Here is a 40,782-nt window from a genome sequence, read left to right as displayed (position 1 = left end):
CGTCGAGGTCTTTCGGATGGCTGGCGTAGGAACCTCCATCCTCGGAAGACCTCGACCCCTATCCCGGCAACGACGCGCCGACCACCGCTACACCCTCATCTGCGAAGAGCCAGATAACTCACGATCGACTTGCCGATTCCGCGGGCGGCACCGGTGACCAGAACGGTGGGCATGTGCGCGACTCTAGCGACCCGGCGGGGGTGGCGTCACGGGTTGCGGGCCGTACCGGAAGACGGCCAGGCTGCCGGCCACCACGACCGCGGCCAGCGCGATCACCGGCGCCACCATCCAGCGCGTCATCGTCGCACCGACCATCGCCCCGGCGCACATCGTCACAACCACTCCGTAGCGCAGCTTTTGCCGCTCACCGTTTCCGCCGGCCAGCCGGCTGTCGACACCGATCCCGACCAGCGTCGACGTCAACACCGTGGTGCTCAGTTCCTGGATGCCGAATTGCCGGGCCGCGGCGTTCTGGGCACCGAAGGTCACGGCCAGGCCCGCGATCAGAATCAGCTTGCCGTCATCGTGGTAGTTCACCACGCCGGTGCCGGCGAGTACCGCAAGCGCGACCAGCAGGACGACCTCGGTCCCCAGCGCCGCGGTGAGCCACCCGCGGACCTCGCGGTCGAAGTGGCGGGCGAATCGGCCGCCGAGCACGGTGCCGAGCAGGAAGCTGGCGAACGCGATCACCGCGGCGGTCATATCGACGCCGGAATGAGGCACGAACCAGAAGCCCAGGAAGATCACGTTGCCGGTCATGTTGGCCACGAAGACGTGTCCGAGGGCGAGCACGCTGATCGCGTCGACCAGGCCGGTGGCAAACGTCAACAGAAGCAGGGCGACGACGGTGGAGCGTTGCGAGACGGGCGAGGCGACGGCCATGCGCCAAGTATCGCCAATGGTCTCCTCAGAGCTTCGGTGTGAGGTCCAGCGATGTCACGGTGGTCATCTTCGTGACGCGCCAGTGCGATCCGTCGCGGGTCAGATCCAGGCGGTAGGACAGGTACCGCATCGCCGGGATGTTCTTGCTGAGCGGACTGGTGGACGTGGTGTTGGTGTAGACGATCGCGGTGGCGTCCGACCCGCTCAGCGACTCGACGGCCGCACCCACCACTTCCGTGCTATTGGTGACCTTGGCCTGTTTGTTCGTCGGCGCGATGGCGTCGACATACTTGCGGTACTGATCCTCGAAGTCGCCGGACAGGTACTTCGCCGACCGGTCCGGCAACGCGTCCATGTCGTCAGGGGTATAGGTCCACAACGTGGTGATCGCCTCGGCGGCGGTACGGGCGATATCGAGCTTGGTGTCGACCGCCGCGCGGTCCATCAGGTACGGCTGCACGGTGGCACCGGCGAACGCGCCCGCAGCGACGAACAGGACGGCCGAGGTTCCGATTCCAATGGTTGCCTTGTGGCGGCTCAACCAGTTTCGCGTTGGCGCCGGCTCTTCGGCCGCGTTGTCGATCTCGTCCTGTTCGGTCGCCTCGCCGGCGGTCGCCTCGTCCTCGGGCACCGCGTCGGTCAGATCACCTGCAGAAGGTTGCTGATCTTCCACGGTCCTCCCGCACCTCCTTCTTGGGTCGCAGTGACCACCCAGCGGCTGCCGCTTTCGATGATCTTGCCGTCCGGCATCGTGGTCTTCGTCGTGGCCGCCACCACCACGTCGGCGCTGCCGTCGCGATTCCAGCGCTCGATGCCCAGATCCTCCACCGTCCCCCTCGTCGGCTCGGCCCGCGCCACCTGGATGACGACCTCGTTCATCTTCTCCTGGTAGAGCTTGGCGAACTGACCGGTGCCCTGGGCCAGTACCTTGTCGGCGTAGTCGTTGGCGTGGAACGGGTCGATGGACGTGTACTGCGTGACGAAGCCGCGAACGAAGCCGAGCACGGCCACATCTCGTACGGCGTCCTGCCGCTGGGTTTCACGTTTCACCAGCAGCAGGGTGCTGATCGTGAGTGCGGCGAGAATCGCCACCGCCGCCAGTCCGGCGACCAGGGGGAGAATCCAGCGACGTGGTTGCGGTTCAGGCAGGCGGAACAGTTCCAGGCTGCCAGGTTCGACCTTGCGGCGCGGGCTCATTTCGCCTCCCCCGCCGGGTTCGGTTTGGCCAGCACCGAGATGTTGGCGATCTGCCACTGGCCGGCGGCCGATCGTTCGAAGTTCACTCGCACGGTCGCGGTGATCAATCGCTGCTTGGGTGCCTCGCCGCGCTGGCCCTGCATCAGCAGCAGCATCGCCGCCTGGTCGCGGGTATTGGACAGCACCGCACTGTTGGTCACCCAGTAGTCGTTGTCGACGGGTCCGGTCTTGCGCACTGAATCCTGTTGGGCCACCAGCTGTGGGCGATAGCTGTCGGTGACCAGCCCGCGGGCGCGCGCGAAGTCGTCGTCGATCGTGACGACGTTGTAGCTCAGCGCCTGCTGGACGATCTTCGGGCCCTCCACCGCCAGCTGCTGGCGCGCCTGTTCGACGGCCAGTTCGGGCCGGTACACCCCGAGATATCCGAGTACCGTGGCCGCGCCGGCCAGCACGCCCAGCACCACCAGCACCACGCCGGCCAGCCGCCGCGGGTTCGGCCGCTCGCCGTCGACTCGATGGACTTCGGTGCGGGCGAGCAGATCGGCGAAGGTGCGACCGCGGGCATCCCACAACGGCCACAACCAACCGAGGAACACCGCTGCGGTGTCGAGCAGATGCGCCAGGTCGCGCAGGAGCAGGCGCCACGGACCGACCGCGGCTCCGTCTCGTCCGACGACAGCGATACCGGCCAGTGATCGACCCAGCGTCCACCCGGTGATCGAAGGCAGCAGCAGCCGGTTGACCGCCATCGCCAGAATCACCACTCCGGCACCGGCGACCGTCAACCACTTCAGCCATCCGCGGCCCGACAGCGACGCCGACTGGGCCACCAGCAGGCAGGTGATCACCACACCGGTGGGAAAGAACACGTCTACCGTGAACGCGCCGGCACGCGCCGGCCAGCTTGCCGGTACTCCCCCGGAAGCCGATGTGAAAGTTTTGGTTTCGGTGCCGTCGGCCTCGACTGTCACCGTCACTTGCTCACCTGGTCGAGCTTGGCGATCTTGTACGTGCCTCCCTCGGGCGCCATCCGAACCCGCAGGCGGTAGCCCTGCTCCTGGTCTTGGGTGGCGGTGTTGGAAACCTTGACCCGAACGGCGACCAGGACATCCATCGAGCCGTCGTCGTTGTGCCGTTCCACCGCCGCGCGCATGTTGGAAACCTGAACCTGCACCTTGGCGGCCTGATACGCATCCACCAAGAGCCCGCTGTAGAGAGTGGCCTGCGCCCCGAAGTCGCCGGTCGCACAGTCGATGATCTTCTCCTGGCTGGCCGCCATCGCGGTGGCGTCCGGCGCCTGGGTCGCGGTGACGCAGTCCTTGGCGGCCGCCAGCGCGACAGCCTCGGCCCGCGCCGACGCGACGCTCTTCTGATGGGCACGCAGCGCGAAGAACCCGCCGGTGGCGACCAGCAGGCTGACGATCACCAGTGCGGCGCAGACCGTGACCAGGCGGCGTCCGCTCAGTCGCGAACCGCGCGGTTGCTCACCCTGCGCCGCGTTCGTCTCATCGGCCGTCGTCTCGGACTCGACGATCTCGTCATCGGTGGTCGCCGGGGTTTCGTTCACCGGCTCCTGCGCTTCGCTGCGTTCAGCATCGGCCGGTTCTGGTTTCACCGATTCCTCCGCCCCACTACGTTCGGCGTCGTCGTCGGTGGTCGCCGGTGGGATCAGCCGGCCGGAGCCAGCATCTCCTTCCATCCGTCGTCTCCTGTATTGCTCGAGTTGCTGACGGTGTACTTCACTCCGTCAGGACCCACCACCTCCCCGCTCTGCGGGCTGTAGATGGCGGTGTTGTTGGCCGCCGGGGTATACGTGCAGGGATTCGGCTGCTGGCCATTGCACTGCACGGTGCCAGTCCCGGGCGGACTGAGGTCGTCACTGGTCGGCGGCGTGGGCCCTGGCAGCAGATCGGCCGGCAACGGGTTCATCCCGTTGTTGATCGACGGTGCCTGTATCACGGTACCGGGGTTGACCGGCTGATCGCATCGAGCTCCGGGGGCCGGGCAGTTCAGCACCTGGTCGGGATCCCCGTACCAGGGGTTGTTGCCCAGTGGCGTGTACGGCTCGTTGGATCGGCATTCCATCGGCGTCGCTGCCCGTTTACCGGGCACGTCGGCGCACGGAAAGTTACGTGCCCCGCGCACCACGTTGGCCGGGGTGTCCTTGGGGATCTTGCAGTACAGGCCGTTCTCCACCGGCAGGATCCGGGTGTCGGCCGGGGCGCGCCACTGGCTGGCCGGCAGGAAGCCGGTCAAGCACGGCGGCGGCTGGTTGATCGTCAACCCGAAGTCGAGCGCCGCCTGACGCGGATACGGCGCCGACACCGACTGGGCGACCGACGCACCCTGCGGCAACAGCACCAGCGACTGCTCGACGCCCTTGTGATAGCGCTTGAGCATGTCCAGGATGATCTCCAGGTTGGCCAACGTCTGAGGCAATGCCTCGCGCACGTCGCTGAACACCGCGGTGACCGCATCGGCGGTCGGCGCGGCCTGACGGAGCCCGCTGCGCAGCGCCTGATCCTGCGCCGCGGTCTGTGCCGCGATGGTGTTCAGGTTGGCCGCCCACCGTTGGATCGCATCCGAGGAATTCACCTGGCTGTCGACGATCGGAGCCGAATTCTGGATGATGTCGTTGACGTCTTGGATGTTCGTCTTGAAATCACCCACGATCGCCTGGGTACCGTCGACCAGCCGTTGCAGCGACGGCCCCAAACCACCCACCGCCTGCGCCGTTTCGTTCAGCAGCACCGGGATCTTGTCGGCCGGTAGCGCCGCAAGTCCCTTATTGGCCGCATCCAGGGCGGGGCCGATCTCCTCGGGCACCGTGGACTTGGTGATGGTCTGCCCGGCGGCGAAGTACTGCCCCGGATTGCCGTCGGACACCAGGTCCAGGTACTGCTCGCCCACCGCGGACACCGAGTGCACGTTGGCGCTGGCGTCGAGCGGGATCTTGTACTTGTCACTGATGCTCATGGTGGCCAGGACACCGTTCTCGGTCGGCTGCACATCGGTGACACGCCCGATCGTGACACCGCGATAGGTGACGTTGGCGGTCGCGTACAAGCCGCCCGAGGACGGCAGGTCCGCCTTCAAGTCGTACTGGCCGATGCCGGCCAGCGTCGGCAGCCGCAGGAAGTACCAGCCCAATACCACCAGGGCGATCACCGTCAGCACACCGAACATCACCAGCTGAGTCTTGATGAAACGCGTCAACATCTATCCGTCACCCCCTCACTCGCCACGCTCGACATACGGTCCCCCGTCGGCCATGTTGGGGTGAGGAGTGAACCGGACGTCCGGAATCATCGTCGCCGGATCGCGGCCCCACGCCTGCTCGAGAGCACGCAGCATTCCCGAGACTCCGGTTCCGGTCAGGAACGCGTTGTCGATCGCGCTGAGCGTCAGATCGAAGGTGGCCGAGGTGTTGATGTAATCCCCACGGATCACCTTCGGGATGTTGTCGATCGGGTACGGGGCGGTGATGACCAGCTTCAGCGAGTCGATCAGATAGGGCGCCGCCCGCCCGAGCTGTTTCAGCGGCCGCTGCAGCAGCGCCAGGTTGGTGTCGAAGTCGGCACGCGACTGCGACAACGTCTGGTCGGTGATCCGGCTGAACCGGCCAAGAGCCTCCACCGCACCCGTGAATCGGTCCCTGGCATCCGCGAAATACTTGATCAGCGGCGGGAATTCGGTGAGTACCCGATCCAGGGTGTTGTTGCGAGCGGCCACGATCGTCAGCAGTTCGTTGGTCTTGTCGATCGCCCGGGTCAGGTCGTTGCGCTGCTGGTTGAGCTGATCGGTGAAGGTGTCCAGCTTCCCGAGGAAGTCACGGATCTGACCGGCGTTGCCGTCCAGGATGTTGGCGACTTCGGTCTGGATGATCTCCAGGTTCGGTATCCCGCCACCGCGCAGTACGACGGCGATGCTCGCCAGCGTGCGTTCGGTGGTCGGGAAGGACTGCGAGTTCTTCAGCGGAATCGTCGCGCCGTCGCGCAGCGGCTCGGGTGACGGGTTGGGCGGCGGGTCGAGCTCGACGTGCTGAGTGCCCAGCAGGCTGGTCTGGCCGATCCGCGCAATGGCGTTGGCGGGCAGCTTGATTCCGGGTTCGATGTCGAGCGTCAGGGTGGGGATCCAGTTCCTCAACTCGATCGCCCGAACCGACCCCACGAACACGTCGGCAACCCGAACCCGGCTGTTGACGTTGAGCGCCAAGGTATCCGGCATCTGGACGTAGATCGTCATCTTGTCCTTGCCGGTGCCGGGGCCACCCGGCATCGGCACGTTGGCGATACCGCGCCAACCACACGACGTCAGCACCAGCGCCGTCACCAGCAGCACCAGACCCCGCCAGCCGAGCCGGCGGGTGGTGCTCAGCATCGCGGTCACTGCCCGGCTCCCATCTCAGCGGGCAACGGCGGACCGGCCGGAGCCGCGGGTACCGCCGGTGCCGGTGCCGGTGCCGGTGCCCCGCCGTTGATCTGCTGCGAGACCGGCAGCGGTCCGGGGATCACGTCCGGGCCCGGCGGCGGTGGTGGCGGCGCACCCGGATACCACGGCGGTGGCAGCGGGTTGTAGTTGCTGTACGAGTTCGGGGGCGCGCCACCGGGCGGGCCGGCCGGCGGGATCGAGGCGATATCCGGGCCGCCCATCAACTCGGCCAGCGAGTCGGGGGTGAGCATGTTGGCGGTGAACGCCTGCACGTCGACGCCCTGCATGCCCGGCGCCACGATCCAGCCCTGTTCGTGATTGCCGTGCGAGAACAGCGTGTCCCGCGACCAGATGCCGGGCACCGTCGTGTCCTTGTATCCCGGTGGCGGTTGCAGCCGCGGCTCGGAGTAGGCGACGTACTTCGGCAGTGTCTCGGCCGTGGAGAACTGGTTCACGCCGAACGGGGGGAAGTTGAACTTGATCGCGTCCATGATCGGCGCGAGGTACTCGGCGCACATCTCCGCCGAATCCTGGTACCCCAGTCGGCTACCGGCCTGGATTGCGCTGCAGATGAACTGCATCGGGTTGGCGAAGCTGGCGACCACCGGGATCGCCACCAGTGCCCCATGTGTCGGGTGGTAGATGTTCTGCAGGTTGGCGGCCAGGTTCGGGTAGACGTGCAACACCGTTTCCAGGCCATTGCGGGCGTCCGGCTGCAGGATCGCGTTGGTGACGTCGGCGAGATTGTTGATGTCCTTGCCCAACACCGAGCCGTTGTCGTTGATGAACTTGCGGGCCGTGGTCAGCAGCGTGTCAATGTCCTTGACGGCCTTGGCCACTTCCTGATCGGAGTTGGTGAACGAGTTGGTGAAGGTGGCCAGGTCGGTGTTGAGTGCCACCAGCTGCTGGTCGCTCTTGTGCAGTGCGTTGACGAACAGGGCCAGACTCTTGAGCACCCCGAAGAAGTCGCCGCGGCCTTCGTTCAACGCGGTCACCGCATCGGAGAGAGCCCGGAACGTGGTGTTGATCTGCTGCCCCTTGCCCTCCAGCCCGTTGGCGAAGGACTCCAGGGCCTCGCCGAACGGACCCTTCGGCTGTTCGGGTGTCGGGCCGAGTTTGGTGATGATGTCCGAGATCTGGTTGCGCAGGTCGTCCCACTCCACCGGGACCTGGGTGCGGTCGATCGGGATGACGGCGTTGTCGGCCATCACCGGACCGCCGGTGTATGCCGGTGCGAGCTGAATCACCCGGGAGGCAACCAGGCTCGGGTTGAGGATCGTCGCTGAAGCGTCGGCGGGCACCTTGTATTTGTTGGCGTAGTGGAAGGTGACCTTCATCTTGTCGCCGGCCGGTTCGATCTTGTCGATGTTCCCGACCTGCACGCCCATGATCTGCACCCGGTCGCCGGGATACAGCGCCAGCGCCTCCGGAAAATACGCCACCACCGTGTTGGTGGTCAGCTTCTTGTACAGCTGAAAACCGACCAGGGCGGCGATCAGCCCGATGATCACGACGAGCGCGCCGACGAGGACGGACATCCGGGACACCTTCGGCAGGCCCAGGTTACGGATATTGAACACGGTCGACATCGGTTAGGCTCCCCCTCCCTGATCGACGGGTGCCAGGTCGCCGACCGGCGGCACCTGCGGTCCCGGTCCCGGTGGCGGAATCGGTCCGACGAGTGCGTTCGGCGGCGGAGCGTAGCCGGGGATATCGGTGGCCGGGCCCGGTGTGGGCTCTACCGGAACGGTGCGGGCTCCGGGCGGACCCGGTGCCAGCGGCGGGGCCGGCACGCCGGCCACGTTCGGTGACAGCTCGCCCGGGAAGGCCGCGCTCGGCACGCCCGGCCCGCCGACCGCCGCGGGATTCGGCGCCGAGATCGGCACGTCGGGCGGCGGATATCCGCCGGGCACCGGGCCGAACGGGCCGTCGGTCAACGCCGCACAGGGCAGCGGATTGGCCGACGTCGGAATACCGTCCGCGGGCGGAGTGTACGAGCAGGGCGAGCCCGGCCCGACCGCGGGACCCGGATGGTCCGGGGTTCCCTCGAGCGGGATCGGGGCCGGCGGCGGAGCACCGTTGGGCTGGCGCTGTCCGTTGGGATCGGGGAACCGGAAGGCCGGCAGACCCGCGTTGCGCCAGAACTGCTCGGGGTCGATGCCGCGTTTCTTGAAAGCGGCGTCCACCCACGGCTGCAGGATCTGATAGGGCACCAAGTTGACCACGAGAGTCTTGAAATAGGGGCCCGATCCGATGGCCTCCGCCAGGGCGCCCATGAACTTCGACGCGGTGATCAACACGTCTGCCAGGTCCATCTTGTGCTTCACCAGCACGTCGCTGATCGTATTCAGCTGCTGCAGAACGTGATTCAGATTCGGGTTGTCGTTGACGAAGCCGGTGAACTGTTCGGAGAGCGCCGAGACGTTGGCCAGCAGATAATCGATCTCGGAACGACGCTGGTTGAGGGCGGCCAGCAGCGTCTGAGCGTTGACCGCCAGCCGGTTGATCTGCTCGCTGCGGTTGCCCAGCACGGCGGCGATCTTGTTGGCGTTGGCCAGCAACTGCTTGAACTGCTCGTCGCGCTTGCCGATGGTGTCGGAGAACCGGGCGACCCCGTCCAGCGCCGCACTCAGGTGCGGATAGGTCTGGTCGACGGTCTCCGACAACACATTCAGCGATTGCTTGACGGTGTCGATATCCCAGCCCTGAGCGGCCTTCGTCACGTCGAACACCGCATCGTAGATTTGGTAGGGCGTGGTCGTCTGACCCACCGGCAGCACACCGCCCGCCTGTAGCAGCTTGTTGCCGCGCGGCTCGATCTCGAGTACCCGCTTGCCCAGGATCGTCTCGGTCCGGATGGACAGCCGGCTCTCGGTGCCGATCTGGCGGGCACCCAGGTCGAATCCGATCGCCACACGATCGCCATCGATCTTCAACGACTTCACCGTGCCGACATCCATTCCGGCGATACGCACCTTGTCACCGGAATTCAGGCCCGCACTATCGGTGAACTGGCCGTAGTAGACCGGCTTGGCGAACAGCTGCGGAATCCCCGAAAAGCTCTGTCCCACCGCGATGACCAGCACGACAATGATGATGCCGGCCACGCCGTTCCGGACCCGGTTGGAACCCTCTAGTGTCCTCATTGCGGTGTGCACCTACCCGTTGGCTGCTGGGTGATCTTCACGGTGCGGACCGGGCCACCGGGTTGCAGGCCGTTGAGCTTCAGGTTGATGTCGCACAGGTAGAAGTTGAAGAAGTCGCCGTAGATACCGCCGGCCCGGCCGATGATCTTGACGGCCTGCGGCAGCTTGGTCAGCAGATCGTCCAGCCGGTCCTGGCCGTCGGCCAGCGGCTGCTGGATGGTTTCGAGTTTGGCGATGGTGTCCTTGAGTTGCGGACGGTCGTCAGCCAGTAGGTCACTCAGCGTGCCGGCGGCGCTGCTGATGTCGGCGGTGGACTGGGCCAGCGGGTCGGCGCGGTTCTTCAGCCCGGTGATGAGGATCTCGAAATTGTTGACCGTCTGGTCGAAGTCCTTCTCGTGCTTGACGGTGGTGTCCAACACCGTGTTGAGGTTGGTGATCACCTCGCCGATCGCCTGATCCCGGTCAGCCAGCGCAGACGTCAGCTGCGCCGTCTGATCGAGGATGTCGTTGATGGTCCCGCCCTGCCCCTGGAAGACGGTGACCAGCGACGAGGCGATGGTGTTGACCTTCTGCGGGTCCAGGGCCTTGAACAGCGGCTTGAAACCGCCGATGAGCGCGTCCAGATCCAGCGCCGGCTGGGTACGCGACATCGGGATGAAGCCGCCCGGCGGCAGCACCCGATCGGCACCCTCGCCGGTGCCGCGTTCGAGGTTCACGTAGCGGTTGCCGATCAGGTCCTGATACCGGATCTGAGCGGTGGTCGACTGGTACAGCGGCAACGTCCGGTCGACGTTCAGTGTCACCAGCACCCGGTCCCCGTTGTCGGTGAGTTTGATATCGGAGACCTTGCCGACCTCGACACCGCCGGCACGGACGAACTGGCCGTCACGCAAACCGCTGGCATTGCTGAATTCCGCGGTGTACGCCGTTGTTCGGTCGAAACGGAACTGCCCGAACACGATGACGATGATCGCCGTGAAGAGCAGGAGCACCAACGAGAATGCCCCGAGTTTGATTGCCGTTCCGGTGATTTTCATGGGTTGATCGTGTTCTCCCCGACTTGGCGTCCCCACACGTACTCGGTGAGGATCGGCTGGCCGAGCTCGAAGTGGTTGTAAGGCGCGAGCGAGGCGCCGTCATCGACCACCAGGTGCGGTGCCGGCCAGAAGTTGCGGTCGACCTTCTGCCAGCATCCCGGTGCACCGCCCGGACCGCCGTGTCCGTTGATCCTGGGCAGGTTGTCGGGGTAGACGTACGGGTTGGGGGCACCGAGGAATTCGGTGACCGTGTCCAGCGAAAATCCGTTGCCGCCGAACGCATCCAACGCCGGCTGCAGCGCTTCGGCCTCGCCCTTGATCTGGCAGTACAGCTGCGGGCTGTAGGTGTCGAGCAGTTGGGCGGTGGGAATCAGGTCGGCCTGGCCGCGCACGAAATACGGGCCGCCGCGCTCGAAGATGTCGCCGCCGGTGTTGCCGAAGCCGGTCGAGGCCAGCAGCGCGGCGTCCAGATCCTTCTGCTCCTCGTTGAGGGTGCGGGCGGTGGTGACCGCGTGGTCGAGGAAGTCCCACAGATCCGGGCTGGCCTTGGTGTAGACCTCGGCCAGCTTGGCGAGCTGCTGGACGTTGCTGCGGATCTGCGGCATCTGCGGGTTGATGTCGTCGAGCACCGCGTTGCCGTTGAGGATCGACTGCCCGAACTTGGTGCCGAGCCCGTCCAGCGCCTCGGCGGCGGCCGACAGCGTCAGGTTCAGCTTGACCGGGTCGACCTTCTCCGAGATCGAGGTGAGCGTCTCGAACAACGTGTTGAACTCGGTGGTCACCCCCGAGGACTTGATGACGTCCGCGCTGGAGATCCTGGTCTTGACCGGATCCTTCGGGCTGGTGAACGACACGTACTTGTTGCCGAAGACGGTGCTGGCCTTGATCTGGGCGTCGACATTGGCCGGGATCAGACGGATGTACTGCGGGTTGACCTCCAGGGTGAGTTCGGCGACGGTCCGACCGCCGCGATTCACCGCGTCCACGTCGCTGACCCGGCCGATCTCGACCCCGTTATAGGTCACCTTCGACCCGGGATCCATCACCAGACCGGCACGGTCAGAAACCATCGTGAGCTTGGTCTTCGGCGTCAGATCACCACGGAATTGGAGATAGACCAGCGTCACCAGGGCGAGCGCCAGCACCAGGAACGCCGCACCGGCCAGCTTGAGCGGCGGGCGCCGGGAGGAGTTCATCGGCTGCGTCATACCGCTACACCGTGAGATTGAAGTTCGGGTTGGTGCCGTAGAGCGCCAACGAGGCCAACAAAACGACGAGCGCGACGGCGACCAGCGAGGCCCGCATCGAGATCCCGACGGCCTCGCCCACACCGACCGGACCGCCGCTGGCGTTGTAGCCGAAGTAGCAGTGATTGATCATCACGAACATCGCGATGATGATGGCGACGACGAACGACCAGAACACGTCATCGGGGCGCAGGAACGTGCGGAAGTAATGATCGTAGGTGCCCGTCGACTGGCCGTAGAAGACCGTCGTGGTCAGCTGTGCCGCCAGGAACGACAGGAGCAACGCCATCGCATACAGCGGAATGATCACCACCATGCCGGCCAGGATGCGCGTCGAGACCAGGTAGCTGATGGACTTGATACCCATCACCTCCAAGGCGTCGATCTCCTCGGCGATGCGCATCGCGCCCAGCTCGGCGGTTGCGCCGGCACCCACCGTGGCGGCCAGCGAGTGCCCGGACACCAGGGGCGCCACGACGCGGACGTTCACCAGGGCCGCGACGAAACCGGTGAACGCCTCGACACCGATGTTGCCCAGCGAGGCGTACCCCTGGATCGCGATGAGCGACCCACCGGACAACGTCACGAAACCGACGATGGCGATCGTGCCGCCGACCACTGCCATCGCCCCGGTGCCCATCCCGATTTCGGCGATCAGCCGCAGGGTGGCACGGCGGTAGAAGCGCAGGGCGTGCGGGATCTGGCCGATGGCCGTGACGGTGAACCACGCCACGTCACCGACCCGGTCGACGAATCGCCCCGGCGACGACGCCCACTTGGTCGCCGTGGAATATGCGCGGGGGTAACGGCTGCGCAGGACTGTCGCGGTACTCATCTCAGTGCCCCGTTCCAAACCGGACGCCGATGGTGGTCAGAACGACGTTGACGGCGAACAGCGCGACGACGGACAGCACGAGCGTTTCGTTCACAGCGGTCCCCAGGCCCTTGGCGCCGCCGGACACCGTCAGGCCGCGGTAGCAGCCGACCAGACCCGCGATCAGCCCGAAGGTGAGCGCCTTGATGATCGAGATGACGACCTCGGGAAGTCCGGTGACCAGCGTCAGCGTGGACACGTACGCGCCCGCGGAAATGTTCTGCATGTAGACACCGAAGATGAATCCGCCGACCAGGCCGACGGTGATCACCGCACCGTTGAGCAGGACGGCGACGAACGTCGCTGCGACCACCCTGGGCAGGACGAGCCGATGGATGGGATCGATGCCGAGCACTTCCAGTGCGTCGATTTCCTCACGGATGGTGCGCGCGCCGAGGTCGGCGCAGATGGCCGTCGACCCGGCGCCGGCGACTACCAGCACGGTCACGATGGGGCCGAGCTGGGTCACCGCGGCCAGCGCCGCACCCGCGCCCGAGACGTCGGCCGCACCGAACTCCACCAGCAGGATGTTGATCGTGAAGATGATCAGGATGGTGTTGGGCACGGCGACGGCGATGGTGGGCAAAAAGGTCACCCGGAACTGGAACCAACCCTGAAGGATGAATTCGCGCCACTCGAACGGCCATTTGGTCGTCGCCTTCGCGGTGAGCACGCACATGCGGAAGAAGCCCCCGACGGCGGTCAGCGCCGGACGCGCCTTGTCCTGAAGGTAGCCGCCGAAGCCGGTGGTCGCCGCCGTCACTGGGTCACCCACATGACGGAACCACGGTGGTCGCGGCTGGGCGGCAGTCCGTCTGGCACATACCCTCCTTGCCCCGACCCGCAGTGAGTGAGTGTCGTCTCCCTACCAACGAGTAGTAAGGCGGACCACAGGAATGTACCCGATCGCCGAGGGGCGGTGCACCGCATCTGCACTATTAACCCTCCCTCGTCTTTGACCGAAATTTATCGCATTCGTAGGTGGTTCGGTTGCTAATCGGGATCTGCTGTATCCGAAGCATTTTCGCCGACGGATTTCGTATCGGTGCTGGCGCTGAAGCGAATCCGCAACTCAGTCTTCAGCACTTTGCCAGCGGGGTTGCGGGGTAAGGCATCGACGATCTCGAGCCCCTTGGGATGCTTGTAGCGCGCCAGGCGCTCGGTCAGGAACCCGTCGAGTTCGGCGAGCCGGAGTCCGGCCGCGGAGATGGCGGCGACGGCGACCGGCACCTCGCCCCACTCGGGGTCGGCGCGCCCGATGACCGCCACCTCGACGATGGCCGGGTGGGCGGCCAGCACGTTCTCCACCTCGGCACAGTAGATATTCTCCCCGCCGGAGATGATCATGTCCTTTTTCCGGTCGACAACCCACACGTAGCCATCGGCGTCCATCCGGACCAAGTCACCCGAGTGGAACCAGCCGCCGGCGAACGCCTCCGCGGTGGCCCGCGGGTTGTTCCAGTAGCCGGCCATGAGTGTCGGTGCGCGATAGACGATTTCACCGACCTCGCCGAGCGGAACGTCGTTCATGTCCTCGTCGACCACGCGGGCGGCGACCGTCGGGATCACCTTGCCGACCGAGCCGCGCTTGCGGATCGCGTCGTCGCCGAGCAGCATGCAGGTCACCGGTGACATCTCGGTCTGGCCGAACGCGGCGAGGATCTTGCTGTCGGGAAAGGTCTCCGACATCTCACGCAGCAGGGTGTCCGATGCGGGCGCGGCACCCCAGGACAGCGACCGCAGCCGGATGTCCCGGGGCTTGGCCTGCTGGGCGGCGCACACGGCCTGCCACTGCGCCGGCACCAGGAAGATGCCGGTGACCCGTTCGGCCTCGAGCACATCGAGCAGTTGCCCGGGGTCGAATCCGCCGAGCGGGTGGATGACGGTCGGCGTGCCCAGCATCAGACCGCCGAGGGTGTTGCCGATCCCGGCGATGTGGAACAGCGGGACCCCGATGAACCCCACATCGTTGTTGATGTCGGGTGCGGTGGTGTACATGCCGGTCATCGCCTGGCCCGCCAGGTTGGTGTGGGTCAGCACCGCGCCCTTGGGTCGGCCGGTGGTACCCGACGTGTACATGATCAGAGCCGGGCTGTCATTGGGAATGTCAACCGGTTCGTGATGCTCGCCCTCTTCGGCGACGAGGTCCTCGTAGCCGAGCACCCCGTCCTCGGTCGCACCACCGGCGACGATGACGGTGCTCAGCGCCGGCGCGATATCGCGGACCGCCTTGGCGACATCGGTGAGGACGGTTTCGGTGACGATCACCGCCGCCTCGCAGTCTTGAACCAGGAAGGCCAGCTCCGGCGGCGTCAGTCGGAAGTTGACCGGGACGGCGATCGCGCCGAGCTGGTTTGCGGCGAGGGTGGCCTCGATGAACTCGGGGCGGTTCAGCATCAGGATCATGACCCGGTCGCCGAATCGCACGCCGCGCCGGCTCAACGCGTCGGCCAGCGCGGTGACCCGCCGGTCGAACTCGGCCCAGGTCGTCGTTTGACCCAGGTACCGCAGGGCGGTTCCGTGCGGCTGCATCAGCGCATGGCGGGCCAGTTGGTTCGTCCAGTTCTGGCGGCGCGCGAGATACGGCTGGTCTGTGGTCGCGGTCAGCTGCCTGGTCACTAGTCCTCTGCTTTTCCGTCCGTTTGGCGTGAACGTTGCGTGAACCCGATGCTGGAGAACGCAGGAATCGCTATATTTGATCAAATCTGATGTTGCCTGGGTCACACTATTGCCTTGCCGCTCGGCACACAAGTCCCCGGAGGTCACGTGAACGCACCGGCTTCCGCACGGATCGAGAACCGTCGGGGACGCCCCCGCTCGCAGCTGTCGGACGAGGTCGCCGGGCACCTGCGCGAAGCGATCATGACCGGTGCCCTGCGGCCCGGCACGTTCATCCGGCTCGACGAGACGGCCGCCCGACTCGGTGTCAGCATCACCCCGGTGCGCGAAGCCCTGCTCACTCTGCGGGGCGAAGGAATGGTGGGGCTCGAGCCGCGGCGCGGTTACGTGGTGCAACCGCTGAGCCGCCAGGACGTCGCCGACATCTATTGGTTGCAGGCCACCATCGCCAAGGAGCTGGTGACCAGTGCGGCCGAGCGGTTGACCGACGAACAGATCGACGAGCTCGATGACGCCAATGAGACGCTGGCCGCAGCCGTGGCCGAGGGAGATCCGGCCAGCATCGGCGCCGCCGAGTTCGCCTTCCACCGGTTGCTGAACCGGGGCGCCGGCCGGATGAAGCTCGCCTGGTTTCTGCTGCACGCGGCGCGCTACATGCCGCCACAGATCTATGTCACCGACGCCTCGTGGGGCGAGGCGTCGGTACAGACCCATCGCCAGCTGATCGCCGCGCTGCGGCGTCGCGACCAACCCGCGCTCATCGAACTGTCGGGAGCCGAGTTCAGCGACGGCGTGCACCGGCTGATGGAGCAGCTGGAACGCAACGGGATGTGGCGCTAGCCGATCCTTGTCCGCGAACAGACACAAACTCGCATGATTTCGCCCAGAACAATGCGAGTCTGCGTCTGCTGGCCAGGGGACTAGGAGTTCGCGGCGAGCTGCTCGGCGCGCGCTTTGAGGTTGTTGGCCAAATGTTCGAGCACGTCGTTGACCAGCTTCTTGACCATCATGTCCGGAACCGGCAGTGAGGTCTCGACCTCGAGGTCCACCGTCAGCAGACTCGACGGACCCATCGCCACGACCGAGAACAGCTGATCCTGTTTGGTGAACACCTCACCCTGCTGCAGCACGGTCTGGATCTGGGCGTCACCCGGGTAGTACACGGCCTGGATGAAGGTGCCCGACTGGCCCTGGATCTCCATGTCGAGCCGTAACTGACTGGGCCGGCCATCGTCGTAGCGCGCCAGGATGTAGACGGCCTTTGCCTCGTCGTTCCACTCCGGATACTTCTCGAAATCGGCGACGATGCGCAGGATCGCAGCGGCATCGGCGTTGACCTCAACGGTTTTGCTGACGAGCGGCATTGGCCGAGTCTATCGAGCCGTACCGGACCGCCCGCATCGTCGGTCGGCAGAGCCGTCAGGCGTGCGTTTTCTTGGACGCCGCCGGGCCCAACGGCGACTCCACCCGGATCTTCTCCTCCCGAATCAGCCCGCGCAGCAGCGCGGTACTGAACTCGGCGGCGATCTCCCTGGCGGTGCGCCGGCCATCGGGACGCAGCCAGCGGTAGGCCCCCAATGTCATGCCGATGTAGCCCAACGCCACCACGTGGGTGTCGCACTCGAAGAACTCGCCACTGGCGATGCCACGGTCGATCAGTCCGTGCACGTGCTCGTAGACCTGGGTTTCCTTCTCCCGGATCTCGGCGACCTGCTCTTCGGTGAACCACTCGGTGATGTAGGGCGCCTCCTGGAAGTACACCGCCGCGCCCTCGGGGTTCTCGGCGATGTTGGTCAGCAGCTTCACCGTGTACTGGTACAGCGCCTCGCGAGCCGTCCAGGATGGGTCGTCGTGGACGGCTTCCAGGGTGTTGTCGGCGGCGCGGCGATAGATGTCGAACAAGATCAGCGACTTGCTGGCGTAGTAATGATACACCGTCGCCTTGTTCAGACCGACGACATCGGCGACGTCATCCATCCTGGTGCCGTGATAGCCCCGCGCGGCGAACAGCTTGGTGGCGACCGCCAGCAGCTCTTCGCGCCGGGTCATCCCGTTCTCGGGTGGCATGATGTCCTCGCTGTCCTCTTCCGACGAACGCCGGCTCTCTATCAACTGGTTGGGTAGTTTAATGACCAGTGCCGCGGGACGGGCTCGCGGACTAGACTCTGCACAAGTTGCGAGGCGCTGGGAGGTGTGCGGATGGATCCAAATCCGGATTATGACGCAAGCGATGAGATCGAGTACTTCTTCAGTTGGCTTCCGTGGGCGCTGCGCGGCGTTTACCCGCCGCCCGCCTATCCGCCGGTCTGAGCCAGCCTGACGAAGGCCTTTGCCGGCCGGCCTGCGGGCGATGTTCGCCCGCGACCCCGATGAACCGCACCGTGCGGCGAGCTCGCTAGAGCTTCTTTTCGACCTCGTCTTCGTGGTCGCCGTTTCCCAGGCGTCCGGGGCGCTGCATCACCTGTGGGAAGAGCAACACTTCGCTGAGGGCCTGCTCGCCTACGCGATGGTGTTCTTCGCGATCCTGCAGGCTTGGGTCAACTTCACCTGGTTCGCCAGCGCCTACGACACCGACGACTGGCTCTACCGGCTGACCACATTCGTCCAGATGGCCGGCGCGCTCGTGATCGCCGCCGGAGCCCAGCGCGCGATGCTCGAGTTCGACTTCCGCGCCATCGTCGCCGGCTACGTCATCATGCGGGTGGCCATGGCCGCCCAGTGGACGCGCGCGGCGATCACCGATCGGCGCTACCGCGGCACCTGCGTGCGTTATGCGGTCGGGGTCACCGTCGTCCAGGCGTTGTGGGTGACGTGGGCACTCACCGGCGGCCCGCTGTGGTGGTTCGTCGTACTCACGGCGGCGGATCTGTCGGTGGCGCCGCTCGCCGAGCGGCACCGGGTGACCAGCTACCACCATCACCACATCGCCGAGCGCTACGGCCTGTTCACGTTGATCGTGCTCGGCGAATCGATTCTCGCGGTGGCGAACTCGATCATCGGCGGACTGTCCGACGCCGTCGAACGGACCAGCCTGATCGTGGTCGCCGGCGGTGCGCTGGTGATCGTCGCCTCGATGTGGTGGATTTACTTCGACCGCCCCCAAAACGAGCAGACGATGAGGCTGGGACGCTCGTTCTTCTGGGGCTACCTGCACTACTTCATCTTCGCCTCGGCGGCGGCCTTCTCCGCCGGGGTGGAGGTCGCCGTCGCCATCCATCTCGGCGAGAGCCATCTGCCGCACACCGTCGCCGGCCTGACGCTGACGGTCCCGCTGGCGATCTACCTGGTGGCCACCTGGCTGGTGCTCGACGCCGGGCGTCGCGACATCGTCCAGGCAGTCGGAACCGCGCTGCTGGCCGTGCTGATGGTGGGCACGGCGCTGCTGCCCTACCCGCTCGTGGGTGCCGCCGTGATCATGGTGATGGCCGCGGCCCTGGTCAGCTGGCGGCACTCAGCCGATAAGCTGACCGCCTTGTGAGCGACTTGACCACCACCGCGGCGCGACCGCACGAGATGCGGCTCCGCCTGGATTCCTACCCCGTCATCGACGTCGTGCAGGCGCGTTATGGTGATATGGACGCCAACGGCCACCTCAACAACCTGGCGCTGGAGTCGCTGCACGAGAACGCTCGGGCGACCATGAACCAGAGTCTGTTTCCCGATATCTACGATGTGACCACCCGTCGGCTGCGGCTGGTCACCTCACAAAACGCCGTGCACTTCCTGGCCGAGGCGCACTGGCCGGCGACCATTCAGACCGGTGCCGGCGTCGGGCGGATCGGCCGCACCTCGTTTGTGGCGTCGACCGGATTGTTCGTCGAGGGTCACTGTGTCGGCGTGTGTGACACCGTGCTGGTCCTGCTGGGCGACGACGGTCCGGTGCCGATTCCGGCCGATCGGGTGGCCGCGTTGGAAGCGGTGCGCTTGGGCGCGCCGAGATCGACGTAATGCAGTGCTCCACTGGCACTTTCGCGGCCAAACGTCGGTTTGGGCGTTAGAGGGCCTTCAGCTCTTCGATGACTTCGCCGACTGATTTCTTGGCGTCCCCGAACAGCATCGAGGTCTGCTCGAGGAAGAATAGCGGGTTCTCGATGCCGGCGTAGCCCGAACTCATCGACCGTTTGAGCACAATCACCGAACGGGACTGATCGACGTTGAGGATCGGCATCCCATGGATGGGTGAGCTGGGGTCGTTGCGCGCGGCGGGGTTGGTGACGTCGTTGGCGCCGATCACCAAGGTGACATCGGTGCGGGCGAATTCGCCGTTGATGTCGTCCATTTCCTTCATCGCGTCGTACTCGACGTCAGCCTCGGCCAACAGCACGTTCATATGCCCGGGCATGCGTCCGGCGACCGGGTGGATGGCGTACTTGACCTCGACCCCCTTGCTCTCCAGGATCTCGGCCATCTCCTTGACGGTGTGCTGGGCCTGCGCGACCGCCAGGCCGTAGCCCGGGACCACGATCACCTGGTTGGCATAGGCCATCTGGATGGCCGCGTCGGCCGCCGAGGTCGCCTTGACCGTGCCCTGCTCCCCGCCGGCCGGCCCGCCCCCGGTGTCTGCGCCGCCGAACGAGCCGAACACGATCGCCGGGATGGACCGGTTCATCGCGACCGCCATCAGGTTGGTCAGGATCGAGCCGGAGGCGCCCACGATCATGCCGGCCACGATCATCGCGGTGTTGTTGAGCGCCAAACCCGCTGCCGCCGCTGACAATCCGGTCAGCGCGTTGAGCAGCGAGATGACCACCGGCATATCCGCGCCACCGATGGGGAACACCACGAACAGCCCCATCACGCCGGCCAGCACCAGCACGATCAGCCAGGCTGGACTGCCGTGCCCGGCGTTCACACCGATGTAGACCGCGGCGGCCACCGCACCGACCAGCAGCACGATGTTGGCCAGCTGGAACAGCTTGGCCGAGCGCACCAACGTCTTCTCGACGTTCTTCGGGATCGACTCCTGCAACTTCAGGAAGGCCACCAGCGAACCCCAGAACGACACCGAGCCGATGATCGCGGCGAACAACGATCCCACGACCAGCGCCACCGTGGGCTCCTGCTCCGGTTTGAACACCGAAAACCCATCGGTCTCAATGAATTCCGCCCATGCAATCAACGCGACGGTGCCACCACCGACGCCGTTGAACAACGCGACCAGCTGCGGCATCGCGGTCATCTTGGTCTTCTTGGCCGGCGGCACACCCAGCACCACGCCGATCAGCAGGCCGGCCACGATCAAGATCCAGTTGATGCTCGCGGTATCGCGCACCTTGATCAGGGTGGCCACCACCGCGATCGCCATACCGGTGGCGGCGATCCAGTTGCCGCGCACCGCGGTCTTGGGTCCGGTCAGCCCGGACAGACCCAGGATGAACAGTGCGAACGCGACGATATAGAGAACGTTGACCAGGTAGTTCACTTGCCGGCCCCGGCCTTCGCGTCATCCTGATTCAGGGCCTTCTTCTTGCCCTTGAACATTCCGAGCATGCGGTCGGTGACCAGGAAGCCACCGATCACGTTGAGCGTGCCGAACACCAGGGCGACGAACGCGATGATCCGCACACCCCAACCCGCCTCAGCGGGCAGATTGCCCAGCACCAACAAGGCACCGAGAACCACGATCCCGTGGATGGCGTTGGTACCCGACATCAGCGGCGTGTGAAGTGTGTTGGGCACCTTGGAGATAACCGCGAATCCGACGAACCCGGCCAGCACCAGGATCGCCAGATTGCCCAATAGCTGTTCGTACATTTACGCCTCCCGCGTGACGCACGAGGCCGCGACGACCTCATCGGAGAAGTCCGGCGCCAGTGCGCCATCAGTGATCAGAAGATCCAACAGTGAGGTCACGTTCTTCGAGTACAACTCGCTGGCATGCTCGGGCATGGTGGCCGGCAGATTCAGCGGCGAAGCGATCGTCACCCCATGGCGGACCACGGTGCGGCCCGGCTCGGTCAGCTCGCAGTTGCCACCGGTCTCACCGGCCAGGTCGACCACCACGCTGCCCGGTTTCATACCCTCCACGGCGGCAGCGGTCACCAACCGTGGTGCCGGACGTCCCGGCACCAGCGCGGTCGTGATCACCACGTCGAACCCACCGATCGCGGCTTCCAGCGTCTTCTGCTGCTGGGCGCGCTCGTCCTCGGTCAGCTCGCGGGCGTAACCCCCGCTGCCCGCCGCAGCGATGGCACTGCTGCCCAGATCCAGCCACTGGGCACCCACCGAGCGGACCTGATCGGCCACCTCCGGGCGAACGTCATAGCCGGTCGTGCGTGCACCCAACCGCTTGGCCGTGGCCAGCGCCTGCAACCCGGCCACACCGACGCCGAGCACCAGGACACTGGCCGGTTTCACCGTGCCGGCCGCGGTCGTCAGCATCGGGAAAAACCGCGTCGACTCGCTGGCGGCCAACACCACCGCCTTGTACCCGGCCACGTTGGCCTGCGACGACAACGCGTCCATCACCTGAGCGCGCGAGATCCGCGGGATCGCCTCCACCGCGAACGCCTGCACCCCCCGCCCCCTGAGCGCGCCGATCTGGTTATCGGCGTTGCGCGGAGCCAGAAAGCCGATCAGAGTCTGACCCGAACGCAGCCGCGCCACCTCCTCGGGCGTGGGCGGGGCAACCTTGACCACCACATCAGCCGCCCACGCATCACCGATCGTGGCGCCGGCCGCGGAATACAACTCATCAGGCAGCAACGCACGCTCCCCCGCGCCGGCTTCGACCGTCACCGCCACACCACTGCCCACAAGTGCCGACACCGCCTTGGGCACCAACGCCACCCGGCGCTCATCAGCACCCGACTCGGCGACGACACCGACCGTCGGAGCCGCAGCGGCGGCGACATCGGACCCCGTCTTCGTATCAGTCATGACCCCTGCGTCTGCTTCCTAGCGTGGATTTCGCCGGGGAAGGCCCCTGCGCTCGTGACACCCTAACCGCATCGGCCGGTATCTCCCCAAGCCAGAAGGGTCAACATCGGCACAGTTCCCCCATCTGGGGGAGACCACCGGCACGCTGGGGGAGACCACCGGCACGTTTAGTCTCGCTCAGCGGCAACGTCACTGTCTGGCACGGTCACGACGACCGTGGTGCCGCCGCCGGGGGTGTCGACCAGCTGGACCGACCCCCCCATCGCTTCGACACCGACCAGCAACGACGACAGGCCAATGTGCCCCTCGGCGACCTTGCGGTTCAGAATGGCGGGGTCGAATCCCAGGCCGTTGTCGATCACCCTCAGCACCAGTACGCCCGGCGCATGGTCCAGCTCAACTCGCAGTCGGGTTGCGCGGGAGTGCTTGTGCGCGTTGGCCAACAGCTCGCGAGCGGCGCGGTAGAGCAGGGCTTGCGACGCCGGTTTGCCAACCTCGGCCACGGCGCAGTCGACGTTGACATCCCAGCGCCTTTCGTACTGGCCGACCAGTTCGCGCAACGCCGCGCCGAGGCCCACCTGGGCCAACACCTGAGGATGCAGCGTCGAGACCGCGCTGCGCAGCTGGGTGATCGCGTCCTGCAACGCCACGTCAACCCGGTCGAACCCGGTCGCTGTGGGCTGTTCGCGCAGGTCCTCCAGGTCCAGGCGTGCGGCCAACAGGTTCTGCAGCGGGCCGTCGTGCAGTTGTTCGGACAGCTGACGGTTGTTGCGCTCGTCGGCCTGCATCGACTCCGAGACCAGCCTGCGCCGCACCTCGAGAAGGGCCCGCACCCGGGCACGGCGGCGGGCCAGCACCAGGCACAGGGCAGTGGTGGCCAACGCCAGCCACGCCAGGCAACCGACCTGGACGTAGACGATGTCGGGCAAACCCATCGTGTCGTCACGCTTGGAGTAGAAGATCCAGGCCGCCAGGTACCCGATCGCGGTGCAGGCCCCGATCAGGGCGGTGATCTCGGGCCGGTCGAGGAAGGAGACCGTGATCGGGATCAGGAAGAAGATGGGCAGCAGCCACGACGTGGCACCGCCGGAGGCGACGCACATCGCCAGTACCGCCACCACGTCGATGGCCGTCGAGGCCCAGCCGAACCACCACCGCAGCGGGCTGCGCAACACGACCGCCAGCCACACCGCGGCGGTGGCCGTATAGACGATCAACACCGTCCAATAGACCGCGGGCAGCCAGTGGTCGACGCCCTCGACGTAGACCAGCAGCGCGATCAAAACGATCAGCGGCAGACGCAGGACAGCCGCGACGCGGACCGGCTCGGTGCCCAGAAAGTCGGCCGCGCGGGCCAGCGGGGCCGGCAGGTTACTCAAGCAGCCCCCGCCGCATGCCTTCGGCGACCGCCGCTGCCCGGTCGCCCACGCCCAGCTTCTCGTACAGCCGCTGGACGTGCGTCTTGACGGTGGAGGGGGCCAGGAACAGTGACTCGGCGATCGACGGGACGCTGCGCCCGAGCGCGATCAGATTCAGCACCTCGCGTTCACGCGAGCTCAGCGTCGGCCCGGAAGGTTCGGCGCGGCGCCGGATTTCGACGGCCAGACCCGACGCCAGCCGCGGGGCAAGGACGTCTCGGCCCTTGGCGCAATCCAGGACCGCGTTGACGATCTCGGACCGGGTGGAATCCTTCGGCAGATAGCCGGCCGCTCCCTGCTGCAGCGCGTGGTAGACGATTTCGGCGTCGTCGTGCGCGGAGACCAGCAGCACCCGCGTCGAGAGCTCGTCTCGGCGGACGGCGGCGGCAACCTCGGCGCCGTCCATTCCCGGCATCCGGTAGTCCAGCAGCGCCACGTCGGGACTGTGTTCCTTGATCAAAGCCAGCGCCGACATGCCGTCCTCGGCCTCGGCGACCACCTCGACCTCACCGCTGCCGGACAGCGCCCGAACCAGACCGTCTCGGAACAGCGGGTGGTCGTCACCGACGACCACCCTCACCTTTCGGTTATCGGGCATGCCAGGAGCTTTCCACAGGGGTCCACCAATCGGGGGACAAACACTTCATCCCTGCCAGGGTCCCATCAGCGGACAGACAGGGCAGCGCACGCGGGCAATAGTCAGTGCATGGCCGAAAGACATCGGCCCGCAAGCCAAGGGAGACGGATATGGACCGCACATTCACTCGCCGCTTCACCACCGCTCTGGCGGGACCGACCCTCGCGCTGGGTGTTCTGGCCGGCACGCTGATCGTCGAAACCCCCGCCGCGGCCGACACCATGGGCCTGAGCCTGGCCGCGGCAGGCACCTCCGCTGCCGCACTGGTGCCCATCTCCCTCTGAGTCGAGTGGGTAGCCGTCAGATGAACGTCAGAGACCAACCGGCCGGCACGTAACCGGCCAGCGACAACCCTGAAAGGCCCCATGAATACCGAACGCCGTCACCCGCTTGCGGGAGTTGGGAGGTCTATTGATCGATAATCCTCTTACTCCACATGCATACGAGGCCCTCCCCGCGGTCAAACGGGAGGGCCTCGTCGTGGTGTCGACGGGTGTCATATCGTGGCCACATGGATTTCGCCATGTCCGCCAAAGGTGCTGACTACCACAAACGCCTCACCGAATTCATGGTCGAGCATGTCTTCCCGGCCGAGAAGTCCTACGACGAGTACCGGGCTGCCGCCGGGCCCGCCGACTTCACGGTGCCGCCGGTGGTCGAGGAGTTGAAAGTGCGGGCGCGGGGCCTGGGCCTGTGGAACCTCTTCCTGCCGTCGGAGTCCGGCTTGACCAACCTGGAGTACGCGCCGTTGGCCGAGCTGACGGGGTGGAGTACGGAGATCGCCCCGGAGGCGATCAACTGTGCGGCCCCGGACACCGGCAACATGGAGACTCTGCACCTGTTCGCGACCGAGCAGCAGCGTAAGCAATGGCTGGAGCCGCTGCTGGCCGGGGAAATCCGCAGCGCCTTCTCGATGACCGAGCCGGCGGTGGCTTCCAGCGACGCGCGCAACATCCAAACCGAAATAGTCCGCGACGCCTCGGGATCTGGGGACTACATCATCAACGGCCACAAGTGGTGGACCTCGGGCGCCAATGATCCGCGCTGCAAAATCCTGATTGTCATGGGCCGCACCAATGCTGAGGCCGCATCCCATCAGCAGCAGTCGATGATCCTGGTGCCCACCGACACCCCCGGCGTGAAGATCCTCCGCTCGACGTCGGTGTTCGGCTGGCAGGACCAGCACGGCCACGCCGAGGTGATCTACGACAATGTGCGGGTACCGGCCGCCAACCTCCTCGCCGAGGAGGGCATGGGTTTCGCCATCGCCCAGGCCCGGCTGGGACCGGGCCGCATCCACCACTGCATGCGCGCGATCGGGGTGGCCGAGCGGGCGCTGGCATTGATGGCCGAGCGGGCGCGCACCCGGATCGCCTTCGGCAAACCGCTGGCCGAGCAGGGTGTCGTCCAACAGCAGATCGCATTGTCCCGCAACGAGATCGATCAGGCTCGGCTGTTGTGCGAGAAGGCGGCCTGGACAATCGACCAGCACGGCAACAAGGAGGCCCGCAATCTGGTCGCCCAGATCAAGGCCGTCGCCCCGCAGATGGCGTGCAACGTGATCGACCGCGCCATCCAAGTGCACGGCGGTGGCGGGGTCAGCGATGACTTCCCGCTGGCCCGGATGTACGGCTGGCAGCGAGCCATGCGCATCTTCGACGGGCCCGACGAGGTCCACATGCGCAGCATCGCCCGCGCCGAAATCGGCCGGGAACAAAGCGCTCTCGCGGCGGCGGTGACCGGCACGTGAACAACGGACATCTTTCGGGTGCGTGGAACTTCCGCGATATCGCCGACACCGCCGGAGTGCGCCCGGGCCGGTTCTTCCGCTCCAGTGAACTGAGCCGGCTCGACGACGCCGGCCGCGAGGTCTTCCGCGGGCTCGGTATCACCGATGTCACCGATCTGCGCTCGCCGCAGGAGGTGGAGCGTCGCGGGGCCGGCGCCGTGCCGGACGGGGTGGCCATCCATCTGCTGCCGTTCCCGGATCTGTCCAACACGACCGCGGAGGCACCCCACGAGACCAGCTGGCAGAAGATGATGACCGAGCAGCCGGCCGACGACGACGTCGAGGCCGCGGCCGAGCGGTTCATGACCGAGGAGTACGAGAAGTTCCCGGTCCTGGGCGGTGCGCAACGTGCGGTGCGGCAAGTGTTTTCGCTGTTGGCATCCGGCCGTCCGGTGATCACCCACTGCTTCGCCGGTAAGGATCGCACCGGCTTCACCGTGGCGGTGGTGCTGGAGGCGATCGGGGTGCCGCGCGACGCCGTGCTCGCCGACTTCCTGCGCAGCAATGACGCGGTCGGACCGTTGCGCGACCGCATCATGGAATCGGTGGTCGAACGCGCCGGCGAGACACCGGAGATCACCACCTTCGCCGAGGCGCGCCTGACCGCCGGGGTGCTCGGGGTGCGCGAGGAGTACCTGGCGACCGCGCGCCGGACCATCGACGACAACTTCGGCAGCCTTGCCGGATTCCTCAACGCCGCCGGGGTGACCGCTGACGAGGTGGACCGGGTCCGCGCCGAGCTACTGGGTTAGCACGAGGCCGGCCACCCACACCACGGTGGCGGCGAGCCCGCCGGCCAGCTCGACGCCCACCGACAGTGCGGCCGCCTTCAGCGCGTGCACCGTGGCCGCCCAGGCGCGCCGGTAGTCTCGGCGCGCGGCCAGTTCGGCGAGATACACCCCCAGCACGAAACCGAACAGCAGGCCGATGACCGGCACCACGAAGAAGCCGATCACGCCGAGCACCGCACCCGCGGCAAGCGACCACCTGCCGACGTCGGCGGCGCGCATCCGCCGGGCCGGCCACAGGTACTTGATCAGCAGACTCGCCCCGAGCACCACGGTGACCACGCCGAGGACCACCCACGACACCGGATTGCGTTCGGCGACGGCCCACACCGCGATGGCGGCGTAGACCAACAGGGTGCCCGGCAGCAGCGGCACGATGACGCCGACCAGACCGATGGCGATGGCCAGCCCAACGAGGACGATGCCGCCGGTGCTCACCCGATCGAACCTACCGAGTCACGGCGGCCGCACGCCGCGGTCGAGTGTGCGTTCGGGAAGGCGTCAGCCCAGCTTGAAGGTGGCGTGCTCGGCCGCCGACAGGTCGTCGATCGTGGACCACTGCGCGGCGATGTCGTCGACGGTCGGCACATGATCGAAGGTGACGCCCTCGTTCTGGAACAGCGCCGCGCGCTGCACCTTTCCGCCACCGACGATGAACACCGACGCCGAGTCGGGCACCTCTTCGGTGCACAGGTAGCCGACCACCGGCGCGACGTACTCCGGCGTGAGCTTCTTGAGCACCTCCGGCGGCAGGATGTCCTCGGTCATCCGGGTGGCCGCGATCGGCGCCACGGCGTTGGCCTTGATGTTGTACTTGGCGCCTTCCTGGGCCAGCGAGTTGATCAGGCCGACCAGGCCGAGTTTGGCGGCACTGTAGTTGGCCTGCCCGAAGTTGCCGAACAGACCGCTGGTGGAGGTAGCGACGACGATGCGGCCGTAGCTCTGCTCGCGGAAGTGCGGCCACGCGGCGCGGATCACGTTGTAGCCGCCGTACAGGTGCACCTTCAGCACGGAGTCCCAGTTCTCGAAGGGCATCTTGTGGAAGGTGCCGTCGCGCAGGATGCCCGCGTTGCTCACCACACCGTCGACCTTGCCGAACTCGTCGAGCGCGGTCTTGATGATGTTCGCGGCCCCTTCCGGCTCGGCGACCGAGTCGTAGTTCGCGACGGCGCGCCCGCCGCCCGCCTTGATCTCCGCGACCACCTGATCAGCCATGTTATGACCCGCGCCAGTGCCATCCCGCGCACCGCCGAGGTCGTTGACCACCACGCTGGCGCCTTCGCGGGCCAGGGTCAGGGCGTATTCACGGCCCAGGCCGCCGCCGGCACCGGTGACGACGACGACACGATCAACAACTCCGGGCATGAGACATCCTTTCTCGGACGGAACGTACTCCCTGTATACGTGGACCGCCGAAGCCCCAGGCACCCGGGTGGCGTCAGACCTTCTGCGCGACGACGAAGGTCGAGAACGCGTCCTGATCGTCGGCCATCGGCACCTCGACCCAGCGGTTGAGCCGACGCATCGCGTCGGTGGAGCGCTCGCCGGTGGCGTGCCAACCGTGCGCATTGAGCCAGTCGGCGACCTCGGCGCGGTCGGGATCGTTGTAGGTGAGGTTCTGCATGTCGATGGTGCGCTCGATACCGAGCTGGTCGGCGAACTTCTCGAACCGCTCCCGCGCCTGTCGGCGGCGCTCCTCAGAGTGGTGCCCGACAGTCTCGGCCGAGACCCGGCTGCCCGGGGCACTGAGTTCGGTGACCAGTTCGAACAGCCGGTCCTGAGCCTCCGCGGGCAGATACATCAGCAGCCCCTCGGCCAGCCAGGCCGTCGGTTGGGACGGGTCGAAGCCCTGCTCTTTGAGTGCGGCCGGCCAATCCTGGCGCAGGTCGACGGGCACCTCGTGGCGTTCGGCGGTCGGCTGCGCATCGTGTTCGGCCAGCTTCTTGGCCTTGTAGTCGAGGACCAGGGGCTGGTCGATCTCGTAGACGTGAGTGCCTGCCGGCCAATCCAGCCGGTAAGCCCTCGAGTCCAGGCCCGAGGCCAGGATCACGATCTGGCGGATGCCCGCGGCGGCCGCCTCGGTGAAGAAGGCGTCGAAGAAGTGGGTCCGCACGGCCTGGTAGTTGAGCATGTGGGTGAACATCGCGACGGCTTCGGGATCGACGTCGGTCAACTTCTCCGCGAACGACGGATCGAGGAAGTTCTCCCACATCCCGGTGCCGGCGCCCTCCACCAGAACGCGGGCATACGGATCGCGGATCAGCGGATCGGGCCTGTCGGTTTCACTGGCCCGCGCGGCCGCCACCAGTACGGCGGTCGAGCCCACGCTGGTCGCAATGTCCCAGGTGTCGTCATCAGTGCGCAGAGTGCTCATGGCAGCGGTATCCCCAATTCGGCGTCGCTTGTCGGCTCGACACTGGGCCGCCACCGCAGGGCAGCGCATCAACCCAGGTCAGCCAGGGTTATACGCAACGATGCTACCGAGAAACTTAGTCAGGCTATGCGACTGTGGCGCATGTCACCGGTTCAGCGACCGGCTTGCCAGGCGTTTCCGCTGAGCAACGCCAGGAACTGATCGGTGATCGCCGTCAGTCGCTCGTGGTCACCCACGAATCCGGCATAGAAGCCCAGCCCCCACATGACCGCCATGAACATCTCGGCGGCAGCGTCGATGTCGATATCGGAGCGGACCTCGCCCGATTCGATGGCGTCCTTGATGGTCGCCTTGACGAATCCCCGGGTGAATTCCCGCGAATCATGGTTCGACTCGGCCAACTCCGGATGCCGCTCGGCCTCCAGTGCGGCAGTCACCAGGAAGGCCGCCACCGAGCGGTCCCGGCCCTCGGCCTGCACCACCGCCTGGATGAAGGCGCGGATCCGTCCCGCCAATGTGCTCTCGCGTTGCGATTGCTGCACGGCAGTCTCGATGACCAAGGCGTTCGTCTGATCGACGACCTCTTGATATAGCAGCCGTTTGCTGGCGAAGTAGTGGTTGATGGCGGGTCTGGTGAGGTCGGCGCGGATGGCGATTGCCTGAAAGGTGGCAGCGTCATACCCCAATTCGCTGAACACCTCACAGGCGGCGCGCATGATGCGCTCGCGCGTTTCCGCCGCCTTAGCTGCTGGGGGGCGACCCGGGCCCCGACTGGCTGTATGCGGCACAGGGGAATTGTGCCACAAATTCCGCCATATTTTTGACGGCTGACGACATTTGCTCCGGTCTACAAAATTAGAATTGTGTTTATATTTCGGAGATCCTTCGGAATCCGTTGCCACAGGACCCGATTGACCCTCAATCCGTTCTTGACGTGCGGTTTAGATGTGGTATGTCGAGCGGGGCCCGTTGCTGCGAATCTTTTGTGTGCCAATTTCGCACCGATGTTCGCTACATCTTGCACAGCCGTGCCGCTGTTCGCCGTCGACCGGTTGCTTGACTTTTACAAGTAGTTTGCTCAGGCCGTTTTTTGGGCGCTAGAAGACCCTGCGCATTAACCTGATCGCACGATCAGTGTACGGCGGGTACATCAGTTTCAGGTCCATTTTGGTCGATTTGGCCAACACGGCGCGTCTGTGGCTGAGCGCCTCGAAGCCCCACTTGCCGTGATAAGCACCCATCCCACTGGCGCCCACGCCACCGAACGGCAACTGCGGGGCCAGACAGTGAACCGCGACGTGGTTGACGACGGCACCGCCCGACGGCATCCGGTCAATGAGATCGCGGGCCGCCTGCTGCGAGGCGGTGAAGACATAAAGGGCGAGCGGCTTGGGCCTGCCGTTGACGAACGCGACGGCCGCGTCCGGAGACTCCACCGAGATGATCGGCAGGATCGGGCCGAAGATCTCGTCGGACATCACCGGGTCATCGGCGGCGGGGTTGACGATCACGGTCGGCTCGATCCGCAGCGTCGAGCGATCCGACCCGCCGCCGGTGACGACGGTGCCGCTCGTCGCGCCGATCAGGGACACCAGCCGATCGAACTGCCGCTCGTTCACGATGCGCAGCGACGGGTCCTTCTCCTCGGCGCGGAACTCGGCGATCGTGGCCACGATCTTGTCGGTCAGTTCGGCGGCGATCGTGCGGTCGGCCAGGATGTAGTCCGGTGCGATGCAGGTCTGGCCCGAATTCAGCATCTTGATCCAGGCGATCCTGCGGGCCGCCACGTCGAGGTCGGCATCGGCGAGCACCACCACCGGGCTCTTGCCGCCCAGTTCCAGGGTCACCGGCGTCAACGTCGGCGCCGCGGCGGCCATGATCTTGCGGCCGATCTCGGTACCACCGGTGAACAGAGCGTGATCGAAGCCCTGCGCCATCAGATCCTGGGTGATCGACGCGTCGCCCTCCACCACACGGATGGCCTCGGCGTCGAGGTACTCGGGAACCAGGCGCGCGATGAGCGCCGAGGTGGCCGGTGCCAGCTCCGAGGGCTTGATCACCACGCCGTTCCCGGCGGCGATCGCGGCCACCACCGGTGCCATGCACAGATAGAACGGGTAGTTCCACGGCCCGATCACCAGGACCACGCCCAGCGGGTCGTACTGCACCCAGCCCTTACCGGGCAGCTGCGCCAACGGAAGCCCGTAGCGCTGCGGCTTCACCCACTTCTTCAGATGCTTGCGCGCGAACGCCGCTTCGGCCTTCGTCGAACCGATGTCGCCCAGCCACGCTTCGAACGCGGGCCGGCCCAGATCCCGGGCCAGTGCCTCGGCGATCTCTGGCTCCCGTTCGTCGCACATCCGCTCCACGGCACGCAACTGGTCCAAGCGCCACGTCAACGAACGAGTGCGCCCGCTGTTGAAAACGCGGCGCACGTCGGCGAGGATGCCGGCGGCACCCCCCTGGGTGGCCTGGTCACTTGTGATTTGGACGGTCATGCCAACTCCTCGAATCGATCCCGTCATTCCAGCTTGCCCTATCGTCGGGGTGGTCCGGCAAGGCATGCGACACCGATCCTGGGCACTTTGGTCACGATCATGCACGTCACGGCTATCCGGCAGGAGGTCGCGCACTATCGTCTTGTCTCATGGCCACCGTTGCCAACCGAGAGGCGTACTTCGAGACCGGCCTCGAGGTACTCGCAGACGTGGGGTACGGCGGACTCAAACTGGCCGAAGTGTGCAACCGGCTCGGGGTGACGACCGGGTCCTTCTATCACTACTTCTCCAGTTGGCCGGCCTACACCCGGGATCTGGTGTCGTACTGGGTCCAGGACCGCACGGTCCGGCTGATCAGTGCCATCCGTGAGGTCTCCGATCCACGTCGACGTATCGAGGCCATCATCGACGTCGGCCTGTCTCTGCCACACGGAGCCGAGGCCGCTATCCGTTCGTGGAGCTCGGTGGACCCGCACGTGCTGACCGTCCAGTCCGAGGTCGATCGGCAGCGCTACAAGATCCTCTACGACTCTGCGGTGGAAATCGTCGACGATGTCCGCCAGGCCGAGGTCTACGCCTCCTGGGCGGTCTACGTGTTCATCGGCTACGAGCAGGCCACGCTGCCGCGCGAGCCGGGGATGTTCAGCTGGATCGCCCGCTACATGCTCGACGCACTCGACTCGGGCAGTTTCGCCAGCGTGCCGCGGTGAGCCCGGCTGCCCTGTGGCGGCGGGCGGCCGAGCGAATCAAGACGCGCGACCCCGAGAACGATGCCGCGCGCCGCGCCGTGCGGGCCGCCATCGTCATTCCGATCGCCGCAGCCGTCAGCTTCACCCTCGGCGGCGGCTCGCAGACGCCGCTGTTCACGATCTTCGGCTCGATCGCGCTGCTCATCATCGTGGACTTCCCGGGCAATATGAACAGCCGGGCGCTGGCCTACAGCGGCTTGGGTGTCAACGGTGCGGTGCTGATCAGCCTGGGCACCCTGGCCGCCCCGATTCCATGGTTGGCCGTCACGCTGATGTTCGTCATCGGGGTGGCCGTCACGTTCTCCGGCGTGCTCAGCGAGATCGTCGCCGCCGGCCGGCGGGCGACCCTGCTGACCTTCGTGCTGCCGGTGTGCACGCCGGTGGGTCCGCTCGGCGAACGACTCTTCGGTTGGCTGATCGCCCTGATGATCTGCGTGCCGGCCGCGTTGTTCCTCCTTCCCCCACGCCACCACGGAGAGTTGCGCCGACACGCCGCGTCGGTCTGCGCCGCACTGGCAGACCGGATCGACGGTGCGGCGTCGGCGACCGACGTCACCGCCGCGATGGACGCCTTGCGGGCCAACTTCCTCGGCGCCGCCTACCGCCCGGTCGCCCTGACCGCGGGCAGTCGCGCGCTGGTCCGGGTGGTCGACGACCTGCAATGGCTGTGCGATCGGGTCACCGGCGACACCGGGACGCTGCTCGGACCGATGCGCCAACCGGTGGTGCAGGTGTTGCGCGACTGCGCCCAGGTCCTGCGGATCACCCAGTCGGCTCAGCGGGCCACCGAGCGCGCCCAGTTGACCGCAACCCACACCGACCTGCGCACCGTCGCCATCGGCAGTTACCGACAGGACATCGTCGACATCCTCGCCGAACCGGATGACGACGAGGCCGTCGCCCTGGGCCGCACCCTGCTGAACCGGCGCACCATCGGCGCCGCAGTCGGGGTCACCGGGCGCCTGATCGCCAGCGCCGCGGCGGCCGACGCCCGACCGGTGTGGGCGCGGGTGTTGGGCCGTCGGCTTCCCGAATCCGGGGTCGCCGACCGGGTGTACTCGGAGACCGCGGCGGTCACCGCGCTGACCAGTGGCCACCTGGCGACCGGCTCGGTGACGGCGCGTAACAGCGTGCGCACCGGACTGGGTCTGGCGCTGGCCGTGCTGGTCACGTTCGTGTTCCCGGTGCAGCACGGGTTCTGGGTCGTGCTCGGCGCGTTGTCGGTGCTGCGCAGCAGCGCGCTGACCACCGGCACCACCGTCGTGCGCGCGGTCACCGGCACGGTGATCGGCTTCGTGCTCGGCGCCATCGTGATCGAGTTGCTCGGCACCGACCCGATCGTGATGTGGGTGCTGTTGCCGTTGGTGGCGTTCGGTTCGGCCTATGTGCCCGAGATCGGCTCCTTCGCCGCCGGCCAGGCCGCGTTCACGATGATGGTGCTGATCGTGTTCAACCTGATCGTCCCGAGCGGCTGGGCCGTCGGCCTGGTCCGGGTTGAAGATGTCGTGGTGGGTGCGTCGGTGGGCGTCGTCGTCTCGGTGCTGCTGTGGCCGAGGGGAGCCAAGACCGTGGTGCAGCGGGCAATCGACACCGCGGGCGAAGTCGGGGCCCGCTATCTGCGGGCCGCGGTCCTGCGCGTCACCCGGGGCGCCTTCGAGCACGCGGAGAACCAGGTGAACGCGCTCAGTCACGATGCGCTGACGGTGTCACGCACGCTGGATGACGCAGTGCGCCAATACCTTTCGGAGAGCGGTGGACCGACGGACTCGCGAGCACCGGTGGTACGGGCATCCAGTCGCGCGATCCGGCTGCGCGCCGCCGCCGACCTGATCGCCGATATCGTGCCACCGCCGCTGGGGGTGTACCCGCGAGCGCGGGCGGTGCTGGAGGCTCACGCCGCGGCGATCTGCTCCCGTTTTGACGGCTCCCTCGGCGGGGTCGGACCGGCCGCCCCGATCAGCGACGACCTGGTGCCGGCGCTGCGGGCCGAGGCCGGCGCGGGCGAACTGGCGGTCTCGGCGGCGCTGCCGTTGGTGACCGCTGCGGCCAACCTCGGTGAGCTGGAGCTGACCTATCCGCCGGCGGTCGCAGCGGAACCCCTGCGCACCTAGCGGCCCGCACACATCGACTCAGACGTGAGAGCGATGCCAAGGGAGGCATCGGCGCTCTGGGTTCTGACTCGTCGGCGCACACCTAATCGAGTACGGCCAGCGCCGCCGCGCGGGCCTCCGCCGCACTCGCCGTGGTCAGCACGGCATCGGCGGCGTCGCGGCATTGCCGCAGGGTCACCGTGGCGAGTTTGGCGCCGACGCCGGTCACCGCGGCGGCCGCCGCGGACAGCGACGTGACGCCGAGCCCGGTCAGTACGCAGGCCAGCAACGGGTCGGCAGCGGCCTCGCCGCAGACCCCGACCGGCTTGCCCCGGCTCGCGCCGGCGCGCGCCGTCTGGGCGACCAGCGCCAGGACACCGGGCTGCCAGGGATCGGTCAGGGTGGCCAGTTCGGCCGACATCCGGTCGGCGGCCATCGTGTACTGCGCCAGGTCGTTGGTGCCGATGGACAGAAACTCGACGTGCGCCAGAATGTGGTCGGCCAATAGTGCGGCGGCGGGCACCTCGATCATCACGCCGGGGACGAGGTTGCGCCGACGAGCCCGTTCGGCGAACCGCTCGGCCTCCCCAGGGGTGGCGATCATCGGTGCCATCACCCACGGCGCGTTACCGGTCCGCTCTGCTGCCAACGCGATCGCGTCAAGCTGGCGGTCGAGGACCTCGGGGTGAATGGCCTCGATGCGGATCCCGCGCACACCGAGTGCGGGGTTGGCCTCGTCGGGATGCCCGACGAATTTCAGCGGCTTGTCCGATCCAGCGTCCAAGGTGCGGATGACGACCTTGCACCCGGCGAAGGCATCGAGCACCTCACCGTATATCGCGGCCTGCTCATCGACCGTGGGCTCGGTGTCGCGGTTGAGGAAGCACAGTTCGGTCCGGAACAGGCCGATCCCCTCAGCCGGGGTTTCCCGCGCGGCCCGCGCTGCCGACCCGTCCTGGACGTTGGCCAGGATCGACACCTGGTGCCCATCGGCGGTGGCGCCGGGACCGCTCCAGCCGGCCATCGCGGCTGCGGCGGCCTCGGCGGCCGCTACCGCGGCGGCCGCTTCGGCCGGGTCGGGCGACACACTGAGCGTTCCGCGCATCCCATCGATCAGAACGTCGGCACCGGCCGGGACGTCGTCGAGACCCGGGACGGCGACCACGCACGGGATCCCCAGCTGACGCGCAATGATCGCGGTGTGGCTGGTCGGACCGCCGAGCGTGGTGGCCAGGCCGACGACGAGAGCGGGATCCAAGCCCGCGGTGTCGGCGGGCGCCAGATCCTCGGCACACAGAATGGCCGGCTGGGCCGGCACCGGCACACCGGGTTCGGGCAGGCCGCTCAGTTCGGCCATCACGCGGTCACGGATGTCCCGCAGGTCGGTGACGCGTTCTGCCATCAGCCCGCCCATCTGCGTGAACAAGTCGACGAACTGGGCCACCGCCGCGGCAGTCGCCCGCACGGCCGGCGCACCCTCTTTGATGCGCTTCTCGGCCGCGCCCAGCCAGGCGCGGTCCTGCGCCAGCATCGCGGTGGCCGCCAGCACCTCCGACGCGGCTCCGGTCGCGTGGGCTGCGCGCTCCCGCAGCCGGTCGGCGACCGCGGTGGCGGCGGCGGAGAACCGGGTCGCTTCGGCGTCCCGTTGCCCTTCGGCGATCTCGCCGCCCGGGTCGAGGTCCTCGACGGCGGGAAGCCGGCCGGGGCGGATAACCGGTGCGTAGCGAACGCCGGGGACCACCGGAACACCGGTGAGCACCTGTCCGGCACCGAGTGAGGTAGGCGTGGAAGAGGCGGTCATGTGAACTAGGTTACAACGATTCATTGACAAGTCAACACAAACGGGGGTAAAACAACACATACCAACATTCAATCTGGTGCTGAGCCCACACAAACGGAGAACCGTGTACCCGGAAGAACGTCAGCAGGCGATAGCCGCCCGAGTGCTGTCCCAGGGACGGGCCTCGGTAGCCGAACTGGCGCAGGCCTACGACGTCACGACCGAAACCGTCCGCCGAGATCTCGCCGCGCTGGATCGGGCCGGCCTCGTCCGGCGGGTGCACGGCGGTGCGGTCCCGCTGCGGGCCCTGCACGTGGTCGAGCCCGGTGTCGATGAACGGGAGATCACCCGCGCCGATCACAAAGAGGCCATCGCGCGGGCCGCCGCCGAGTTCTTGCCGCTGTCCGGTGCCACGGTCCTCTTCGACGCCGGCACCACCACCGCCCGGGTCGCGGCCATGTTGCCGGCCGACCGGGAACTGATCGCGGTGACCAACTCGGTGCCGATCGCGGCGCGGCTTGCCGGCATGCCCTCGATCAACCTGCAGCTGCTCGGCGGTCGGGTGCGCGGACTGACCCAGGCAGCCGTCGGCGAACCGGTGCTGCGCACGCTGGACACCCTGCGCGTGGACATCGCCTTCATCGGCACCAACGGCATCACCGTGCGCCATGGGCTGTCCACCCCCGACAGCGATGAGGCCGCGGTCAAGCGCGCAATGGTCCGCTGCGCCAACTACGTGGTGGTGCTGGCCGACTCGTCGAAGGTCGGCCGCGAGGAGTTCATCAGCTTCGCCCCGATCGGCAGTGTCGACGCCCTGATCACCGACCTCGAGATCAGCGACGCCGACCGCACCGCGCTGACCGAAGTGGGCATCGAGGTCGTCGTGGCAGGAGGGGAACCATGATCGTCACCGTCACTCCCAATCCGAGCATCGACCGGACGGTCACACTGCCGGCCCAATTGGTGCGCGGCGCAGTGCACCGGGTGCAGTCGGTGACCATTGAACCCGGCGGCAAGGGCGTCAACGTCGCGCGGGCACTCACCCTGGCCGGCCTGGACACCGTCGCGGTGCTGCCCGCCGCCCGGCATGACCCGATCGTGGCCGCACTGGAGTCCGCCGGCGTGGCCTTCCACGTGGTGCCCATCGACGGCACGGCGCGGACCAATCTCGCGATCACCGAATCCGACGGAACGACAACGAAAATCAATGAACCCGGCGCGGTGGTTGACCCTCCCGCACTCGCAGCGCTCACCCAGGCGATCCTCGACCGCGCGGCGGCTGCCCGGTGGGTGGTGCTGTCCGGCTCCCTGCCGCCCGGAATCCCGGACAGCTGGTACGCCGACGTGGTGGCCCAATTGCGGTCCTACGACTGCAAAGTCGCAGTCGACACCTCCGATGCGCCGCTCGCCGCGCTGGCCGCCGGGTTCGGCACCGCCGCCCCCGACGTGATCAAGCCGAACTCCGAGGAACTGGCCAGCCTGGCCGGTGTCGATGCACAGATGCTGGAAGATGCCCTGGCCCAGGGCGATCCGGACCCCGTGGTCGACGCCGCCCGGCACCTCCTCGAACGCGGTGCCAAAACCGTCTTGGCCACGCTCGGCGCGGCGGGCGCGCTCCTGGTCAATGACACCGGCAGCTGGCTTGCCACCCCGCCTCCGATCCAACCCAGGAGCACCGTCGGCGCCGGCGACTCCTCCCTCGCGGGTTATGTACGCGCCGACGTCGGCGGTGCCGAGGCGCCGCAACGACTTCAGATGGCCGTCGCCTACGGTAGCGCCGCAGCGGCGCTGCCCGGCTCGGCACTTCCGTCGCCGGCCCACATCAACCTCGACGACGTGGCAGTCACCTCGATATCGCCGTTCCCGGCCCGTTCCTGATCCGAAAAGGCAGTCCCATGACGCATTCCACCATGTCCATCATCAGCACCGATCTGGTGCTTCTCGACGTCGACGCCGGGGCGGACAAAGAGGCGGTGATCGGCCGGCTCGCCGTCCGACTCGCCGACAGCGGCCGGGTCAGCGATGGCGCGGCGCTGCAAGAAGCCGCCATGGCACGCGAGGCGCAGTCGGCGACCGGACTTCCCGGTGGCATCGCCATCCCGCACTGCCGGTCGTCGGCGGTGACCACCCCGTCGATCGGATTCGCCCGGCTGGCAACGAAGGTCGATTTCGGGGCGCCGGACGGACCGGCGGATCTGGTGTTCCTGATCGCCGCGCCCGACGGCGCAGGCGCCGAGCATATGAAGCTGTTGTCCAGCCTGGCGCGCGCCTTGGTGCGGCCGGACTTCGTGCAGTCTCTGCGGGACGCCGGATCGGCCGACGATGTCGTCTCCCTCGTCGACGGGGTGGTCAACCCGGAGGCGGCCAAGCCGGCGGCCCCATCCGCGGCCCCCGAGGCGGTGCAGGCCAAGTCGATCGTCGCTATCACCGCATGCCCGACCGGAATCGCCCACACCTATATGGCCGCCGATGCGCTCAAGCTCGCGGCCGAGCGGGCCGGAGTGAGTTTGACGGTCGAAACCCAGGGGTCCTCGGGAAGCACACCGGTCAGCGCGGAGACGATCAGCGGCGCCGATGCCGTCATCTTCGCGACCGACGTCGGAGTCAAGGACCGTCAACGATTCGCCGGCAAGCCGGTGATCGCCTCCGGTGTCAAGCGGGCTATCAACGAACCCGACACCATGATCGCCGAAGCCGTTGCCGCCGCCGATAATCCGAAGGCGGCCCGGGTCGAGGGCACCGCGGCCGCCGCCGACAGCGGCGCCCCCGCCGGCGGGGTCGGCTGGGGAACCCGGATCCGGCAGATTCTGCTGACCGGCGTGAGCTACATGATTCCGTTCGTCGCAGCCGGCGGCCTGCTGATCGCCCTGGGCTTCCTGCTGGCCGGCTATGACATCGCCAACAGCCCCGACGGTGCCGAGCAGCTGGCCTTCGGCATGAATTCGCTGGGCAGCCATATCGCCACCACGAACACCCTCACCAGCCTGCCTGCCGGTGGTCTGACCCAGTACCTGGGTGCGGTCCTGTTCACCCTCGGCGGGCTGGCGTTCATGTTCCTGGTTCCGGCGCTGGCCGGCTATATCTCCTTCGCGATCGCCGACCGGCCTGGTATCGCACCGGGTTTCACCGCCGGCGCGGTGGCGGTGTTCGTCGGCGGCGGCTTTATCGGGGGCATCGTGGGCGGTCTGATCGCCGGCTTCGCCGCACTGTGGATCAGCCGCTGGAAGGTCCCGCAGTGGTTTCGCGGACTGATGCCGGTGGTGATCATCCCGCTGGTCGCGTCATTGATCGTGGGGCTGCTGATGTTTCTTCTGCTGGGCCGGCCCCTGGCGGCGATCACCTCCGGATTGACCAACTGGCTCAACGGGCTGACGGGGGCGTCGGTCATCCTGCTGGGGGTGATCCTGGGCCTGATGATGTGCTTCGACCTCGGTGGACCGGTGAACAAGGCGGCCTACGCCTTCGCCACCGCGGGGCTCAACGTCGCCGACCCTGCCTCGCTTCGCATCATGGCAGCGGTGATGGCCGCCGGCATGGTGCCACCGCTGGCGATGGCGCTGGCCACCACCATCCGACCCGGGCTGTTCAGCGAACCCGAACGCGAGAACGGCAGGGCGGCATGGCTGCTGGGCGCTTCGTTCATCTCCGAGGGCGCGATACCGTTCGCCGCCGCCGACCCGCTGCGGGTCATCCCGTCGATGATGGCCGGGGGTGCGGTCACCGGCGCGCTGATCATGGCCTTCGATGTCACGCTCAAGGCGCCGCACGGCGGGATCTTCGTGTTCTTCGCGATCGGGAACCTGGGGTGGTTCCTGGTGGCGCTGGCCGCGGGCACCGCCGTCGGGGCATTTACGGTGGTCGGCGCCAAGCAGTTCATCCGGACCGCCTCCCTCGCCGAAACCAGCATTTGAGCGCGGAAGTTCGGAGTAGACATGTCCATAACGTCGAATTCGGCATCAACGCCAAGGAGTCCCATGCACACCAAGACCGTCATCGTCGGTTCCGCGATCGGACTGCACGCCCGTCCCGCGGCCATCATCTCCGAAGCGGTGGTGAACGCCGGCGTTCCGGTGACGTTGATGCTGGCGGGTGGCGAGCCGGTGGACGCCGGCTCGGCTCTGATGATCATGACCCTGGGCGCGGGAAACGGCGCCGAGGTCACCGTCGCTTCCGAGGACGAGTCGGTGTGCACGAGCATCGCCGAGCTGGTCCAGCAAGACCTCGACGCCTGAGTTCCCCGCGAGCAGCTGTCTGGGGGGCTGCGCCCGGTGGTGGAGGATGAAAATTTGGCCGTGGTGTTCGGCCTGGTGAGGTGCTTGCGTCGCAGACGGGCGGGGTCAACCATGA

At 66.9% G+C, this 40,782-nt stretch carries 40 protein-coding genes; 13 read left to right on the top strand and 27 right to left on the bottom strand.

Features of this window, described 5'->3' with window-relative positions; genetic code table 11:
- Positions 1 to 183: 183 nt before the first annotated feature.
- From ORI27_RS29290 to fadD5, 14 genes are all read right to left on the bottom strand, one after another.
- The gene (locus ORI27_RS29290; RefSeq protein WP_266000650.1) at positions 184 to 882 is read right to left on the bottom strand and encodes a YoaK family protein; all 699 of its coding nucleotides are present in this window, start codon (positions 880 to 882) and stop codon (positions 184 to 186) included.
- 25 nt (positions 883 to 907) lie between these two features.
- The gene (locus ORI27_RS29285) at positions 908 to 1,555 is read right to left on the bottom strand and encodes an Mce protein (protein ID WP_266000649.1); all 648 of its coding nucleotides are present in this window, start codon (positions 1,553 to 1,555) and stop codon (positions 908 to 910) included.
- Positions 1,522 to 2,079, bottom strand: a complete 558-nt coding sequence (locus tag ORI27_RS29280; RefSeq protein WP_266000648.1) for a mammalian cell entry protein — start codon at positions 2,077 to 2,079, stop codon at positions 1,522 to 1,524. The genes ORI27_RS29285 and ORI27_RS29280 overlap by 34 nt, the downstream gene beginning before the upstream one ends.
- Positions 2,076 to 3,056, bottom strand: coding sequence for an RDD family protein (locus ORI27_RS29275; protein ID WP_323055691.1), 981 nt, complete (start codon positions 3,054 to 3,056; stop codon positions 2,076 to 2,078). Before ORI27_RS29275 ends, ORI27_RS29280 begins: the two co-directional genes overlap by 4 nt.
- On the bottom strand, positions 3,053 to 3,778 hold the full coding sequence (locus ORI27_RS29270) for an Mce protein (protein ID WP_266000647.1): 726 nt from the start codon (positions 3,776 to 3,778) through the stop codon (positions 3,053 to 3,055). Before ORI27_RS29270 ends, ORI27_RS29275 begins: the two co-directional genes overlap by 4 nt.
- Positions 3,748 to 5,298 (bottom strand): MCE family protein, encoded by a 1,551-nt coding sequence (locus ORI27_RS29265; protein ID WP_266000646.1) that lies wholly within the window; start codon positions 5,296 to 5,298, stop codon positions 3,748 to 3,750. The genes ORI27_RS29270 and ORI27_RS29265 overlap by 31 nt, the downstream gene beginning before the upstream one ends.
- Positions 5,299 to 5,313: 15 nt before the next feature.
- The gene (locus ORI27_RS29260; RefSeq protein WP_266000652.1) at positions 5,314 to 6,459 is read right to left on the bottom strand and encodes a virulence factor Mce family protein; all 1,146 of its coding nucleotides are present in this window, start codon (positions 6,457 to 6,459) and stop codon (positions 5,314 to 5,316) included.
- Positions 6,460 to 6,464: 5 nt separating this feature from the next.
- On the bottom strand, positions 6,465 to 8,099 hold the full coding sequence (locus ORI27_RS29255) for a virulence factor Mce family protein (protein ID WP_266000645.1): 1,635 nt from the start codon (positions 8,097 to 8,099) through the stop codon (positions 6,465 to 6,467).
- A gap of 3 nt (positions 8,100 to 8,102) precedes the next feature.
- Complete coding sequence (locus ORI27_RS29250) at positions 8,103 to 9,656, bottom strand: MCE family protein (RefSeq protein ID WP_266000644.1); 1,554 nt, start codon at positions 9,654 to 9,656, stop codon at positions 8,103 to 8,105.
- Positions 9,653 to 10,693 (bottom strand): virulence factor Mce family protein, encoded by a 1,041-nt coding sequence (locus tag ORI27_RS29245; protein WP_266000643.1) that lies wholly within the window; start codon positions 10,691 to 10,693, stop codon positions 9,653 to 9,655. The genes ORI27_RS29250 and ORI27_RS29245 overlap by 4 nt, the downstream gene beginning before the upstream one ends.
- Positions 10,690 to 11,901 carry an MCE family protein gene (locus ORI27_RS29240; protein WP_266000642.1) on the bottom strand — a complete coding sequence of 404 codons (1,212 nt, stop codon included), beginning with the start codon at positions 11,899 to 11,901 and terminating at the stop codon, positions 10,690 to 10,692. The genes ORI27_RS29245 and ORI27_RS29240 overlap by 4 nt, the downstream gene beginning before the upstream one ends.
- Before the next feature lie 4 nt (positions 11,902 to 11,905).
- Positions 11,906 to 12,775: an MlaE family ABC transporter permease gene (locus ORI27_RS29235; protein WP_266000641.1), complete on the bottom strand. Its 870-nt coding sequence runs from the start codon at positions 12,773 to 12,775 to the stop codon at positions 11,906 to 11,908.
- Between the two features lies 1 nt (position 12,776).
- Positions 12,777 to 13,577 carry an MlaE family ABC transporter permease gene (locus ORI27_RS29230; protein ID WP_266000640.1) on the bottom strand — a complete coding sequence of 267 codons (801 nt, stop codon included), beginning with the start codon at positions 13,575 to 13,577 and terminating at the stop codon, positions 12,777 to 12,779.
- Between the two features lie 230 nt (positions 13,578 to 13,807).
- Positions 13,808 to 15,433, bottom strand: a complete 1,626-nt coding sequence (fadD5, locus tag ORI27_RS29225; RefSeq protein WP_266000639.1) for a fatty-acid--CoA ligase FadD5 — start codon at positions 15,431 to 15,433, stop codon at positions 13,808 to 13,810.
- Between the two features lie 147 nt (positions 15,434 to 15,580).
- Here fadD5 and ORI27_RS29220 point away from each other — a divergent pair, with 147 nt between their 5' ends.
- Positions 15,581 to 16,273, top strand: a complete 693-nt coding sequence (locus ORI27_RS29220; protein ID WP_266000638.1) for a GntR family transcriptional regulator — start codon at positions 15,581 to 15,583, stop codon at positions 16,271 to 16,273.
- 80 nt (positions 16,274 to 16,353) lie between these two features.
- Here the strand turns inward: ORI27_RS29220 and ORI27_RS29215 are convergent, their stop codons facing one another.
- Both ORI27_RS29215 and ORI27_RS29210 read right to left on the bottom strand, forming a co-directional pair.
- Positions 16,354 to 16,797: an SRPBCC family protein gene (locus ORI27_RS29215; protein ID WP_266000637.1), complete on the bottom strand. Its 444-nt coding sequence runs from the start codon at positions 16,795 to 16,797 to the stop codon at positions 16,354 to 16,356.
- A gap of 55 nt (positions 16,798 to 16,852) precedes the next feature.
- Positions 16,853 to 17,500 carry a TetR/AcrR family transcriptional regulator gene (locus ORI27_RS29210; protein WP_266000636.1) on the bottom strand — a complete coding sequence of 216 codons (648 nt, stop codon included), beginning with the start codon at positions 17,498 to 17,500 and terminating at the stop codon, positions 16,853 to 16,855.
- A gap of 132 nt (positions 17,501 to 17,632) precedes the next feature.
- Between ORI27_RS29210 and ORI27_RS29205 the strand changes: the two genes are divergently transcribed.
- The 3 genes from ORI27_RS29205 to ORI27_RS29195 are packed head-to-tail and all read left to right on the top strand — an operon-like array spanning position 17,633 to position 19,381.
- The gene (locus ORI27_RS29205; RefSeq protein ID WP_099025320.1) at positions 17,633 to 17,743 is read left to right on the top strand and encodes a hypothetical protein; all 111 of its coding nucleotides are present in this window, start codon (positions 17,633 to 17,635) and stop codon (positions 17,741 to 17,743) included.
- 19 nt (positions 17,744 to 17,762) lie between these two features.
- A complete protein-coding gene (locus ORI27_RS29200) occupies positions 17,763 to 18,911 on the top strand; it encodes a low temperature requirement protein A (protein WP_266000634.1) in 1,149 nt (382 codons plus the stop codon).
- Positions 18,908 to 19,381 carry an acyl-CoA thioesterase gene (locus tag ORI27_RS29195; RefSeq protein WP_266000633.1) on the top strand — a complete coding sequence of 158 codons (474 nt, stop codon included), beginning with the start codon at positions 18,908 to 18,910 and terminating at the stop codon, positions 19,379 to 19,381. Before ORI27_RS29200 ends, ORI27_RS29195 begins: the two co-directional genes overlap by 4 nt.
- Before the next feature lie 46 nt (positions 19,382 to 19,427).
- On the opposite strand, the gene ORI27_RS29190 is transcribed toward ORI27_RS29195, so the two are convergent.
- From ORI27_RS29190 to ORI27_RS29170, 5 genes are all read right to left on the bottom strand, one after another.
- Positions 19,428 to 20,855, bottom strand: coding sequence for an NAD(P)(+) transhydrogenase (Re/Si-specific) subunit beta (locus ORI27_RS29190; RefSeq protein WP_266000632.1), 1,428 nt, complete (start codon positions 20,853 to 20,855; stop codon positions 19,428 to 19,430).
- A complete protein-coding gene (locus ORI27_RS29185; protein ID WP_266000631.1) occupies positions 20,852 to 21,187 on the bottom strand; it encodes an NAD(P) transhydrogenase subunit alpha part 2 in 336 nt (111 codons plus the stop codon). The genes ORI27_RS29190 and ORI27_RS29185 overlap by 4 nt, the downstream gene beginning before the upstream one ends.
- Positions 21,188 to 22,312, bottom strand: coding sequence for a Re/Si-specific NAD(P)(+) transhydrogenase subunit alpha (locus ORI27_RS29180; RefSeq protein ID WP_266000630.1), 1,125 nt, complete (start codon positions 22,310 to 22,312; stop codon positions 21,188 to 21,190).
- 167 nt (positions 22,313 to 22,479) lie between these two features.
- Complete coding sequence (locus ORI27_RS29175) at positions 22,480 to 23,691, bottom strand: sensor histidine kinase (RefSeq protein WP_266000629.1); 1,212 nt, start codon at positions 23,689 to 23,691, stop codon at positions 22,480 to 22,482.
- Positions 23,684 to 24,328, bottom strand: a complete 645-nt coding sequence (locus tag ORI27_RS29170; protein ID WP_266000628.1) for a response regulator — start codon at positions 24,326 to 24,328, stop codon at positions 23,684 to 23,686. Before ORI27_RS29170 ends, ORI27_RS29175 begins: the two co-directional genes overlap by 8 nt.
- A gap of 149 nt (positions 24,329 to 24,477) precedes the next feature.
- On the opposite strand from ORI27_RS29170, the gene ORI27_RS29165 reads away from it, so the two are divergent.
- The 3 genes from ORI27_RS29165 (at position 24,478) to ORI27_RS29155 (ending at position 26,908) form a co-directional block, all read left to right on the top strand.
- Positions 24,478 to 24,651: a hypothetical protein gene (locus ORI27_RS29165; protein WP_266000627.1), complete on the top strand. Its 174-nt coding sequence runs from the start codon at positions 24,478 to 24,480 to the stop codon at positions 24,649 to 24,651.
- 239 nt (positions 24,652 to 24,890) lie between these two features.
- The gene (locus ORI27_RS29160) at positions 24,891 to 26,117 is read left to right on the top strand and encodes an acyl-CoA dehydrogenase family protein (RefSeq protein WP_266000651.1); all 1,227 of its coding nucleotides are present in this window, start codon (positions 24,891 to 24,893) and stop codon (positions 26,115 to 26,117) included.
- A complete protein-coding gene (locus ORI27_RS29155; protein WP_266000626.1) occupies positions 26,114 to 26,908 on the top strand; it encodes a tyrosine-protein phosphatase in 795 nt (264 codons plus the stop codon). The genes ORI27_RS29160 and ORI27_RS29155 overlap by 4 nt, the downstream gene beginning before the upstream one ends.
- On the opposite strand, the gene ORI27_RS29150 is transcribed toward ORI27_RS29155, so the two are convergent.
- The 5 genes from ORI27_RS29150 to ORI27_RS29130 form a co-directional block, all read right to left on the bottom strand.
- Positions 26,897 to 27,382, bottom strand: a complete 486-nt coding sequence (locus tag ORI27_RS29150) for a DUF456 domain-containing protein (protein ID WP_266000625.1) — start codon at positions 27,380 to 27,382, stop codon at positions 26,897 to 26,899. The genes ORI27_RS29155 and ORI27_RS29150 overlap by 12 nt on opposite strands.
- A 63-nt stretch (positions 27,383 to 27,445) precedes the next feature.
- A complete protein-coding gene (locus ORI27_RS29145; RefSeq protein WP_266000624.1) occupies positions 27,446 to 28,309 on the bottom strand; it encodes an SDR family oxidoreductase in 864 nt (287 codons plus the stop codon).
- Positions 28,310 to 28,382: 73 nt separating this feature from the next.
- The gene (locus ORI27_RS29140; protein WP_266000623.1) at positions 28,383 to 29,318 is read right to left on the bottom strand and encodes a class I SAM-dependent methyltransferase; all 936 of its coding nucleotides are present in this window, start codon (positions 29,316 to 29,318) and stop codon (positions 28,383 to 28,385) included.
- A 152-nt stretch (positions 29,319 to 29,470) separates the two neighbouring features.
- The gene (locus tag ORI27_RS29135) at positions 29,471 to 30,106 is read right to left on the bottom strand and encodes a TetR/AcrR family transcriptional regulator (protein ID WP_266000622.1); all 636 of its coding nucleotides are present in this window, start codon (positions 30,104 to 30,106) and stop codon (positions 29,471 to 29,473) included.
- 309 nt (positions 30,107 to 30,415) lie between these two features.
- Entirely contained in the window at positions 30,416 to 31,816 is a 1,401-nt protein-coding gene (locus ORI27_RS29130; protein ID WP_266000621.1) for an aldehyde dehydrogenase family protein, read from the bottom strand.
- Between the two features lie 149 nt (positions 31,817 to 31,965).
- Between ORI27_RS29130 and ORI27_RS29125 the strand changes: the two genes are divergently transcribed.
- Positions 31,966 to 32,526 carry a TetR/AcrR family transcriptional regulator gene (locus ORI27_RS29125; protein ID WP_266000620.1) on the top strand — a complete coding sequence of 187 codons (561 nt, stop codon included), beginning with the start codon at positions 31,966 to 31,968 and terminating at the stop codon, positions 32,524 to 32,526.
- Positions 32,523 to 34,676 carry an FUSC family protein gene (locus tag ORI27_RS29120; protein ID WP_266000619.1) on the top strand — a complete coding sequence of 718 codons (2,154 nt, stop codon included), beginning with the start codon at positions 32,523 to 32,525 and terminating at the stop codon, positions 34,674 to 34,676. The genes ORI27_RS29125 and ORI27_RS29120 overlap by 4 nt, the downstream gene beginning before the upstream one ends.
- Positions 34,677 to 34,758: 82 nt before the next feature.
- Here the strand turns inward: ORI27_RS29120 and ptsP are convergent, their stop codons facing one another.
- On the bottom strand, positions 34,759 to 36,456 hold the full coding sequence (ptsP, locus tag ORI27_RS29115) for a phosphoenolpyruvate--protein phosphotransferase (RefSeq protein WP_407666462.1): 1,698 nt from the start codon (positions 36,454 to 36,456) through the stop codon (positions 34,759 to 34,761).
- Positions 36,457 to 36,559: 103 nt separating this feature from the next.
- Between ptsP and ORI27_RS29110 the strand changes: the two genes are divergently transcribed.
- The 4 genes from ORI27_RS29110 to ORI27_RS29095 all read left to right on the top strand — a co-directional run bounded on the left by ORI27_RS29110 (position 36,560) and on the right by ORI27_RS29095 (position 40,667).
- Entirely contained in the window at positions 36,560 to 37,339 is a 780-nt protein-coding gene (locus tag ORI27_RS29110) for a DeoR/GlpR family DNA-binding transcription regulator (RefSeq protein ID WP_266000617.1), read from the top strand.
- Positions 37,336 to 38,313 carry a 1-phosphofructokinase gene (gene pfkB, locus ORI27_RS29105; RefSeq protein WP_266000616.1) on the top strand — a complete coding sequence of 326 codons (978 nt, stop codon included), beginning with the start codon at positions 37,336 to 37,338 and terminating at the stop codon, positions 38,311 to 38,313. The genes ORI27_RS29110 and pfkB overlap by 4 nt, the downstream gene beginning before the upstream one ends.
- Before the next feature lie 17 nt (positions 38,314 to 38,330).
- Positions 38,331 to 40,346 (top strand): PTS fructose transporter subunit IIABC, encoded by a 2,016-nt coding sequence (locus ORI27_RS29100; RefSeq protein ID WP_266000615.1) that lies wholly within the window; start codon positions 38,331 to 38,333, stop codon positions 40,344 to 40,346.
- A 63-nt stretch (positions 40,347 to 40,409) separates the two neighbouring features.
- Positions 40,410 to 40,667, top strand: coding sequence for an HPr family phosphocarrier protein (locus ORI27_RS29095; RefSeq protein WP_266000614.1), 258 nt, complete (start codon positions 40,410 to 40,412; stop codon positions 40,665 to 40,667).
- Positions 40,668 to 40,782: the final 115 nt, after the last annotated feature.

Source organism: Mycobacterium pinniadriaticum, from assembly GCF_026242045.1.
Lineage (GTDB): Bacteria > Actinomycetota > Actinomycetes > Mycobacteriales > Mycobacteriaceae > Mycobacterium > Mycobacterium pinniadriaticum.
This window is presented reverse-complemented; position numbering and strand designations above follow the sequence as displayed.

What these genes read in the sequence shown, in the direction of transcription:
- ORI27_RS29290 (WP_266000650.1), bottom strand. Translation starts at nt 882, where the DNA reads ATGGCCGTCGCCTCGCCCGTCTCGCAACGCTCCACCGTCGTCGCCCTG.
- ORI27_RS29280 (WP_266000648.1), bottom strand. Translation starts at nt 2,079, where the DNA reads ATGAGCCCGCGCCGCAAGGTCGAACCTGGCAGCCTGGAACTGTTCCGC.
- ORI27_RS29270 (WP_266000647.1), bottom strand. Translation starts at nt 3,778, where the DNA reads ATGGAAGGAGATGCTGGCTCCGGCCGGCTGATCCCACCGGCGACCACC.
- ORI27_RS29265 (WP_266000646.1), bottom strand. Translation starts at nt 5,298, where the DNA reads ATGTTGACGCGTTTCATCAAGACTCAGCTGGTGATGTTCGGTGTGCTG.
- ORI27_RS29260 (WP_266000652.1), bottom strand. Translation starts at nt 6,459, where the DNA reads ATGCTGAGCACCACCCGCCGGCTCGGCTGGCGGGGTCTGGTGCTGCTG.
- ORI27_RS29255 (WP_266000645.1), bottom strand. Translation starts at nt 8,099, where the DNA reads ATGTCGACCGTGTTCAATATCCGTAACCTGGGCCTGCCGAAGGTGTCC.
- ORI27_RS29250 (WP_266000644.1), bottom strand. Translation starts at nt 9,656, where the DNA reads ATGAGGACACTAGAGGGTTCCAACCGGGTCCGGAACGGCGTGGCCGGC.
- ORI27_RS29245 (WP_266000643.1), bottom strand. Translation starts at nt 10,693, where the DNA reads ATGAAAATCACCGGAACGGCAATCAAACTCGGGGCATTCTCGTTGGTG.
- ORI27_RS29240 (WP_266000642.1), bottom strand. Translation starts at nt 11,901, where the DNA reads ATGACGCAGCCGATGAACTCCTCCCGGCGCCCGCCGCTCAAGCTGGCC.
- ORI27_RS29235 (WP_266000641.1), bottom strand. Translation starts at nt 12,775, where the DNA reads ATGAGTACCGCGACAGTCCTGCGCAGCCGTTACCCCCGCGCATATTCC.
- ORI27_RS29215 (WP_266000637.1), bottom strand. Translation starts at nt 16,797, where the DNA reads ATGCCGCTCGTCAGCAAAACCGTTGAGGTCAACGCCGATGCCGCTGCG.
- ORI27_RS29210 (WP_266000636.1), bottom strand. Translation starts at nt 17,500, where the DNA reads ATGCCACCCGAGAACGGGATGACCCGGCGCGAAGAGCTGCTGGCGGTC.
- ORI27_RS29205 (WP_099025320.1), top strand. Translation starts at nt 17,633, where the DNA reads ATGGATCCAAATCCGGATTATGACGCAAGCGATGAGATCGAGTACTTC.
- ORI27_RS29185 (WP_266000631.1), bottom strand. Translation starts at nt 21,187, where the DNA reads ATGTACGAACAGCTATTGGGCAATCTGGCGATCCTGGTGCTGGCCGGG.
- ORI27_RS29180 (WP_266000630.1), bottom strand. Translation starts at nt 22,312, where the DNA reads ATGACTGATACGAAGACGGGGTCCGATGTCGCCGCCGCTGCGGCTCCG.
- ORI27_RS29170 (WP_266000628.1), bottom strand. Translation starts at nt 24,328, where the DNA reads ATGCCCGATAACCGAAAGGTGAGGGTGGTCGTCGGTGACGACCACCCG.
- ORI27_RS29165 (WP_266000627.1), top strand. Translation starts at nt 24,478, where the DNA reads ATGGACCGCACATTCACTCGCCGCTTCACCACCGCTCTGGCGGGACCG.
- ORI27_RS29160 (WP_266000651.1), top strand. Translation starts at nt 24,891, where the DNA reads ATGTCCGCCAAAGGTGCTGACTACCACAAACGCCTCACCGAATTCATG.
- ORI27_RS29145 (WP_266000624.1), bottom strand. Translation starts at nt 28,309, where the DNA reads ATGCCCGGAGTTGTTGATCGTGTCGTCGTCGTCACCGGTGCCGGCGGC.
- ORI27_RS29140 (WP_266000623.1), bottom strand. Translation starts at nt 29,318, where the DNA reads ATGAGCACTCTGCGCACTGATGACGACACCTGGGACATTGCGACCAGC.
- ORI27_RS29130 (WP_266000621.1), bottom strand. Translation starts at nt 31,816, where the DNA reads ATGACCGTCCAAATCACAAGTGACCAGGCCACCCAGGGGGGTGCCGCC.
- ORI27_RS29125 (WP_266000620.1), top strand. Translation starts at nt 31,966, where the DNA reads ATGGCCACCGTTGCCAACCGAGAGGCGTACTTCGAGACCGGCCTCGAG.
- ptsP (WP_407666462.1), bottom strand. Translation starts at nt 36,456, where the DNA reads ATGACCGCCTCTTCCACGCCTACCTCACTCGGTGCCGGACAGGTGCTC.
- pfkB (WP_266000616.1), top strand. Translation starts at nt 37,336, where the DNA reads ATGATCGTCACCGTCACTCCCAATCCGAGCATCGACCGGACGGTCACA.
- ORI27_RS29100 (WP_266000615.1), top strand. Translation starts at nt 38,331, where the DNA reads ATGACGCATTCCACCATGTCCATCATCAGCACCGATCTGGTGCTTCTC.
- ORI27_RS29095 (WP_266000614.1), top strand. Translation starts at nt 40,410, where the DNA reads ATGCACACCAAGACCGTCATCGTCGGTTCCGCGATCGGACTGCACGCC.